We start from the raw sequence: 57671 nt of genomic DNA on the forward strand, positions 1-57671 counted from the left end.
TCGTTGATGTACCCAGGGGCACAGGTGATAATTGCGCGCAGGGGCAAAGTAATTTACAACAAAGGTTTTGGAAAACCTACCTATGAATCGAAGGTCGATATTGGGCCAGATCATATTTATGACTTGGCTTCGATTACCAAGATACTGGCCACTTTGCCGATTATTATGAAAATGGAGGAAGAGGGTAAGATAGCCTTAAACGATACCTTTGAGGAACTCATTCCTGAATACGGTGATTCGGAGCTCAAAAATGTTACGGTTTTAAAGGCACTTTCGCACTATGGGCGACTTCCTTCTTGGATCGCCTTTTACGTTAGTACGTTGGATGAGAAACGGAAACCTTCCGAAGAATTTTATAGAAAGGCTCCCTCAGATGGTTTTACGATCAAGGTAAGCGACAATCTTTTTCTGGCAGATGCGTATAAAGACTCCATCTATGATAGAATCGGGCGGCAAGACCTGAAGTCTAACCGCTACCGGTATAGCGATGTGGCCTATTACGTGATGAAAAAATACATCGAAGATACGAACAAGACACGATTGGATAAACTTGCGGATGATTTCTTGTATAAACCTATTGGTGCTTCGCATACAAGCTACAACCCTTTGGAAAAATTTCCGAAAAATATCATTGTGCCCTCCGAGGTGGATAAATACTATCGTTATCAAACTGTGCAAGGCTACGTTCACGATATGGGTGCCGCTATGCAAGGTGGTGTAGGTGGTCACGCTGGATTGTTCGGTAATGCGAACGACGTTGCCAAAATTATGCAAATGTACCTTCAAGATGGGTTTTATGGCGGCCATCGGTTTTTAGATGCCAGAACGGTCAAGAAATTCAATACCTGTTATTTCTGTGACAAGAAAGTAAGAAGGGGAGTGGGTTTTGATAAGCCCGAATCAAGGGGCGGAGGACCCGCCTGCGAGTGCGTTTCACGAAAAAGTTTTGGCCATAGCGGATTTACGGGAACCTACACCTGGGCCGACCCCGAAGAAGATTTGGTTTACGTATTCCTTTCGAACCGAACCTACCCAACCGCATCGAATACGTTACTGGTCAAAACGGGTTTAAGAACTAGGATTCAATATGCCATATACAAGGCCATAGACAATTGATTTTCATGTCGCCCGATTCTCCATTAACGAATTCTTAACGCTGTTGCCCGTAAATAAAACGGGTCAATTTCGACTGAGCAGCGGGTTTTCACTAAATTTGTAACGATGAAGATAGCCATAGTATGTTACCCTACCTTCGGGGGTAGTGGTGTTGTAGCAACCGAATTAGGAATCGCCCTTGCCAATAGGGGGCACGAGGTACATTTTGTAACCTATCGCCAACCGGTTCGACTCGAACTGCTTAATAGCAAGATACATTTTCATGAGGTACATGTTCCTGAATATCCGCTCTTTCATTATCAACCCTATGAGTTAGCTTTATCAAGTAAGCTGGTAGATACCATTAAGTTGTACGGTATCGAATTGTTACATGTACACTATGCCATTCCACATGCCTATGCGGGGTATATGGCCAAAAAAATGCTCGAAGAAGAAAATATACACATCCCGATGATAACTACCTTGCATGGTACCGATATTACCCTGGTGGGCAAACACCCCTTTTACAAACCTGCGGTGACCTTCAGTATCAATCAATCCGACGTAGTGACTTCGGTCTCGGAAAGCCTAAAACAGGAAACACTTGAATTGTTCAATATCAAAAAGGATATACAGGTTATTCCAAATTTCATCGACACCAAAAAATATAGTTCTTCATTTACCGATTGTCAACGATCATTGATGGCGAATGATGACGAAAGAATTGTGACCCATATCAGCAATTTTAGAAAGGTCAAACGAATACCAGATGTCATTCATATTTTTAATAGGATACAGAAAGAAATTCCGGCTAAGCTGATTATGGTAGGCGAGGGGCCCGAAAAGGAAAATGCCGAATTTATGTGCGAACAATTGGGTATTACCGACAAAGTCCTATTTTTAGGAAACAGCAATGAGATCGATAGAATTTTGTGCTTTTCAGATTTATTCTTATTGCCCTCAGAGACGGAGAGCTTCGGGCTGGCAGCTTTGGAAGCCATGATAAACAGAGTTCCCGTAATTTCCAGTAATACAGGAGGAATTCCAGAGGTCAACAAACAAGGAATAACAGGATACTTGAGCGATGTGGGCGACGTAGAAGATATGGCTCAAAACGCCTTGAAAATATTGGGCGATGACCTCATACTTGAAAAATTTAAGAAAAATGCTGTAAAAGCGGCCCAAAAGTTTGATATTTTAAAGGTACTTCCACTTTATGAAGCCGTTTATGAAAAGGCATATAGCAGTAGACTTAATACTTCATACAGCTAAATGAAAAATATATTGCTTTTATTGATTTTGATACTGATGTCTTGCAACGGTCAAAAAAAGCCACGGGTGACAATAATACAATGAACAACGAAGCAAAAAATACAAGTCCATTAACACTTCTTTTAACAGATAATTACAGTGGAGCCGATAGTACCGAGACTTTGGTAGTAGAGGATGAAAAGGCATTGAGGAACTTTTTTCAAAAATCAATCGAACGCGAAAACCGGGATTACCAGTGCCAAAAGTGGATTTTTCTAAAGATCTGGTGATAATTCATTGTAGTGGCGAAGCAGTAAATGCTGTATTGTCCGAGCTATATGTAAAACAGGAATCAGAAGATTCGGTTCATATAGCGATAAAAAAAATGGATAAAAAAGAAAACAGTACTGCAGCCATGAGTCCTTTTTCGGTTTATACCATTCCCTTGACAAAAAAGAAAATTGTCATCGATAAATAGTCTACAATATTCTTCTTCAATCTGATGCTTTTTAAGATACTTTCGAATCATCAAAGGCATACCTCCTGATATGTTTTGATTTTACCGTTAAAAGTCTTTTTTTGTCATTTGTCGAGGAGTGATGAATCCCATACTTCAAATTGCCCGTTTTGATCGATAAAGGGTAACTGAACAAAAAGGCCTCGAATCTAAAGCGTTGAAGCTATATAATTAGCGGAGGTCAGCATGTTCAAGTCTACTTCCATAAGGGTCTCAATCGCCCATATTCTATAGTTCTATCGAAGAAAAATGCGCGGTGTTTCGACAACTCTATTGGGTACTGTTCAACCCTTTCAAATCGTTAGACGAGCAGGTTTTTGAGGTTGTATTTGGTCGAAATAACATTGATAGAGTCAAAAATTTATTCCCTAGACACATAACTTTGAAGCAGAAATTGATAAAATATAGCTATGAATTTTAGTAAACTACTTTGCTTCCTTATTGTCTTTTCATTCGTAATATCGTGTAAGAATGATGATTCGGCGATAGGCCCCCTAGAACCACCTAATAAAGAAGGAACATTGACGTTGACCACTTCAGTCGTGGTAGATAATGATAACAAGCTCATTCTATACAATGGAGGAGATGTAGCATTGAAAAATAATGTGGTTATCAATGAGACTACCTATGCTTTGAACACCACCGATACCGATTTCATGGTGGGTAAGGCATATACCTTGACCATAGGTAACGATTCATATACATTTTATAGAACTCAATTACCTGTTATAGATATTAATACGAATGGTGGTGAAATAATAGACCCCGATAAGATAGCTGCTGATTTTGTACTTTATGAGACTGATAAAGACCCTTTTGAGAGTATTATCGGTATTGAATTTAGGGGCGGCTTGTCTGTAACCTTTCCCAAAAAATCCTACGGTATCGAATTGTGGGAGGATACCGCTGGAACTACATTTAATGAGTCCTTGTTGGGTATGCGCTCAGACGACGATTGGATTTTGGACGCCATGTACAATGAACCCGCAAAATTGAGGGATTTTGTATCACACGATCTGTGGTTAGACATGGCACGCTACCATTATAGTGCCCAAGAATCCGATATAACTTTCGGTATTAAGAGGCAATATGTCGAGATTTTTGTGAATGGTAAATATGGTGGTGTTTACTGGCTAGGTGAAAAGATAGACAGAAAACAATTGGGCCTTGAAAGATATGATTCAGGGATTAGGGGCGAATTGTACAAAGGCGATGATTGGGGAGAAGGTACTTTGTACAATAGCTTAGAACCATTCGATAATAATTCGCTGTTTTGGAGCGGTTTTGAAGCTGATTATCCTGATGATATCGGTGAGGTAGATTGGACCAATCTTCATGACTTTGTCGATTTTGTAATCAATGCCGATGATGCGACCTTCGATGCTGAAATGAATACCCGAATGGACGTGCCGAACCTTATTGATTATTTTATATTTGTAAACATAATCTTCGCACAAGACAACCTTGGAAAGAACATTTTCACAGGCCGATACGATCAAGACGCACCCTATTTTCATGTAGCCTGGGATATGGATTCGAGTTGGGGTAACGATTTTATCGGCGATAGGGCGGACCCTGCTACATATCCACTCTTCAACGGCATGTACAGAAGACTTCAGGGCAACAATGACTTTGTCACTGCCTTAAAAGCAAGATGGATGGAACTTCGAGGAAACCTTCTTAGCGACGCATCGCTTGAGGCGCGCTTTATTGCTGCACATAATTACTTAAGTTCCAATGGAGTTTATGAGAGAGAGGCCATCGATGCCAATTTAATTCAAAAACCGTATGATCCAGCTGAAATAGATTTTATAACCGCATGGCTAAAAGAAAGAAATACATATTTAGATGGTTGGATAGCTATAAGTGAAACGCCATAGGCCAATATTAATAAGAATCGAATCAAATCAAGACCCAAGTTTTACACTTGGGTCTTTTTTTGTCGATTTTTCCTGTTGATACGTCGGGGAATCCTACAACCTATCGAGAAAAATTACAGTTCAAAGTACTTTATTGGTGTAATGAACTGTAAATCATAATTTTACAGCCTACTAGTCCTTAAATCTTATAACCTATGAAAAAAATTACGCTATGTGTATTGGTATTGGCACTTATGGCCATAATACCTATCTACGCTCAAGAAATGCCCGTTCTTACTTCAAAAGACAGTATCGTAGAAAGCTCTTGGATTATCGGTCTTGGCTATAATATTGTGGACGATTCAGGGGATGTTTTCGATGAATTATTGTCGGTAGATTCACAGTGGAATGTGCTGCCTTATCCATCTAGATTGAGTATTGGGAAATATTTCAAGAACGGAATCGGCTTAGAAGCCATCGGTTCGTTTAATACATATAAAGAAGGTAAAATCATAGATGGTGCCGTAAACACTGAGAAAAACAATTATTTCTCCGTTGATTCCCGAGTGACCTATGATTTGAACAAACTCATAGGCCAAACCGCTTGGTTCGACCCCTATGTAGGTGGTGGTATCGGCTTCACCGATGCCAATGACCAACACCGAGCGACCTATAATGCAGTTGTAGGTTTCAGAACATGGATCAGCGATACTTGGGGCTTGGATTTTAGTTCGACCGGCAAGTGGGCTATAGGTGATAATGGAGCCACGAACCACATACAACATGCTGCAGGCGTTGTCTACCAATTTGGGGTAGAAAAGGGATTATCGAAAAAGGGTGCCGAGAAATTAGCACTTATCAATGCTATGGAAAAAGAACGGCAACGTGTTCAAGATTCTATTGCTGCCGCTGACCGCGCTAGGGAAGATACCGCTTTAGCGGAACGTTTGGCCAAAGAAAAAGAGCAGGCCAGATTGGCTGCGGCCGAACAAGCAAAAATCGAAGCCGAAAATGCAAGAAAACGTCAAATAGAACAAAAAATTGAGGCGCTCGGATACGTTTACTTCGATTTGAACTCGTCTTACCTTGGTAAACAATCTAAAGCAGTACTGGATTCCCTTTCGACAATACTTTCTGAAACGGTTGATTTACAGTTGGAAATAACATCGCATACTGATTCACGTGGAAGTTCGGAATACAACAAATGGCTGTCGGAAAGACGGGTCAAAAACACCATGGAATACCTTGTAAAAAAAGGAATAGAAGCCGATAGATTGAGCAGTAAGGCTTTTGGAGAAGATAATTTACTTAATGAATGTAGTGATGGCGTCAGGTGTTCTGAAGAAAAGCATAAAATAAATAGAAGATCGGAGTTCAAGGCCTTGTTCAAGTAGTCTAAATCGATTGTTTTAGATTGAGTCCTATGCTATTGAACTTAGAAATACAATGTAATAATTAGCGGGTAAGAATAATCCAAATTACATTCATAAGCATGAAAATACTGGCAAGTTATCTATCTTTGTCCTACGACCAAGACCAAACTTGTTTTTCGCAATAAAGAATTACATAAAACGTTTATAGTAGGTAAGAATAAATTAATCATCAAATAAAAAGTAAAAATGAAAAAAGTCTTAGTTTTAGGTGGCGGAGGATTTATAGGAGGTCATCTTGCACACAGATTGAAGAACGAAGGTTGCTGGGTGCGGGTGGTCGATATAAAAGAGAAGCATGAATTTTGGAATGAGGAGGACATCTGTCATGAATATGTTGAAGGAGATTTACGTGATCCCCAGTTGGTATCCCGTGTGTTCATGACCCCCGACCAAAAATCGGAGCAAGACAAAGAAAATTCATTTGACGAAGTATATCAATTGGCTGCTGATATGGGTGGTGCTGGTTATATCTTTACTGGCGAGAATGACGCGAATGTAATGCATAGTTCGGCAGTTATAAACCTTAATTCGGCTTTAGAGGCGACTAAGAAAGGTGTAAAGAAAATCTTTTACTCTTCTTCCGCTTGTATGTATCCAGAACATAACCAGTTAGATTCTGATAACCCTAATTGTGAGGAAAGTTCAGCATATCCGGCCAATCCTGATTCGGAATATGGATGGGAGAAACTTTTTAGCGAGCGTCTATTTTTGGCATTCAACAGAAATTACGAGCTCGATGTTAGAGTGGCCAGGTTTCATAATATATTCGGTCCTATGGGAACATGGACCGGTGGGAAGGAGAAAGCCCCTGCCGCTATGTGCAGAAAGGCTGCCGAGACTCCGAATCACGGTGAAATAGAGGTTTGGGGCGATGGCTTGCAAACAAGGTCTTTTCTCTATATCGACGATTGTGTTGAGGCGGTGCTCAGGTTCATGCGTCAAAAAGAATTTTTAGGACCGGTAAATATCGGTTCTGAAGAGATGGTCACCATCAACGAACTTGCTCAAATGGCCATTGATTTGTCAGGAAAAGATATCAGTATCAATAATTTGGGTGGACAAGAATTCTTTGATAAATATGGATTTAAATGTCCGACAGGAGTTAGAGGAAGAAATTCGGACAACAAATTGTACAAAGAAAAAATGGGATGGGAACCCTCCCAGCCACTAGTAGAAGGGCTTTCCGAAACATTCAAATGGATTAACGAACAAGTTAAGTCAACAAGTACGGCCAATGTAGGTTAATCTTTCATGCTAATTCATCCTAAAGTTTGGCTGATATGAACATCTATAGTTGGCAAATCATTTAGAAAAAGGGAATGAAAAAAGCCGAGGTATATACCTCGGCTTTTTTTGTCTAATTCTAAAATTTATGTATTGTTTGAAAAGGTAATCGAATACTATAATTTTTATGGTATTTGAAGACAAAAGGATGCAATGGAGCAGTTTCAATTTCTCTTAAATTACCGGTTGAGTTTAATTTTTCGAATTCTCTTGGTACTTGAAACAATGACCTGTGCTTAATTTAGGGGAGTGCTTGTTTGGAAATCGTAAACACTATTCCATTTTATACCTTCAGCGTCCGCGCTAAGGTACTTTCTTTGAAGTAGGGGTAGAATGTGTCGTTGGATAGAGAAGTACTAAGAATCAATAGGCATATGTCGTTCTTCAAAAAAAATGTTTCAATAGTACTATCTATGTATTTAGAATAGTAATCAAAATCTTGAAGGACCTTGTTACAAATAAATAATTATACCCCTCTAGAAAATAATATGGTAGTGAAAGTCTTGAAGATAATGCGCAGGTCCAAAGCAATGGACCTACTTTTAATATAGTAAAGATCGTATTCGAGTTTTCGTATGGAGTCCTCGAGATTTTCCCCATATTTATATTTTACCTGCGCCCAACCGGTAATACCAGGTTTGATCAAATGTCTAATATTATAATAGGGTGTAATTTCATTTAATTTATCGACAAAGACTTTTCTTTCGGGCCGTGGACCTATAAAGTGCATTTCTCCCTTGATGACCGAAATAATCTGGGGAGTTCATCCAAACGGAACATTCGAAGTACCTTGCCAAAAGGAGTAATTCTCGCATCGTTCTTAGACGCCATTTTTGCACCTGCTTTTTCAGCGTCTACGACCATAGATCTGAATTTATAGATTTCGAATTCCTTCCCGTATTGTCCGACCCTTTTTTGTTTATAGAAAAGAGGCCCTCTGTTAAAAAACAGATTGAAGAAAAACACGAACGGGGTAACCAACAAAAAAATCAATCCTACGAACAATGAAAGAAAGAAATTGACAGTAAAACTAAATATTCGTGATAAATACCGTACTCGCGTATGTTGCAGTTGTAAAATCTCCGCACAGCTTTCGTTTGCGTTGTGCGAAACAATAGGAAGGGCCTCATATATGTTCTCGTAGAACGAGGTAAATGTGACGACTTCCTTCCCGGCAAGTAGTACTTCAAGCATCGACTTCTCGATTATCTTTGGTAACGGTCTAGACGTATCTGTATCAATAATCCACGAGTCTACTCGCTCGTTCAATGCCTCGAGTTTTTCCTCGGTAAGATCGCCGGTATTTTCGATATCAATGACTTCCTCTACATGGTAAAAAGTATGGATACCGAATCCGTTGATTATCTCAACATCCTTTTCCCAGTCATTACCAAGTGATTTATTGTATAAGTAAAGTACTTGCTTCGTCGTCGAAATAAATTTGAAGACATAAACAAAAAAATTACGCCATAACAGGATAGCCGTCGGGGTCAAGAAAAGAAATAGCAACAAATTGCTACGCCAGAAACTCATATCGAAGAGAATCACGGCACCCAGAATTTCTGTAAAAATGTACAGGGTAGTAATCACAAGCCCCTTCATGACCATGTTTACGGTATATCTGGAATCATTGGCCAAATAGTAAAAATTCAGTACATAGGCCAAAAAGAAATAGGCGAACAACCCTAGTGAAAACAATGTTGCCATAGAGACCAATGAACTGTAGGCCATGTCTATGACATGTTTCAAGAAGAAATAGAGTGAAAGACAAACGATGATAAGGTCGCCTAATACAAGAATAATCTTTCTCTCGGGAATATTTAATTTAGAGCGTCCGGTCATAGGGGGCGGTTAGCTAAGCAGGTATAAAAATAGGGGTTATTGACAAAAATAATCAATCAACAGGACAAAATTAGACAAACCTAGATAAAACATAGCCAAACTACTGGTTACTAGGTGTTTTAAAACATTTTAAGATTTTAGCAAATTTCTTCTAAAGAGAAAAATGTAGTGTTCGTCGGACACAAACCTATGGCATGGCGTTAAAAGTATTGTTTGATTTTAGGAACCAATCTAGCTAATGGATAAAACGGTGATACGGAAATATCGTTCTTTTTAAAAGCTTCAATACACTCTCTGTTACCTTTGTAGTTGTTTTTCAAAGACTTGTTGCTTTCACCTCCGACGCGCATACGCACCAATGTTTCATCAAGATAACTTGAACTAACTTTATGTTTTTCTAGAAACCGTAGCATCAGCTCAAAGTCAGCGGCTATCCTAAAGTCCTCATCAAAATAACCATAAGAATCATAAACTGATTTTTTGACAAAAAAACTAGGGTGCGCTGGATGCCAACCATTTCGAAATCCCTTTTTTTGGGTTATACTCGCCGGTCACCCATTTTCTTTTTACAATATCGGTATTTTCTTGGGCCACATAGTAGAGGTTACCGTGCAGGGTATCGGTACCGTCCTTCTCCATGGCAGCCACTACCTTTGCGATTACGTCGTTAGAATTGTAAAAATCGTCCGAATTCAAGATTCCGATGATGTCACCGGTGGCCAGTTTGAGACCTTTGTTCATCGCGTTGTAAATGCCTTTGTCCGGTTCAGAAATCAGTTTCTCGACCCTGTTCGGCATTCCTTTAATAATTTCGACGGTATTGTCCTTTGAAGCACCATCGATAATGATATGCTCGATATTGGCATATGTTTGCTCATGAATACTCGATATGCAATCGGCTATGAATTCAGAACTGTTATAGGTGGCTGTTACAATACTAACTTTTTTCATTCGATTTTAACCTGTAGATTTTTATGCTACTATCTTTCGATTACAATATTCTCTAGCACCAATACATCCATTTGGGTACGTGCAAAGCAATCGTAGGCTTCGGCCGGCGTATTTACAATGGGCTCATTTTCGTTGAAAGATGTGTTCAAAAGTATCGGCACACCAGTCTTCTTTCGAAAAGCTTCTATCAACCCATAGTAACGTGGGGAGACCTCTTTATCGACACTCTGTAATCTTCCCGTACCATCTACATGGGTAACCGCAGGTATCTTCGAATGTTTTTCGATTTTAATGGGAAAAACCTTTTCCATAAAAGGAACTTCATCATTATACTCGAAATACTCTTCAACATATTCCTTTAGAATAGAGGGGGCAAAAGGTCTAAAACTTTCACGCCTCTTAATTTTAAGGTTTAAAAGTTCTTTCGCCTGGTCGTTTCTTGGATCCGCTATAATCGAACGATGACCTAGGGCACGGGGCCCGAATTCGGCCCTTCCTTGAAACCACCCGACAACACTGGGCACGATGAGTTTGTCGCTTATGTAGTCGAACAGTTCTTCATCCTCCATTTTCTTGTAGGAAATATCGTTTTCTTTTAAAAACGCCTCAATTTCTTCATTTGTAAACGATGACCCCGTACTCGCCGATTTTATTGCGGAAGTTCGTGGCATATTCAAATTATCATGATAATGGTACAGTGCCGATCCCATTGAGATGCCGGCATCGTGACCCGCTGAGGGTATATAAAGATTTTCAAAAGTGGTATTGGCAATAATTTTTCCGTTTGCCACTGAATTCTGGGCGACTCCGCCAGCGATGCAAACATTTTTACAGCCGGTTCTTTTTTGGAGATGGTTCAACATATGAAAGATGACCTTTTCGGTAAATACTTGAACCGATTTGGCCAAATCTTTATGATATTGAGTAAGCTCTTCACCCTTCTTTCTAGGTGCACCGAACTCTTTGGCAAATTTTTCCGAGAAAAAAGGTGGAGATACTGGTTGATTGTTATCGTAACGTACTTTGATTGCATCAAAATAAGAGTTATCCCAAGACCAAAGACCATCATCTTTCAATTTTACGATTTTCATGATCTTATCGACATACTTGGCCTCACCATAGGGGGCAAGCCCCATGACCTTATACTCATCGCCGTAATGAGGAAATCCTAGAAAGTGTGTGAAAGCGGTATAAATGAACCCCAGTGAGACAGGAAAGTCTATTGAATCCAAAACCTCTATTTTATTTCCCTTACCGTGGGCAAGCATTGTAGTCGTGAAATCACCTGATCCATCGATTGAGATGATTGCTGATTCTTCATAGGGCGATGCAAAAAAGGCAGATGCCAAATGCGCCCTATGGTGTTCAATGTGCCTGAATTTTTTTTCGATTTCCTCTTTTGAAATTTCAAAAGCTTGTTCGAACTCTTCGGCCATAGAGGTGATTTTTTCTCTATTTTCCCACCGATCTTTTACAAGGGCCGTGCTTTTTACGGGGTTTTTAAGCACATACATCATCTTATTTTTCATCTTGGCCTTTGGATCTCGCCCAATGGTGATATGATCCACATCAACTAACGTTGCGCCTGCCTCTTTAAGGCAAAAGCGTACTGCCTGCTCTGGAAAGCCTGCCCAGTGTTTTATTCTGGTAAAACGTTCTTCTTCAGTGGCGGCAATGAGCTTTCCGTCTACGAATATAGCGGCCGATGAATCTGCATGGTGGGTATTAAGTCCGAGTATTATCATTTACTTTGTTTTGGTTGTTGTGTTTAAAAAAAAATTTGAGGCCGCAAAATAATGCCTAAATTTTGGATTTTGAATTATGAAATTGTTGAATTGTACTGATTACTGGTTCAATTGTTAATTTGTAAAGCATTGAATTACAATAGTACTAAGCTGATTTACAGATTTTTGCTATGTTTTTCAATGGATTACGTTGTTTAACGACATTAGTTTAAACTTGATTTTTGTGTTTTTATTTTGTGATTGCAGAATAATCGACATTCAATGTATAACCGTGAAGGATAATGCATTTTACTCCGTACCGCTGGACACAATAAGTTCGTTATATAGTTCTAAGTATTCCTTGTACTTATCATTCTTGTTGAACATCTGTTTGGCGTTCCTTACACATGAAGCGGTATAATACTCTTTGCCTTTTTTCTTTATCGTTCTGAGAGCCTTCAATAGTTCTGTCAGCGAACCCTGCTCTATGATGAGTCCTGTCTCGGGAGTAACCGATTCGACACTTCCACCAGTTCGATATGTTATTATGGGTGTTCCACAGGATAGTGCTTCCAAGTTTGTAGTAGGAAAGGTGTCGGCATAGGTCAGGTTTACGAATACATCGGAAGTGGTGTACAATTCGATAAGTTCTTGAATATTTCTGGTCCGCTGAAGGCCAATTATGTTTGCTGGCAGTGACTTCAGTTGCTTTTCATTCAATCCGACCATGACAATGACCTCATCATCCGCTAATTCTTTACTTATGGACAACAAATCGTCCCAGCCTTTTATTTTTGTCCATACGCTTGCCACTCCAAGAATGAGGAATTTGTCAAGTACATTATGTTTTTTTCTGAAAGAAAAGTCAAGTTTTGGAGAAAAGAGTTCGGTATCTATTCCGTTTTGAATGACCCTTTTATGATGATTAGTTAAAAATGATTCATCGACCAAATCGCCCAACCAATTTGATACGGGTACCAAGGTCAAATTTGATTGATCGGTGAACAATTTCTTTTTCAAGATGTGGTTTTTGGTAGATCGATCCCTAAAGAGACTGGTAGGATAGCTTTGAATTTGAGGGCAGTTTTGACACTCCGTTTTCCATTTTTCACAACCAACAAGTTCAAAATGGGTACAGTGACCTGTCATGGCCCAACAATCATGTAAACTCCATACAACGGGAATTCCACTTTTTGTCAAATATGAGAAAAGTACCTCGATATTAATATAGTAGCCATGTATATTATGCAGTTGGATTATAGAAGGCTTTATTTTTTCTATTTCCTTGATCAGTCGTTTTGTTGCCTTAATCGATGCAAGGGCATGTCTATCCAATAATCTAGTCTGTAATAAATGCCAATACGTATCGAAAGTATTGCCAACTTTTATTAATTCAGAAGTGCTCAAGTTTTCTTGGCGACCATACGCAATATAACTCTCCCAACCACTGGCAATAGCCATTTGACCTATTTCTTCGGCTATGCGACCCGTAGAACCATAGTTTACCTCGATGTTTATTTGTAGCAATCTTTTCATAGTACTACTTGGGGTTTTTTCTGAGTGCCAGTGCACTTGGAATATAACACTAAGTCGTTGCGAATTTACTTAATTGTTTTGTCACAAAAGGTTTTAAAAAAGTTGGCTTCTCCCTCTTTTAATAACTTTCCCTTTGTCATTGGTCAAAATGATTCTTCAACAATCCAGCGTTCTTTGTATTAGGTTATTTTTCAAAAAAAACAAACCTTGTTGAGTTGCTATTAACGTTTTAACGATTATTAAATTGTTGATATTCTAAAAAGATGATAAAGCCGAAGTTGGATTTTTCGACCCAGCCTTAGCTTTTAAAGTTTTATTGCCTGAATAGGCTAAATGATCATAATAGACGTTATACTTGTCGATAACTATTATAAATTCGGCTTCAAGAAATTGATGAAAATTTCCCGATGAACCATATTATAATTGTGATTTTGGACCTGTTAATGATTTAGCGAATTCTTAGATGCTTTTTAATTCCATTGATTTTGCCATTTTTCTACCGATAGTCTTTGTGCTCTATTGGTTTAGCGCCAAAAAAGACATGCGGTATCAAAACATATTGATTGTTTTGGCAAGCTATTTTTTTTATGGCATGTGGGATTATCGTTTTTTGGCGTTGATTATATTCAGTACACTGGTTGACTACACGCTGGGCCGACAGATGGCAAAGACGGATGTTCAAAGCACAAGGAAAATTTTGTTGTGGACAAGCATCATAGTGAACCTCGGATTCTTGGGATTTTTTAAATATTATAATTTCTTTCTCGATAATTTTGTTGATTTGTTTACTTTTTTTGGGCAGCCCATAAGCACACGTTCATTGAATATAGTATTACCTGTGGGCATAAGTTTCTATACTTTTCAAACATTAAGTTACACCATAGATGTATATCGAAAAAACCTTGATCCTACCAAAGATTTTATTGCTTTTGCAGCCTTCGTTAGTTTCTTTCCACAGTTAGTTGCCGGCCCTATCGAGCGCGCCACTAATTTGCTACCACAATTCAGATTAGAAAGAGTTTTTGAGTATAACAAAGCGGTAGACGGACTTCGTCAGATGTTATGGGGCCTTTTCAAGAAAATGGTGATTGCCGATAACGCCGCCAAATTTGCCAATATAATTTTTGATAATTCTGAAGCTTATTCGGGCAGTACACTTTTATTGGGCGGAGTATTTTTTGCCTTTCAAATTTATGGTGATTTTTCAGGGTATTCCGATATCGCAATAGGTACATCACGGCTTTTTGGTTTTGATTTGATGAAGAATTTTGCTTTTCCTTATTTTTCAAGGGATATCTCGGAATTCTGGCGACGCTGGCATATTTCATTATCTACCTGGTTCAGGGATTATCTCTATATTCCATTAGGAGGAAGTCGAGGAGGCATTTGGATGAAAGTCAGAAATACGTTCATCATTTTTTTGGTGAGTGGATTTTGGCATGGGGCCAATTGGACCTTTGTAGTATGGGGAGCTCTCAACGCCATTTATTTCTTGCCCTTACTATTGCTCAATAGAAATAGAAATAACTTGGGAACCGTAGCAGAAGGAAAATATTGGCCAAGTTTTAATGAATTCCTTAAGATATTATCTACGTTTGCCCTTACGGTCTTGGCATGGATTTTCTTTAGAGCCGATTCGGTTTCCCATGCTTTTGGAATAATGTCTGAAATATTTTCATTGTCACTTTTTAAATTACCCAGTTTTGAAGATTTTAACAAGGGACTGTTCACGTTATTTTTGGTGGCCATTTTCATTCTGATAGAGTGGAGGGGGCGTAATAATGAATATGCAATTGAGAAACTGTTGTTATATCGCAACAAAAGATTGCGTTGGACATTTTATATGCTTCTCGCAATGATGATTCTCGTATTTCAGGGAGAGCAACAAGAATTCATATATTTTCAATTTTAGAACGTAATGAAACAATTTATAGCCAAGGTCGGTCGATTTATTTTTTTCTTCGTGGTTTTATGTTTTATAGTTGTAGGGATAAACTATGTATTATTACGCTCTTCGAATATAGACTTTGCCGAGAATCGCAATATACTTGTTCTTGGTGATTCGAATGCCCAGTGCGCTATTAATGATTCGATATTTTCAACTGCCACGAATTTAGCTCTCAACGCCGATTCATATTTCTATTCGTATCTGAAGATAAAGCGTATAGTCGAAACAAATCAACCCGTCGATACTTTGCTACTCTCCTTTGCTCCACATAACATTTTCAAAAATGGTTGGATCGAAGACCCTAAGTTGGTACGTTCAAGGTTTAGGAATTACTTCGGGCTGATGAATGCGGAAGACCTTAGGTTTATCGTGGGGAACAACCCCCGAGCGGTCTTGAACAGTGCGGGTCAAATAATACGGCATTTTCCAGCCTCGACCTATCAAATTTTAACGGGTCAGAACATTTTTGATATTGGTTCGTATCTGCCAATTACACGAAATACAATGAACGAAGACCTTTTAAGGCTAAAAAAAGGACAATCCTTGACTTTTTTCGAACTACCCAAAGACTTTACGCTCTCTACTAAAGAAATTCATTATTTAGAGGCTATTATGGAACTTTGCAAAAACGAGAACATTAAACTTTATTTGATCAATTTGCCGAAAAGAGAAGAACTTCTATCGCTCGATAAGTACGGGGTATCGGAATTCGAGGAAATATATCGTACAAGATATGAAGATGTCGATTTTATCGATTTTTCAAGATTTCCCTTGCCCGATGGTTCTTATGCGGATCCGGTGCATTTGAATTTAAAGGGGGCCGCATTGTTCTCGTCATATCTTCGCCAAAATAATTTTTCTACACACATGCAGAACTATGCTTTTGAGTCTGATTGAGGTACAATGACTCCAACAAGTCTTGCTCGAATAATAATCGATAGGTGTGTTTTAAAGGCTCGGAGCCGGTTCTACCGAAAGTGGTTTGCCAACTTTCAATAAATTTTCCATGACCTTTTCTTGATAGTACGGATTATAATACGAATCTATTATCTCGTAACATTTTTTCCGTATCTCTTGGCGATTCTCTTTGGGTGATGTCAGCCAAAGATTCAATTTGTTGGTCAAATCTTCTAAATCATCCTGTTTAAAGAAAAATCCGGATTTTCCCTCTTCCAAGGCTTCCACTTCGGGCATCTGCAAGGCAAAATTACTATGTGTACAAACGGGTGTGCCATAGCTCAGGCAATGAATTCCAGTAAGTCCAACGTTACCGGGTGATACACATAAATCAGCGGTGGCGATGAATTTTCCGATTTCGGTCTCTTCACGGCATGCCCCGTAAAAATGAATATTTTTAGAAGCACTTAGGTTGCCTGCAATCGCCTCAAGCGATTTCTTTTCAGGTCCATCTCCAATAATAAGGAGATTCGCCCTTACTTCTTCGGAGTTCAATCTATCAAATGCGTTCAAAAGAATATCCAGTTTTTTTACTTTGGTCAATCTTCCGATAAAAAATAAGGTGAGTAGTTCAGGTTTGTCAAAAAAATTAAAAACCTCATTCTTTGATAAATCCTTATATTTCTCGCGTAAAATTCTATGTTGATCATAATCCAAAGAATTAAAGACGACATGTATTCTGTCGGAGTGAAAACCCTGCTCGATCATGACCTGTTTTGAACGCCTTTCGTATACCAAATTGGCATCTGCCAGTTTGTAAAAAGTTTTCCTTAAAAAAAGCTTTAGACCTTTTTCGTTGCCATACATTCCATGCCCCCTGAATGCCAATCGTATTCCTCTTATTCGACAGATCACTGCGGCGGCCCAACTTGACACGATATTGAATTCATCCAATAATATGACCATATCCGGGCGTTCTGTTAGGCATTTGCTTATTACGCCCCTTTGCCAAAATAAGTACTTGCCCTTATACCAGAAATTACGCAGTGAATGAAATCGGTCTTGATATTCGTCAAATTCAGGAACGCTCCTATTTATTTCGGGAATTCCTATTGCCTTATTTTTTCCAAAAAAAACATGGTATTCAAAATCTTTGCTCTGAAACAAGGTAGACCATAATGCTTTTCTATAGTCTACCGAAATATTTGTAAAATGATAAATTTTGGGGATCATGATTCTAATAGTTCATTGTACTACTGAAAGGGGCAGTTTAAAAATGTAAAAATTCGCTTTTAAATTATCTTCTTAATAAAGTATAACGCAAAAGCTATTTCTTGGGTATTTCTTAAGGTTTATTTAGTACATTTCTAAATAACGAAATCCACTTTTCCGTAATTGATTTAAGGTTGTACTGGTCAATATATTTTATATTATTTTTTGAGAACTCTTTCCTTATTTCAGGATTTTCTATCAATTCATTGATTTTTTCAGCCATTTCTTGTGCGTTCAAAGGTTCGATAAGAAAACCGTTTTCGTCCTCGCGGATAATTTCGTTCGGTCCACTTATGATGTCAAAACTCACTAGAGGTAATTTGTTCGCCATACCCTCTAGTAGCGTCATCGGAAACCCTTCTGACCTTGAGGTCATGATCATCATGGCATAATCCTTATAGACATCATATATATTGGATGCATGCCCTTTTAATTCCAATCTATCTTCAATACCATTTTCCATAATCTTCGTTCTGATGCTTGCTTCACTTTCTCCACTTCCATAGATATGCCATACCCAGTCTTGATGTTTTTTCAAGACGATTTTGGCGATGTCTGCCAGAAGCTCAAAATTCTTTAGATAGGTCAATCGACCTACACTAATAATTTGTTTTGATTCCGTATCATAGTTGTGCTGTAGATTTTCTAAGGCTGCATCAATGGGGTTGTAGATTTGGACTACCTGTTTTGCCCACGTGTGTTCTTTATAGTTTTTCTGGTCATGTTGGGTCAAGGGCACCACGGTATCCGAAAAAATGCGGTTAGTCTTTTACCACCAATTGCAAAGTCATGTGCCGTACTTTCAAAAAAGGACGAATGATCCCAATAGATGAGACGTGTAGCATTGAATCGGGTCGCAAGAACGCCCAAAGGACCAAAAAGGGAACTACAACAGACTAGCACCTCTATTTGTTGTTTTTTTAGTAACCGCCTTAATTTTCGTGTGGCCTTAAAGATTCCCTTTTTCATGGGGCGGTTCTTGTCAAGTAAATGATGGTAGTTCAGTTCTTTGCTCCATCCATACCCTTCTTGTTCATAGGCACTATAACCTATTACATGCACTTCACACAACTCTGTTCTATAAAGACTTTCGGTAAGTAATGAAGTGACCCGAGCGATACCTCCTTTATTGTTGACCGATCCGAGCAGAAATGCTATTTTTAGTTTTTCGGCAGACATTTCGCTTTCGTCTAATTAGTTCTCTTTTTTGTAAACTTCCTAAAAATCCCGACCGTCTTTTGCTTGAATTCTACATATTCAGCTAGCTTCATCTTTTCATGTACGATGAGGAATAACAATATTCCAACGGCCAATTGCACGAGAATCATAGGTGTCATTTCCAAATCTAAAAAAGTAACGCTGTACATGGCTGTAAATTGCAAGATTGCAATGATTAAAAAGGGTAATATATCCTTAATCTGCTCTAGAGTGCTATATCCGATCAATTTTTTGGAATAGTAGCTGTTCATGAAATATTCGGTGAAGGCAAAGCAGATAAGACCATAAAGCACGATTTCGAGACTGAAAAAAGCGGTAAATATCACCAAGGGTACCAATATGGATTTCTTTATCACTTCAAGTCGAAGTAATAGATCCGAATGTCCCTTTACGGCCAAAAGGTTCAGGTTAAGTGCGTGCAAAGGAAGCAACATTCCCGGTACGCATAAAAGTTGAAGGTAAAAAATCGATGTTGCCCATTTTTCTCCGATCAAAAGGAGTATCATAGGCTCGGAAATTGCCGCAATAGTTGCCATTATCGTGAAATTGATCAATACACTATACCTTAAAAATTGTCTAAACTTATCTCTCAACTGTGGGATATCGTTTTGAATGGAGGATAAAATAGGGAAGCTGATACGTCGTATGGCCAAGGTAATGTTCGATGAAAAAGGCGCTTGAAATTGATTTGCACGGGTATAGTAACCTAATGCGGCGGTAGAAAAAGCTTTGCCAATTAAGAAAAAGTAAATATTCGAGTATAGGGAACTCATCAATTCAGCTATTAATAGTTTGTAGCCAAAATTGAAGAGCGATTTAAAACTTTCTTTTGAAAATACAAAGCTGGGATACCATGTACTGAAAATCCAAAATAAGATTGAAGTTAGGCCTTGTCGTATCAAGGTCAGTGCGATTAAGCTCCAAACCCCAAAACCCTTGTAGGCCATTATAATGGCAATCGTTCCAGCGATAATCGAAGATGCTATGGCAATTATAGCTTGTGTCCTGAAATCGAGTTTGATGATATATAAAGTCCGTTGTATTACCGTAAACGAGTTGATGATCAAGGCAATTCCGCCAACAATTAAGAGACTTGGCAACAGGGGTTCCTCGAAATAAACCCCTATAGGTTTTGAAAAGATGACCAATAATGCATAAAGTGCAACCCCGATGGCCATGTTGGAGTAGAAAATAGTATTATAATCCTTGTCCGTTGCGTCGATTTTGCGGATCAAGGCACTACTTAAACCTCCATCGATAAGTGATGTGGAAACGGCAATAAAGGCTGTAACAATGCCGACCAGACCAATTTCTTCAGGACTCAATAACCTCGCTAGAATAATACCGATTACGAAAAGCAACCCTTGGCTAAGAATGCCCTCGACGACCGTCCAACTAAATCCTTTTACCGCTTTTTCCTTTAATGACATATTTGGTTTTGGCTAATTCATGCTTTTTAAAAGCATTCCTAACGTATTAAATCTACTTTTTAAGGGATTTAGATACCAGTTATATAGGGTTTTGATTCCTCGTTCTAAACTCATTTGGTGACGCCATCCCAAGGCTTGTAATTTTGAAACGTCGTTTAACTTCTTTAAAGTTCCGTCCGGCTTGTCGGTATTAAATCGAAAAGAGCCCTTAAAACCGATTTCAGATCTGATGATTTGTGCTAAGTCTCGAATTGAAATATCCTTCCCCGTTCCTACGTTGATATGCGTGTTTTTAATTTCACTTTCACCTTTCTCATAAGTGTCGTCAAAATTCAATTTTTCCATAATAAAGACACATGCGTCAGCCAAGTCTTCGGACCACAGAAATTCACGCATCGGCTTTCCACTTCCCCATATCTCGACTATCACATCTTTTTCATTTGATTTATGTAAACCGTATTTTTTCAATACTCGCAGTATTTCATTTTTCGTTGCGGTACCATCCACTCCTTCAATGGGCAGCTTTGTCAAGTCTTTTGAAATAGTGTCCCAATCATTGTTTTCAAGTGCTTTGCCTAGATGGATTTTTCGAATCAACGCAGGTAAAACATGCGATTTTTCCAAATCGAAATTATCGTTCGGCCCGAATAGGTTGGTCGGCATAACAGAAATAAAATTGGTGCCGTACTGAAGATTATAACTTTCGCAAAGTTTTATACCTGCAATTTTAGCTATGGCATAAGGTTCATTGGTGTATTCAAGTTCATCGGTCAAAAGATACGTTTCGCGAATGGGTTGTGGGCTATTCTTAGGATATATACAAGTGCTTCCTAAGAACAGTAATTTCTTCACTCCATTAAGATAACTTTGGTGTACCACATTGTTCTGGATCATTAAATTATCGTAGATAAATGCTCCGCGATAGGTATTATTGGCTACAATACCTCCTACTTTGGCAGCGGCCAAAAATACATACTCAGGCTTTTCTTCTTTAAAAAAATTGGAAACGGCGGCCATGTCGATAAGATCAAGTTCGGCATGTGTTCGCATTACAAGGTTCGAATATCCGTTCTGCCCTAAGGTTTTAACTATGGCACTTCCCACTAATCCGTTATGGCCCGCTACGTAAATTTTAGCATTTTCATTCATGCCTTTCCGAAATAGTTTGAGCTGTACGCAGTTGTATCGAAGGAATCATAATCATAAGACAAAATTTGACGGACACTTGTGTAGCATGTTTTTTTGAAGATACCTAGGTAATTCTTTCTTCAGTATTTTAACTGTAAACACTAACGACAGGAATATTAAAAAGTTTATGGTCTTGAACCGAATTTTGTGCAAATATCCTCAAATTATGATGAAAGGTCTGCAAATTGTTGATATAATACATAGTATGTACTCTTTAGTAACTACATAATAATCGTTAACGGCCTACCGCCCGAACTATAGCAGTCAATAAAATGCTAATTTTGTAGTTATGGTATTGAACAAAATATGTTTGATTTGGAATACATTACAAATTTTAGAGACGTAAAAAAACATTGGGGTACTACGCTCAGGGGTGGAGTGCGTGAGATGGTACTTGACGGTCTCGCGATGAAGAACGAGCTTTCTAACTATGAAAAATGGTATTTGAAACCAAGAATCCAATTTTTGTTCATTCATCACATTTTTGAGGATGAGGAGAAAAACTTTGACCTTGTTTTAAAAGAACTGACAGAACACCATACGTTTATCTCCCATTCCGAAGCGGTAGAACGCCTTCTTACCGGGAAGGTGGACAAACCTTATATTTCGTGGAGTTCTGACGATGGTTTCAAAAACAATTTGGTAGCGGCAAGAATATTGAATAAATATGGTGCAAAGGCAATCTTTTATATAAATCCCGAGACCATAGGGGTAAAAGATGTGAACAAGGCCGGAGAATTCTGTCTGAAAAAATTGGATATGCCACCGGTCGAGTTTTTAAATTGGGATGAAGTCCAAGAACTTTTGAACCAAGGCCATGAAATCGGTTCACATACCATGGCCCATGATAACATCACTAAGATGACCTTAAACGAGGTAGAGGACGATTTATCGCGCTCAAAGGAAATTCTGTCCAAAAGATGCGGCCCCGTGGGTCACTTTGCCTATCCGTATGGGCGTTATAGTGATTTTAACAAGCAAGCTCTCGAATTGGTTTTTAAAACAGGCTATGAGTCGTGCTCGACGGGGGAGCGGGGATGTCATGTTAGCGATGGTTCTTCTATCGAGAAGGAGCAATTGGTGATACGTCGTGATCAGATTATCGCATATTGGAAGTTGGGCCACATGAAATATTTTATCGCAAACGGCGCCAAGAAAGCGGTATTGGAAAACAATTTTATTCCTGAGGAGTGGAAGTAGTGACACTACCATCCGCAAACTTTCAAGATTCATTTTCGATATAAGGGAAAAAAGGCTGATTCGTATTTACCTGCTATATTCTTTGATAATTCGGCATATATTCTCTGGTCGACAATATATTTCCACACCTTAAAATCACGATGGTCCTTCGAAAAAGAGGCCTTGAAATTGAAAAGGGAATCTTCCCTGCCTCCGAGTCCGCCGCCTAAATTGAAAATTTCATAACCTTCTTCGGTGGCCCGAAGGCGCATCTCGTCAAGAAATAGATTTGCAGGCGCGATGTCGAGGTAATCGGTTTTGCTTCCAGAAAGGTGGAATTGAATAATATTCTTTGTTTTAACGAACATCGAGGCGGCTACTGCCAGTTTATCCTCGTTATGGACCACTAATAGAATATCAGTATCGAAATCGTCGCACTGTAAGAAATTATGAAAATATTCCCTTGAAAAATAATAATCCTTTGTAGCGGACAGGCGATCCATATTTTCATAGTAGATATCTATGAACGTGTCTATATCTTCAACGTTCTTCGCTTTTTTTACAGTGCATAGTCTACGGCACTTGTTGGTTCTGTTTTTTGTGCTTTTACCATATTGTGCTCGTTGTACGTCAACATCTTGGGTAAGGTCAATATTGACTACTTTACCGATGGTAGGTGTTTCGCCCAATCCGTTTAACACAGATTCTTGGAGTTTTATATAAGGATGTAATCTCGAAAAGACACTTACGATTTTCAATTCGGCAAATTTTTCGCTCAGGGCCTGAACGAAATTTTTGTTGTCAAAACCTTCTTCTAAACCTTTGGTCAAGGGTCCTGGATACCCATACACCGATGTGAAGTCAAAAAATTCGGTACCTTCAATGGGTCGCTTCAATAAGGGAAGTGCAATTAATTTATCATCTTCTTTGTACACCAATAAAACGGGTGCCTCGTTTTCTTTTTTTGAAATGATATGGTAATCATAGGTATGATAGAAGTCGTACGATTCAAATCGAGCTATTTGCGCTTTCCAAAGATTTCCTTCGGTGATTACATTGACCATAAGACCTAAAACTTGTAATTGAACGAGTTATTGTAGATTATTCTTTGGATCCGGTAAAAAATGGCATGGTCACCTCTTCACTGGCCGATATTCCTTCCGACTTGAAAACTTTTGAAACCGTTTTCATAAGTATTTTCAAATCAGTGGCAAAACTTAGATTTTCGACGTACCAGACATCGTACTTGAATTTTTCTTCCCAACTGATGGCGTTTCTACCGTTGACCTGTGCCCATCCGGTAATGCCGGGTCTTACCAAATGCCTTTTGGCCTGCTCTTGATTGTAGAGGGGCAGATACGCTATTAAAAGCGGCCTCGGGCCTACAATGGACATTTCACCCCTTATAACGTTCAGTAGCTGCGGAATCTCATCAAGCGAAGAATTACGGATGAATTTTCCTATCGGGGTCATGCGTTCATGGTCAGAGAGAAGGTTTCCTTGCGTATCCTTTTTATCGTTCATGGTCTTGAACTTTAAAATGCTAAAGATTTTCTCATCCTTACCGGGTCTTTTTTGCACAAAAAATGGCGTGCCTCGATTGGCAATCAATAACATTAACGTAATGGCCAAAAAAATAGGGGAGAGCATGCATAGTGCAAAAAGGGCCATAAGAAAATCCAATATGCGTTTTACGCCATTCTTGTACATCGACTTAATGTTTTAATGAATGCGTATTTTATCATAGACCTTCAATGTCTTTTTGGTCATTACCGGAATAGTATATTCCTGTAAAGCTTTTTGCTTTGCATTTTTCGCCAGTTCAGATCTAAGACCGTCATCATGGATCAATTTTTCCATGGCCTTAGTGAATTGTACTGCATTTTCATTTTCAAACAGCAATCCGGTTACCCCATCTTCGATTTGCTCATAGGCACCTTCCGTATTGCTTCGAATAGGGCAACAACCGCTCATCATGGCCTCTAGTGTCACTAGGGAAAAGATTCCATTCGTGAGGGTAGCACAAAAATATCGAAAATATCGTAGAACGGTTTTGGATCTTCGAAAGGTACCATGGTAAAAAAGGAATCGATATCAGCGTCCTTTACCATTTTTTGAAGCCATTTGTTCTCTTCGCTTCCCGGTACTCCCCCAAAAAGATGAAATGTATTTTTTTCTTGGTTTCCTCTGAAAGGTTTTTTAACGATTCAACCAGAATGTCACAGCCTTTGCGCATGGAAACGCTTCCAGCATAGCCAATGATCAATTTATCCACATTAATATTGAGACGGTGCTTTAGTTTTAGTTTTTCCTCTTGAGAAATAGATTCGCCGTAACGGTCCGAGACACCGTGGTGAATGAGCGTTATGTTTTCATCTTCCATACCAAAGACCCTTTTGCTAAACTCATACGATTCATTGCTTATGGCAATCAAATGTGTTGGGTTTTTGAATTTTAGATTCCGCTTGAGATAGAGAATGTGTATTGTGGTCGTGAATTTTTTCCGCATCAACCATGGTATGAATGTCATATACGGCGATTGGGAATGTATGACGTCAGGGTCGAATTCTCGAATATCCCGTATTATCTTGAAAATGGAAGTGACGGATTGGTAGGCTCTTAAAAATTGATTGCCCCTGGGTGTTCTAAATTCTTTTATAACGACGCCCAATTGCCTGAATTCATTATAAAAAAAAATCGACCCTTTCGGTGGCATCTTTAATTTTCCCCCCGGTGATAAGACAAACCTCATGGCCCATATCAATAAGACCTTTTGATAAATCTATGGTATGGGTGGTAACACCGGTCTGTTCAATTCTACTTAGCAATAATGCTATCCTCATCGTAGGTATTTACTGTTTAAGGTTGGTCGGGGAATCTTTAATTTACCTTGCTAGCACAAAGTAAGTATATTCAAATGTAGATAGAGGGGCATTCTAGACCAAAGGTGATGATTTTTTGTTTAAAGACAAAAACAGATACTCATTATAGAAGTAATTCACAAAAATTAATGACAAAAGAAACAATTAGGGAAGGGCCTTTGTCTTTTGGTCTGGGTGCTCGGGAATTATCTTTGATACAGGTTCTACGGAACGAACCTGAGGTCAAACCTGATTAAATGTCAGAATATAGTGCACCATATCTTTTAGGCAATCAGATTTTAAGAAGTCGAAGGAATTATTGTACCGTTATCTTTAAAAGATTACTAGGAAGGTTTTTTAGCTATACCTCCTGTGATGTTCAGGGCACTTATAACATTCACAAACTTCGAACATAAAATAGATTTATCATATTCGGTCTCCGCTAAGATTCGGGCATTTTTGCCCATGGTTTCGAGTACTTCAGTGTTTTTCTTTAAAAACCTGATTTTCTCAGCCATATCGTCTGGATCCTCTCCATCGACATAGACCCCACAATGATGCTCCTCAACCATTGTTTTGGTCCAACCCGGGGAATTGACAATAATCGCCTTACCGGCAGACAATGAATCAAATAATTTATTAGGCGAATTGGTAGACAAAATGGGAAGATTCGAAAATGTGACCAAAGAGACATCACTAAAGTTTACGATTTTTGAAAGCCTGTCCATAGCTATATTACCGAAAAAATGTAAATTGATAAGTCCATCTTCTTGAGACATTTTACGAAGTTTAGGCTCCCAGAATCCACTACCCATAAATAGAAATTCTACATCGTTGTCGTTTTGTAGACGTTTTGTGGCTTCGTATATATATTCCATGGCGTTTGCTGCTCCCATAGCACCAAAATATACCACTTTGAAAGAATCACGTTTCAGCCCCATCTCTTTCATCAGTTCAAAGTCTTTTTTCGCGCGGCCAAAAAGCATCGATTTTACTCATGTTCGGAATCATGGATACTTTTTCTTTATTTATTTTTTGATCAAGTACACCATCGCGCATACCTGGAGACAGCGCTATGATATGTTTCGCATTTTTATAAACACTTCTCTCGAACCATCTTGCCAAACCGATGAGAAATCGGTTTTTTAAAGCGCCCATTTGAATGGGTACTTCGGGCCATAGATCACGGACCTCAAATACATAAGGAATTCTTTTTATCTTTTTTAGTACTAAGGCGGGGAAACCCACCGTCAGTGGGGTAGAAGTGGCAATGACTAGATCAATATTTTTTTCTTTCCATGCGATGGCCAGAGATTTGAGCATGAATCTGACAAAAGAAAAAACGTCTAAGTACCCCCATGGCGTTATGGTAGGGTACGTTCACATAGATTACCTTGATACCGTCAATTGTCGATCGTTCTATTTCGGTCTCCATCTTTTTTCAGACGTGGTCAACATGATGACTTCATGACCGGCTTTGATCAATTCTTGACTGATCCAGTACGACCGGGTACCTCCCGGTTCATAAGGTGTTCTGAAATATTGATGTATGTAGAGTATTTTCATACGTGTTCAAGGTTCTTGGGGAACGCCTGCAAATATATGGGTCTTGAATTTAACGGCTATATTTTAAAGATGACCTGCGGCTTCCTTATACAAAAGGAATGAAATAGTGATGAGTATTCATTTAAATTATTTGTCATATGGTGTCTTAACGAAGAAAAATAATGGATATTTTAAAGGCGAAGGTAATTCCTGATTCAATACTGAAGTTCCCCGAAGTACCTAAAAGCAATCCCGCTAAAGTGAATTGAAGAGTTCAATCCAGATTTGTTTGATTTTGGACATTTCGAATTTAGGTAGAATTTCATCTTGGGCTTCCGAAAAAGCAACTCGTTTTTCGGTATTTTTTATAAGTTCATCGATGCGAGAAGACATTTCTATAATATTCAGTGGTTCAATAAGATAGCCGTTGTCTCCGTTTTTTATAATCTCATTGGGGCCGGTGGCAATATCAAAGCTTATTAGTGGTAGTTTACAGGCCATACCCTCGATTAGGCTCATCGGAAAACCTTCAAAACGAGAAGTCATCACCATAAGACCATATTCATTTATAATACTATAAAGGTTGTTCGATAATCCCATTAGTTCCAGTTTGCCCTCAAGACCATTTTTTTCTATTTTCTCTCTGATTTCTTTCTCGTCATCACCAATACCATAGATATGCCATTGATAATCGGGGTTTTTATCCAAAACGATTTTTGCAACATCGACCAATAACAAAAAGTTCTTAGGATAGTCCAATCGCCCTACACTTATTATTTTTTTTGAAGATGGATTATAGTTTCGATCTACCTCGAGCAATTTGGGGTCGATCGGGTTATAAATATGAACTACTCTTTTGGCCTTGGTCTCGTTTCTATAATTCTGCTGATCGGCCATTGTTAAACTGATGACGACATCGGCGAATCTAGCCGTAAACTGCTCACTAAAGTCCTTGAACTTGTTCAGTACGGGTGCCTTAAAACTTGAATGTGACCAAAAAACGAACTTGGTTTTCTTGAATCGGGTCGATAAGGCACCTAAAATACCGACAAGGTCGCCGCAGCTCACCAAAACATCAATATCGTTCTCATTTAATACTTTCCTCAGTTTGGGCGCCGCTCTAAAGATTCCTTTCTTCATTGAAATTCGCTCCTCAGGTATGAGATTATGAAAAGTCGATCTTTGTGCCAACCATAGGGTGAATCTTGGTGTTTTTGAAAACCGATGATGTGAATGTTGAATAAATTACATTCACATAGGGCATTGGTAACCACAGAAACCGCTCTCGATATGCCTCCGATAGTTTCGACTTTGGTCAATAGGAATGCAATATTTTTTTTAGACATACGGTTTGATGAAAATATCGAATTAACAGAGGGCCGTTTGGCTGAGACCTAAACTGACATAATACCCTAGGATTCTAAAATAGGTTCTTTATTTGAAATCGGTTCTACCCTTTTTTGCGCGAACTGGGCCATGACGCGATAGTTCATCGAAATAACCATAAAGAAATACAAGGTCGAGAACGAGAATTTGTAAAAGGGATAGAAATTATTGTATACGTAGAACATCAAGAGGAATAATATATTTATTTTGATGATTCTATTTCTTTTATCTTTTTTCCACATCGACCAGGCATTTCTAAATGGGATAACAAATAGGAAAAATAAAAGTACTCCTCCGAATATTCCCTGTTCCGCTAAGATTTCCACATAGGAGTTATGCGAAAATTGACGGGCCGAAGTGTAAAAACGTACTTGACCGAGCCCCACACCGAGCATCGGGTTTTGCAGAAAGGCATCTATACTTTCTTCGACTAAAATTTCTCGACTTTCTTTTTTCGAAACTGAACTATCAACCCTGTCCTTGATGTTGGATTCCTCGTAAATCGCTATGAATTGAGTGGCCATGATATAAAAGGCTCCAACCACCATAAGAAATCGAGCAGGTTTAATAAAAATATTCTTGCTCTCGACCTTATGGATAAAAAACCAATAACATATGTTGCTGGCCACAATAAGTAATAAAGCTGAACGAGATTGGGTAACGAAGCCGACAATTAAAAATAGTACTGGGAGCACGACTAACAATGCCACTAGCAAGGCATTTCTATAGCGTTGGTGTAGGTAAAACAATGAAAAATTAGCAAAAAAACTATAGTAAGAATAGCTATTTGCGTTCAAAAGAAAACGGTCTCGGTCTCCCGAGCTAGAAGCAAAATTCGAAAAAGTAAAGTCTTTTTCGATATACATAATATAGATGAGAATCACGATTGCAATGATATAGCCCACATGGAAGTAGAAAAAATAATTCTTCTTTTTATTAAGGGCCAAGGGAATGTAGGCGGCGACTACCGCACCGGCAAGGCCACTATAACCCTGCATCAACAGCTCGTAATCAATATAGTTGAAAACGGAAAAAAGACTAAGTACCAATATAAGAGTAAGTACCAAAAGCTCTCTTTTGTTGCCCTTTGTCTTAGGTAACTCGATAAATAGAGAGATTACGAATAAAATCGGCAACAGAACGAATGTCGTTACTTTTTCGAGATTAAAATAAGGACCAAAGGCCAATAAGAACATAATCGTAATAATGATAAGAATACCTAGAAAAAGGTTTCCTTTCGGTGCATCACTTAGGGGCGTAGTTTTTAATTTGGTCATTAATTATGTTGAATATGGTGCTTTTGCCAGTTTATGATTTCCAAAAAAATGCGGTCGAACATCGCACAAAAATCCTGAACAATATTAACCAAAATAGATGGAATAGATGCTCTCGTGAAATTAGCAATAAATCCCTGAAATTTTTAAATGAAAAATGTAAGACGTTTTTCGTATTAAGAACAAAAAAATAATGCATTTATTGTTTTATAATCAACTGTTGATTCGATGAGGATTTCGGTATGGTCTTACAAAGGACGATTTTGGGCCACAGTCTTAATTTTTTCACTTAATTTTTTAGTGAATAATTCGGCCCCAGTTTTGTTCAAATGCTGTGAATTGTAAAAATACGTTCTATTCAGTGCCATTTCATCCTGCGAAAAATCAAAAAAAGCAATGTCATACTTCAGGGAAATCGTCTCATAATAAGCTATTATTTCATCGCGATTTCTGACAAAGCTTTGAAATTCATGATACACCGGTGGATATATCAGTATCATTTCAGTGTTGTTATGGATAACATCTTCAATGTAGGTTTCGAATAAATCGCGGGATTCCTTATCAAGTTCGAATCTTACGCCATTCTCGTTCGCTTCTTTGAATTTTTCAAAAGAACCGTCCCAAGGGATATCATTGGCTAGATAGCCCTTGTAAAGAGGGGATGTTGCGAAATGTATATTAAAATAACTAAAAAAACCATCGACCACTTCTAATGGATATTCAGCATATTTAAGCATTGGTATATGATAGTCCAATATCGAAAAATCATCATATCTCTTCGTGGTGGAATATATTTTTTCTTCATTGAGGTAGGGTGCGAATTTGATATGATTATAAAGGTTGTTCCCGGTGGTCGTTAGAGTTCCGTTGCTCACAACCTGAACTACTATTTTCGGGTTCTTGTTATGTTCTTTATAAAAATCAAACACCATTTTTTGTGCTGTAAAATTATTTCCATCGAGACCTAGGTTGAAAGAATTTAAATTTAGGGCCGAATCCAAAATTCGGGGATCGACCTGAACGTAGGCCTTAGAACTACCATTTACAATGAGGTCGGCATTGATTTTACCATGGAACAATTGGGTAAGATTGTCGTACATTACCATATTACTTTTTCTCAACCCTTTGGTAACGATTTTATCCAAGAAATAGCATATGCCTAGCGAAAGTAGGCCAAGCAGGATTATGTTCTTAATGAATTTATGCATGAATATTGTGTGAGTTAGAATTGAAAATAAATAAATTGTTGAGGGTCGCCTTTGAGAATTATAATAGTCAGGATGATAGCAATGTAAAAAAACCATCGATACACTTTTGAGCGAATTTTATCGAAAATGGACAACGCATGCTGTTCATCTCTACCACGCCATTCGATGACTAATAAAATAACTATGGCTAGCGAGGTAATGAGGCTTTCGTACAACATTCTGTCCGAATTGGTGAATTGGGGGGGGGGCAATAAACGAAGGAGAGAGCATTGCTGAAAGATATTGAATTGCGTGACCGACATTCTCGGCCCTAAAAAAAATCCATGCCAATACGACCAAGCCAAACGTCGTGACCATTTGTAAAATTTCCCGTATTGAAGGAAATACATTTCCTTTGGCCACAATATGCAAATGCACTCGGTTCTTTCGCAGAATTACAAAGGGAATAATATAAAATGCATGTAATGCTCCCCAAGCTATAAATGTCCAATTGGCACCATGCCAGAATCCGCTTACGATGAATACTATTAAAACATTTCGGACCGAAATCAGCATTCCGTTTCGACTGCCGCCCAAAGGAATATATAGATAATCCTTAAACCATGTCGAGAGTGAAATGTGCCATCTTCTCCAGAACTCGGAAATGTCCCTTGAGAAATACGGAAAGGCAAAATTTCGCATCAGGTCGAACCCGAATAGTCGTGAGACGCCAATCGCAATATCGGAATAGCCCGAAAAGTCGCCATAAATTTGAAATGTAAAAAAGAGTGCCCCTAAGAACAACGAGCTACCGTTCATCTCCGCCGAGTTTTCGAAGATGTGGTTGGCATATATCGCGCAATTATCGGCGATTATCATTTTCTTGAATAGGCCCCATAAAATCTGGCGCATCCCATCGACTGCTTTGTCATACTCAAACTTTCTTTTTTTAGAAAATTGGGGTAAAAATTGTGAAGCGCGTTCAATGGGTCCTGCCACCAACTGTGGAAAGAAACTCACAAAGGCCGCAAAAGCGATAAAATCATTTGTAGGTTCAAGTTTACGTCGATAAACATCGATGGTATAACTTAGGGTTTGAAATGTATAGAAGCTAATGCCGACCGGTAAAATAATATGTAAAGATGAAGCACTTATGTCGGCGCCAAAAAACGAAAACGCGGTAATGAAATTATCGAGAAAAAAATTATAATACTTGAAGAAACCCAAAACCCCCAGGTTCACCGATATACTGCACCATAAAAGTATTTTTCTTTTCTTGGGCATTTCTTCGGCACTTAGCTTTTGCCCTATTGAATAGTCTATTAGGGTGCTAAAGAAGATGAGTAAAAGAAAATGCCAGTCCCACCAACCATAAAAAATATAGCTTGCCACAACCACCAATAAATTCTGAAGCTTAATTCCAGATTTTTGTAAGGCCCAGTAGATGGCAAAAACAATAGGTAAAAAGATTGCAAAATCAAGGGAATTAAATAGCATTTCAATAAAAATATCTGGAGGCTGATTTCAAACCTGATTCATTCTTTCTCGACCTTACGACGCAATTTATGGGTTATATACGTAAAAAGAAAACGGTAAGATCATCGATCTTACCGTTTTCAAAAGTTTTAAACCAGCCGCCGAATTCTAAAAAACCTGACAGGGTTGTAATTCATCATGTTATTCGGGATAAACGGCCTTGCCATCCGACAATATTCTGGCGTTCAATCCGGCAATACCTAGTGCATGTGGCCCATAGAATGAAAGATTTCTTGAGGTTGCATACTGATCTCTGATTCTATTTTGTATTCTTTGACTGTATCTGCCCAGCCTAAGCCATCCATTAAGCCTGCCGAACAAACCTGTGCCTGAACCATCTACATATTCGCTGAAATACTCACCATCTGATTCTTTCCATACAACATGTTCAAGGGTAGACATGAGGGCTTGCATATCATTCCAGTTCCAATACATACCATTATCATGTGCGACCACCCAAAAACCTACAATCGCTCCGGCATGATCTACGTCTTGCGTGGCCCCTCCTGTCCATTCCGCTGACCAGGTGTAGGCAGAGGGAACGCTTGAATTCTGTCTTAGTTGGTTCCTCAAGTTCGAGGGCCTTCCAGGCATAGTACCAAAAGAGATGTTATCAAAGACTTCTTTGTATTTGCTTTTTCCGGTAATAATGTAAAGCTCCATTCCGATTCGAGCCCAATGACTGGCCATGTGGGTATTGACTCTATAGAAATTAGCTTGACCCTGAGATTCATAACGTTCCCAAATATTTCTTTCAGAAAAGTTAAGCAATCGTTCATAGGCACTTTGGTAACTTCCGTTACTGTTTCGCAGGTTGGGCGATTGGTATAGAACTCTTGTCAACGTAGCAACATGTCTCCAATAGTAACTGTCCCATAAGCCATACTGCTGTCCGTCATTGGCAGGCCAACCTCTATAACCTCCGCCAACATCTACGGCATCGTTCATGGTTTGGTCGATAAGCCCTATGGCACGATCAAGATAAGAATTATCACCCGTTGCGCGCCATATGCTGATGAGACCATCAATATAGTAGCCGAAAAAATAATATTCTTGATTTTTGTTGCGGCTTGCGGCCCATTGCGAAATTTGTGAAGAGTTGGTGTTCCAATATGAATCGAATTGGTTTTTCCAATAATTCACCTCTTCCAAATCGGAAGCAGGACCGGTTTGTGCCTGCTCGGTCTCGGTAACGGTAACGGAAGCTACTTGTTCAGTAACCGTCTCATCTTCATTTACAACCTCTACAGTATATGTAAAGTCATCGGTTACTTCTTCTGTGCTTTGAGCTTCTTCGACCACCTCTTCAACAACCGGTTCTTCTTCAACAACTGGCTCTTCTTCAACTGTAGCTTCTTCTTCTGTATTGGTATTTTCTTCGGAAGTCTCTTCGGATTCTTGTGCGACCGTTTCTTCGTTTGTAAGACTTTCTTCATCCACGACGGCGCTATTGGGAATATAAAGAATGGTCTTGTTTTCGATGATAATGACCTCACCATTTACAGGAGCAGATGTTTCTATAATTTTGACCTTGTCAGGATTGATAAAAACGTCATTGGAAAGCACATCAAGAACAATGGCCTCACCGGGCCTGGTTAAGTAGGAGTCATTGACCAAATAATTCTGTACAACAAGATTTTCTTCCTTGGCGTCCGTTATGACGCTATCAGTTAGAAGGTCGGAATCTTTACTACAAGAATAGGCTAGGGTAAAGGCAAAAGAAGTTACAATCAATTTAATGATTTTCGTGTGGGGATGATTCATAAGTAGGTTACTTTTTCAAAAGGAAATTAGTGATTCTAAGATGATTTGCAATAGTACTTTAATTATTAAATAATTCGTTGAAAACAAGTAAAAAATCGATAAAATGCATTCAAAAAGTTATCAACACCCTGTTAATACGTTTCAATATGTCTTTTTAGACGCCAAAATACCTGAATATTCGACGAACTGCACTTTTTTTTAACTTTTTTGGCAAATTGTTCGACTAAACTGGATTTCTAATTTTTTTGGCAATCTACATGTGATATAACTTATCACTCTTAAAAATGTTGTGAAAGAGCAAATATTATAGATGAACTGCAGCATTATAGTCATGAGAGATCGACGAAATACTATTTTTTGGGAATAATTACGAATTCGATAACCAACTCTTGTTAGAACTGACATTGGATAATCGCCATCATTGTAGATTATCCAATGTTGACAATGCTGCAATAAGGTTTTAGTGGTATACCATTAAGCAACTCATGCGTATATTCGCCATTAAAAACAAAAAGGTAGAGGTTTTATATTTACCGAAGTGCAAACTGTAAGGCTTACTATGCGTAAAAAACTACATATTTTTTTTGTTGACCCAATGAGCTATAATAATTTATCGATATATGATAATTTATTGATAAACAACATCCATGACGTCGAGATAGAATATTTTGCTAGCCATTTATTCGATTTGGGAGAACAGTATTATCCCGTGCATAAAATCTATAAGTATAACAATAAATCGAAACTAGTTAAGCTCTTCAGTTACCTGAGGTCACAATGGAAGCTCTTTAATAGGATAAAAAAGGAAAGACCTGATGTAGTTCATTTTCAATGGTTGAAAATACCGTTTTATGATGTACGGCTAATTAAAAAAATCAAACAACTTGGTATTAAAACTTTATTTACGGCGCACAATCTGGTCCCTCATGGGAGTGGGAGAAAGTATGAAGATATCTATAAAAGGATTTATAATGAATTGGACGGTATTATAGTACATTCAGAACGTACCAAAGAAGAGTTGATTGAACGGTTTGGTATATCTTCCCATAAAATAGAGGTAATCGCCCATGGTCTTTTAAAGCCGAATGAGGTCGACTCTGTAAAAGTGGAAAGCCTCATCCTTGAGTATAAAGAACAGATGAACTTAAATAATGAGACCGTTTTTGCTGCCTTGGGCATCATAAATCTATATAAGGGCGTGGATATTACTATTAATGCCTGGAAGAATTCAACACTCTGCAATAATAACGAGTCCAAGCTGATTATTGGCGGCAGCGGCAATTTGGATGAGTTGGAAGAACTGCAGTATTGTGCCAATACGCTAGTATTGAATAGATTTTTATCCGACGAAGAATTTACGGCACTTTTAAGAATCACGGACTTTTTGATATTACCGTACCGGGAAATCTCACAAAGCGGAGTACTGTTAACCGCTATGGAGCAAAAAAAGAGAGTAATCGTATCGGATGTTGGTGGGTTGACGGAACCTTTTAAGTTCGGTAAAATAGGATATATAATAGAATCACCTCCAACACCAGAAGAATTGAGCAAATCGATACATGGGGCTATAAAGGAAAAAGATGAATATCCGAGCGACGAAGTGTGGAAAAAAATATCAGAATTCTATAGCTGGGGTGCAATAGGTGAAAAGACTAAAAACCTATATTTCAATTTGGCAAAAAAAGTTCTTGATCAAATATCCTTGTATTTGTTGTAAAACCTCTAAAGACCGCCATTGGCTTTTTTTAGTATTCCCTTGATATCATAAACAACACTTTCCTTTTTCAAATATCGATCTAGATCAAATTCTAAAAATTCATTATGGGCAACTGCTAAGACTATGGCATCGAACTTCTTGTTTTCCGGGGCAAGATTTGACGAGTCAAGGCCATGTTCAACAAAGACCGCACCCGGTGAGGCCCATGGGTCATATACTGTGATGTTGGCGTCGTAACTTTTAAGTTCTGAAATCATATCTACGACCTTCGTATTTCGAACATCGGGGCAGTTCTCCTTAAAGGTTATGCCCAATATCAAAATCTCAGATTCTTTTATCGGAATGTCATTTTTGACCATCAGCTTTACAATCTGTGAAGCAACGTACTTGCCCATGCCATCGTTCATTCTTCTGCCCGCCAAGATAATTTCTGGATGATAGCCGTATTCTTGTGCCTTTTGTGCTAGATAGTAAGGATCTACCCCTATACAATGACCACCAACCAGACCGGGTTTAAAAGGAAGGAAATTCCATTTAGTAGCAGCTGCTTCCAATACATCTTTGGTGTCGATATCCATTAAATGGAATATTTTAGACAATTCGTTGACAAAAGCAATATTAATATCCCTTTGAGAGTTTTCTATAACTTTTGCGGCCTCCGCAACTTTAATGGACGGAGCCAAATACGTGCCTGCTGTTACGACTGACTTATATAAGGTATCAATTTTTTTAGCCGCTTCAACAGTGGACCCCGAGGTTACCTTCAAAATTTTGTCAACGGTATGTTCTTTATCCCCCGGATTCATTCTTTCTGGTGAGTAGCCGATAAAAAAGTCGGTGTTTAATTTCAACCCACTTTCCCGTTCAAGAATCGGGGCGCACTCTTCTTCAGTTGCTCCGGGGTATACAGTAGATTCATAAACTACGATATCACCTTTTTCTAGAAACTTTCCTATGGTTTCACTTGCCCGATACAATTTTGTAAGGTCAGGTTTATTGGTTTCATCCACAGGTGTCGGTACCGTAACAATAAAGAAATTACAGCCTTTTAAATCTTCTTCGTTCTCGCTGGGATAGAGACCTGCAGCTACAGGTGGTTCGTGGGTCAGTACTTTATTAAGTGATTCTTCGGAGATCTCAAGTGTTCGGTCACTGCCAGTGCGGAGTGTTCTTATGCGACTGGGATCGATATCATAACCAATGACGGGATACTTTGTTGCAAATAGTCGGGCCAGGGGCAGCCCAACATATCCGAGGCCTACGATACCAATCTTTATTTTAGCCATGCATACATTATTTCTTACCGATTTGGTAATATTCGAAACCTCTTTTGTTCATCAATGTATCGTTATACTGATTTCTACCATCGAAAACTACAGCTTGCTTCAATTGCGTTTTAAGTTCATCAAAATCAGGAGATCTGAACTCCTTCCATTCGGTTAATAAAATCATTGCATCAGCATCCCTTAAGGTTTCGTACTTCGAGTTGTAATAGGCAACACCGGGCAAATCTTTAAGGTAAAAATGCTTTGCCTCTTCCATGGCCTTAGGGTCATATGCATTTATTTTAGCACCTCTTTTTACCAATTCCTTTATAACATAAATTGCCGGTGCTTCGCGCATGTCATCGGTCTCGGGTTTAAACGCCAAGCCCCAAACTGCAAAAGTTTTATCTTTTAAATCTTCACCAAACCTGTCGACTACTTTTTTTGCGATGACCAATTTTTGTCTGTCGTTTACATCTTCTACCGACGCGATAAGTTCGGCTTTGTACCCATGTTCTTCCGCGGTTTTTTTGAGTGCTTTTACATCTTTGGGGAAACAAGAGCCACCATAACCACTTCCAGGATAAATGAAGCTATAACCGATTCTACTATCCGAACCTATGCCGATTCGCACTTTATTTACATCAGCGCCTACTAGCTCGCATATATTCGCAATTTCATTCATAAATGAAATCTTTGTAGCCAACATGGCATTGGCAACATATTTGGTCATCTCGGCAGATCGTACATCCATCGTTATCAGTCTATCCATACTACTTCTGAAAAATGGAGCGTAAAGATTACGCATTTTTTCAGTAGCCTGCTCATTATTTGACCCGACGACAACACGATCGGGTTTCATGAAATCGTTAATGGCATCACCTTCTTTCAAAAACTCAGGGTTCGATACCACGTCGAAGTCCAAGTCCAAACCCCGTTTGTCCAACTCGGCCTGTACTACTTGTTGTACTTTATCCGCTGTTCCTACAGGTACTGTAGATTTGTCGACGATAACTAATGAATGGGTCATGTTTTGGCCGATTTCCTTTGCTACTTGCAGTACATATTGTAAATCTGCCGAACCATCATCTCCCATGGGCGTGCCCACTGCAATGAAAGCAATATCGCATTTCTCTAGATTTTCTGACAGTTTGTCGCTAAATTTTAGGGTCTTGTTCTGAAAATTTCGCTTTACCATGGCTTCAAGCCCAGGCTCATAAATGGGTATAATTCCTTTTTTTAAATTTTCGATTTTTTTTGTATCGACGTCGATACAGCATACCGTATTACCCATTTCTGCGAAGCATGTGCCGCTAACAAGGCCTACATAACCAGTGCCAATAACCGTTAAATTCATACTATTTTATTTTAGATTTTTCCAATACCATTCTACCGCTTCCTTCAATCCGGAACGTAAATCATATCGGGGATTATAGCCTAAAAGACTTTTTGCTTTTTCAATGGATGCCAAGGAGTGGGGCACATCGCCGGCTCTCTCAGGTCCATAAGTAATATCAATCTTTTTTATTTCAGAATCAAAATCGCTCAAATATTCCTTAAGAACATTTACTAGTTCATTTAAATCGGTACGTTGCCCGACTGCAACATTGTAAACGGTGTTAAGGGCTCTCTTATTGTCGGTGGTCAAAGCCCTTATATTTGCTTCGACCACATTGTCGATATATGTAAAATCCCTCGAGAAAGAACCATCACCGTTAATTGTTGGAGATCGGTACTGAATTAAACTGGAAACAAATTTCGGGATAACTGCTGCGTAGGCACCGTTTGGATCTTGTCTTCTTCCAAAGACATTAAAATAACGCAGCCCAATAGTATCAAGGCCATATGTTTTATTGAAAACATCGGCGTATAACTCATTTACATATTTTGAAACAGCGTACGGAGATAAAGGTTTTCCTATTATTTCCTCGACTTTGGGCATATTCCGTGAGTCACCATACGTAGATGAACTTGCCGCATAAATAAATCGCTTAACTTTTCCATCTCTCGCGGCAACCAGCATATTCAAGAATCCTGAAACATTCACGTCATTGCTTGTAATGGGGTCACTAATCGACCTAGGTACGGAGCCCAGAGCGGCCTGATGCAGCACGTAGTCCATATTTTCACATGCGACGCGACAATCTTCGAGATTTCTTATATCACCTTCAATGAGCGTAAATGTATTGTAGGGTAAAAGGGTTTCAATATTTTCTCTTTTGCCTGTAGAAAAATTATCCAGGCAAACAACGCGGTTCCCATTTTTCAAAAGTGTTTCACAGAGATTTGAACCTATAAAACCTGCCCCTCCGGTAACCAGAACGGTATGTGCTTTATCGAGGTTCAACGATGCAATGTCCATAGTTCATTTTGAAAGTGCAAAGATGTGGAAAAGATAATTAACGGCCTTCAATTTTATACGAAGTTGAGTTTTAGATCGATGAGGGTCAATCAGTAGATAAGGCGAAACAGGAATGTATAATTATTTTATGTCATAATACGTTTTATACCACGAGACAAAGTGCCCTACACCCTCGTCTATAGGAGTACTGGGATGGTAATCATAGTCTCTGATCAAGTCATCGACATTGGCCCAAGTTTTTTCTACATCACCAGGCTGCATGGGAAGCATTTGTTTGTCGGCCTTTTTTTGCAAATGTTTTTCAAGTATCGAAATGAATTCCAAAAGTTGTACGGAATCATTGTTTCCGATGTTATATACCCTATAGTCAGGATGATTCGAATTGTCTTTTTCCAAAATTCGAACGACCCCTTCGGTAATATCATCGATGTACGTAAAATCACGGGCCATTTTTCCATTATTGTACACGGCTATTGACTTGTTCTCAATGATTGCTTTTGTAAATAGGAATAATGCCATATCGGGCCTTCCCCAAGGACCGTAAACCGTAAAAAAACGTAGCCCTATTGTACGGAGACCAAACAAATGACTATATGTATGTGCCATCAATTCGTTACTTTTTTTAGTAGCAGCATAAATACTAATCGGATGGTCTACCGAATCCGTTGTCTCAAATGGGATTTTTGAATTAAGGCCGTAAACACTTGAACTACTGGCATAAACAAGATTTTTGATATTGTTATGTCTACAGCACTCCAAAATATTGAGGAACCCGACAATATTGCTGTCAATATAGGTCTCGGGATTTTCCAAGCTATATCGCACTCCTGCTTGAGCGGCCAAATTGCAGACGGCATCAAACTTTTCATTTTTAAAAAGTTCAGGGAGTCGTTCTCTATCCGCAATATCAAGACGAATAAAATTAAAGGTTGACCAAATACTGCTCGGCACTGGTTCATTAAATACTTCAGCCTCTGTCCTAGAGACTCCCAAATCTTTCAAACGGTCGTATTTCAGATTGATATCATAGTAATCATTGATTACATCCAAACCGCAGACCTCGTGACCTTTTCCCAGCAATTGCTTTGCAACATGATACCCTATAAAACCAGCAGCGCCCGTAACCAAAATTTTCATGGATAAAAATTTTAAGGTCATTCCCGCCCTTCGACTTCGCTCAGGATAGACTACAGCGGGAATCTTTTCCTTATTTCTTACAAATATCAATATACTAGGTGAATTTCAGAGAATTCCGAAACTATTTTTCAAATAAAAATCCCCGACGTACCATCGGGGATTTCTAGAATATTTACTGAAAGTTCATTTTGGCCTATTGTCTTAATTTTATCACTTTCTTAATCGCATTTTCATCATTCTTAGTTCTGGCCATTTCAATAATATAAGTGCCATCACTTAAAAAACTCATATCAAATGATACTTCGGCCTCATGTTCTTGAGGTACTACTTTTCTTATGACCAACTTACCATAAATGTCATAAAAACTAACGTTAATGGTTTCGTTCATAAAATCATCTAATACCAACTTCACAACCCCATCGCGTACGGGGTTTGGATAAATGATTACATCTTGGAATTTAGCCTCTGTTTCAGGCTCAACTCCAACTATGACGGTCAGTTGAGCACTACAACCTTCATCGGAGGAAAACGTATATACCCCAGCCTGTTCAGCTGTAATACTTCCCAAGTCGAGAATTCCGGTAGTAACGGTTGCATCTGGGCCTGTAATCGTAAACCCTGTCCCACTTTGTACAATTCCCAAAATGACAGGTGAGCCGGGGGGAATGGTTATTTCCGCATTTCCACTGGCCGCAGTTCCATCAATGGTGTATTGTGGCACAAAAGTACTTGGGTCACAAGAACTATCGGTAACAATAATGTTCAATGTTTCGGAACATCCGGCATCCGAGGTGAAAACATAATTACCGGCCATGGCCAATGTAATCCCTCCCAAATCAAGAACACCGTTGGTTACCGTGTCATCAGGTGCAGTAATGGTATAGGTGAGCCCTGTTTGTAATACTCCCAAAGCAACAGTCGTTCCTAGTTCAACAGTAATCGAGGCATCACCACTATTTGCGGTGCTATCAATAGTATACTCTGGGGTAATACTGCCCGCAGGACAATTCTCGTTGACTACTAAGGTTATTGTAGCCGTACAGCCATCCGAAGTGTTATAGACGTAATCTCCGGCTTGGGCCAAGGTAACCTCGCCCAAATCCTGCGCTCCATCCGCCACTGTATCGTCTGGTAAGGTAATCGTATAGCTTACACCGGTCTGTACCAAGTCTAAAACAACAGGAGTTCCTTGGTCAACCGTAATCGTAGTCATTCCCGTTCCTGCAACACCATCTATGGTATGTCGAGGGGTAAAATTAGCTGCCGAACAAGGGTCGTTGACGGTAATATTTAACGTCTTGGAACAGCCTTCGGATGAAGTGAATGTATAGATTCCTACCTGGGCGGCCGTAATGTTTCCCAAATCCAAATCTCCATTTGAAACTGGTCCGCTCGGAGGAGTTATGGTAAAGGCCACATTGTCTTCTACGGTACCTAAAATAATTGGCGTTCCCTCATTTACAGCAATGGAATTTTCACCGCTATCGGGTACGCCATCAATGGTATATTCAGGGGTAAATGGTCCACTTGGGCAAAGTACGTCTAATGTAAGCGTGGTTTCGCACCCATCTTCGGTACGAATGATATAATCACCACTATCGGCAATTGTCACGGCACCTAAGATATAATCGAATTCGTTATCATAAACCACATTACCATCATAGGTAACCGTGAAATTGATTCCGTTAGGAAGCATACTTATCCGTGTAACGTCTCCTATATTGGCAACTACCGTTACGGGTTGGTTGTCTACGGCAGAATCGTAGGATCCTCCGTTGTTCAGTGACCATTCTGCCCTTAGAGTGGTTGCATCGCAAACGACATCGGAAACGTTTAAGGTAAGGGTAGTAGTACATCCGGTTGACGTTGTTATAATGACATAATCTCCACTATCCGTTGCATCGACGTTACCAAGATCATAATCACCTTGTCCTTGGTATACTTGGCTTCCATTTCTATTTATGGTAAAGTCGACATTTTCGGGCACCATACTTATTTCAAATGCCTCTCCGCTATTCACGCTTACGGTAATGGGTTGCTCATCAGGGGCTTCAACATATTGACCGTTCAATTTCCATTGTGCTTTAATGTCGGTCGCATCACAAACGGCACCGGATACGGTTAGGTTCAACACTACCGAACAACCTTGGTCCGACACAAATTGATACGCGCCATCGTTAGCCGAGGTAGCACTTTGTATAACATAATCGTTTGGAACGTTGTTGATACGTGTTCCGTTCGGAAGAATAATATCAAAAACAGTATTACTACCGTTGATTTGATTGGGAAGTACACTCAACAGTATTTTATCACCTTCCGTTATGGTAACGGAAACATTTTCTCCTGCATTTCCATTTAAGAAAGCCCCATCATTGATCTGCCATTCTGCTGAAATCGGAGTTTCCCCAGCGGTACATTCCCCGATAGAGTTATACGTCACCACTGTCGGGCATCCCCCTGCGGTGGTGAGGGTGAGCTGGTTGTTGGCCCCTATGTCGGTGGCCGGGTCTATCAGGTAGCCGTTGGCCTGGGTGAAGTCGGTCCCGGATTCGAAGGTGGGGCTGTCGTTGTCGTTCTGTGCCGTGGTGACGTAGTAGGTGCCCGTGGCCACGGCCCTGATGTATACCTGCGAGGAGGAGGGCGCGTTTATCACGTTGCCGTCCGTCCACGGCCCGCTGGTACCGATGCGGTACTGCGCCGTGATGGTGCCCGGCGGGCATGCCGGTACGCCCTGTGCGACGCCCGCGTCGTAGAGGGCCTTTATCTCCTGTGCCCCCAGGGCGTTGTTGTATACCTTGAGCTCGTCGATCTTGCCCGATATCTCGTCGGTGACCCCGCTCTGGTTGTAGTTGTTGTTGATCAGCACGTTGTTGGTGGCCGGGTCGCGGGTCTCGTAGAAGCCCGAGGACGCGAAGGAGGAGAAGTTCGGCGTGGTGGCGTCGAAGATGATATCGCCGCTCACGGCCTGCGTACAGACCTCGACCCCGTTGGCGAAGAGCCTGGCGGTGGTACCGTCGTAGGTGGCCGCGATGTGCACCCACTGCCCCGCGGGCGAATAGCCCGAATAGCAGTCCCCGCCCCCCGCTGTGGTGGCGAACTCCCATTTGTAGAGGTTGTTGTGGAAGCCGAAGAACATGGCCGGGTAGTCGTGGGTGAGTATGCCCACGTTGTTGGCGATGTCGTCGCGGTCGACCCATGCCATCACGGTGATGGACTGTGCCGTGGCCGCGAGCGAGGCGGAGTAGGGCACGTCAACGATGGTGTTGCTCTGGAAGGTCTCCCCGTCCATCTGGGCCGCACCCCCGAAGAGGCCGGTGGACCAGTTGTCGGTACTGGGGGCCTTGGTGGCCCCGTTGTCCGTTACGTCGAAGATGGTGCCGTCGTTGTTGTTGCCCGAGGCGTCGGCCGCCACGGACCCCGAGGTCTCGTCGAACTTCAGGTGCATCACCAGGTTCGGGTCGCCGGTGAGCGGCACGGCGTTGCCGACCCTGATGGTATGGGCCACGCTGGGCACGCCTGCGGCGTTAAGGCCGAAGAGCATGTAATAGCCCGGGGGCAACAGGTTCCTGCCCGGTATGGCCAGGCTGTGCGAGGTGCCGCCCGTGGTGGCCAACGGGATCCTGCGCTGTTCGTTGTTGGTGCTGTGGGTGGCGGCCGAGAAGCGGATCAGGCTGAACTCGGTGACCGCCGTGTTCGTGGTGACACTGATGTTGGTGTCGTAATCGGCCGTCGCCGGGGCGTTGGTGATGGACGGCCTTGTGGCCAGTTGCCCGCCCGCGGTGAAAAGGTACGGCGGGCTGTAGACCTCGGCGTCGAAATGGTTGGTACAGTCCTCGTAGCCGGGCAGGCCGATACCGTCGCACAGGCCCCCGCCGCCCACGAAGACGCGGCCGTCGGTCATCAGTATGCCCACGCTGTGGTAGGTCCTGGGGGTGGCCATGGCCGCCAAGGTCTCCCAGGTGTTGGAAACCGGGTCGTAGAGCTCGGCCGGGAGCGCCGCCCCCGTGTCGGAGAAGACCTCCGCATGGTCGAGCCCGCCCGTGACCAGTACCTTGCCGTCGGGCAGTACCGTGCTGTTGTGCATCGTGCGCACGTACTGCATGTTGGGCGTCGCGGTCACCGTTACGTTATTGGGATTGTTGATGTCTATCACGAAGGACTTCTCGTTGGCCGGGATGCCGTTGTTGAACTCGGTACCGTAGGAGGTCGCGCCCCCTACCTTGAGGATCTTGCCCGTATCGAACATCACCGTGGTGCCCTTCATCGAGAAGGTGTCGTTGCCACGAGTGCCGGCACTGGTCACCGTACCGCTGCCCGAGACGTCGATCCAGTTCATCGAGGCACTGGGCCCCGCATGGAAGATCCGCCCGTCGGGCGCCGCCCAGAGCCACAGGTGGTTGTCCACCCGGTAGAGCCCCTGTTGCTCGCCGTTGAGGTCGGCCGTGGTAAAGATGTCCGAGCCCTGGATGCCGGGCTTGTTGATCCAGCCCGTCTCGGCCGACCACAGCTCGCCGTCCTTGCCGCCGTTGGTCGCCGCCGTGTTGCTGCCGCTCCAAGAGCCGCCAAGGGTGAAGACCGAGCCGTCGGCCAGGGTCACGTTGCCCTGGTAGCCCCGGTTGATGTTCATGTCGTCGGCACGGCTCCATACCCCCGTGGCCGGGTCGTAGATGCTCGTGCGCTCGCTGCTCACACCGCCAGCCGAGAGGATCCGCCCGTCCGCAAGGTTGTTGATCCCGGGGCAGAACATGTCGTGGTCCGTCTGGGTGGTGGTCATCGTCTCGGTGGTGCCCGTGGAGGGATCGAATATCTGGGTATAGGTCATCCCGTTGCCCGTCTCCACGAAGGTGTCCGGGTACTGAGAGGACCACGTGATCAAACGCCCGTCGGGAAGGTTCGCAACCGCCACCGGGACCAGGTTGAAGCCTATCGGGGCGCTCCACTGCCCGTCCTGGGAGGGAGTCTGGGAGAAACTAAATTCGGAATTAACAACTAAAAGAAAAGTATATAATACGGTTAAAGCGTAATTTTTTTCATAGCGACACTTAAAGTTTATTGAAAACAGCAAAGTTCAAAATTAACATGAATCAGTAACAAATAAATAATATAAACGGTAAAACCGGATAATTACTCGACTATCTAACAACTGAAATTCGGAATACCCTACCGTAAGCTTTAATGAAATATTCAAGTACAAATATATATATAGGGTTAGTTAGAATTCAATTCTGACATCGACATTGGATATACGTATTTTATCGTTGTTTAGTTCCATTTCCATAAATAAATTCCTCAATTTTTTAAATTATATTGATGTCACCAACATCAATTCATGTTCATCCTTTAAAGATTCAATGCATCAAAATTGGGGGATGGTCATTCACTTTTAAACTTTAGTTTGGTTGGGAGAGCTTTTTGACTATGAAATCGAAAAAAAGTTTATTGTCTATTTCATACTAAAAACGAAAAATTAAAGTTTGCTCTTATAAGTCAATGTTATCGGTTATCCAATTGGACACACTTTATTATTGATTTTTAAAGTATTGAATTATAGTGAATTAAGTAATTTCAACACTTTGTTAATCGTCCTATTTTAAAAGATGACATTTAAATTAATTGAAAACGGTTTAATCATTTTAAAACAAAGTAAATAAGATTTAGTAGAACAGAACATGATAAATGTTAGTTTGTTTATTTTTTACCTGAAATCTAATACTGAATGAATATCGCAAAATTTTCAAGCTCCCCATATAAATAAATGATTTCATGAGTTACTAGCGCTTTAATAAAGGACGAAATTTGAGGTTTTTACGTGTTTGACCGAAAAATTACCTTCTTTGACGAAATCTAGACGTATTACACGGTTAAGTAATAAACTATAATTATTTTTACTTTGTCATTTATGCTGATGGACCCACAAAAACTCCGATATTGAACCCTAAAATCCTGAACAAATCTAAAGTCTGGTTATCCTCTCCCCATATGTCGGGTAGGGAGCAGATATACGTACAAGAGGCCTTTGACACCAATTGGATTGCTCCGTTAGGACCTAACGTAGAGGGGTTTGAAAGCGCCTTGGTGGATTATTTAAAAGAAGATTCACATGTAGCGGCTCTAAGTTCGGGCACCGGTGCACTGCATTTAGCACTTATTTTGTTGGGTGTAGGTAGTGGCGATGAGGTTATTTGCCAAAGTTTTACGTTTGCAGCTTCCGCCAACCCCATTGTTTATCTTGGGGCAAGGCCCATATTTGTGGATAGTGAGAAAGATACATGGAATATTTCTCCAGAAATGTTGGAAAAGGCTATCAAAGATCGTATTGCAAGAGGCAAAAAACCAAAGGCAATTATTGCAGTACATTTATATGGCATGCCCTATAAAGTTGAGGCGATTAGAGAAATTTCCCTGAGGTATGAGATACCTGTTTTAGAGGATAGTGCCGAGTCATTGGGTAGTTCGTATCACGGAGTTAAGTGTGGTACTTTTGGAGATATCTCAATACTATCGTTCAATGGCAATAAAATCATTACTACTTCTGGAGGAGGTGCCCTGAGAACCAGAGATAATACGATTAAAGAGAGAGCTGTTTTTCTGGCTACTCAATCTAGAGACGAGGCGCCGCACTACCAGCATTCTGCCATTGGCTATAACTATCGAATGAGTAATGTTTTGGCTGGAATTGGAAGAGGACAGATGGAAGTTCTTGACGATAGGGTAAACGCTAGAAGAAATAACTATCTTTATTATAAGGAAAACCTGGGAAGTTTAGAATCCATCGAGTTTTTAGAAGAGCCAGAGGGTTATTTTTCGAATAGATGGTTGACCTGTATTTTGACGCCTTCCGAAGAAATAAGAGAAAAAATACGACTTTCCCTACAGGAAGAAAATATTGAATCGCGACCGTTGTGGAAGCCAATGCATCTTCAACCGGTTTTTAGCAAGTGTGAGAGTTATTTGAACGGGATATCGGAGGAACTATTCAGTAGAGGTCTTTGCCTTCCCAGTGGGTCGGACTTGAGCCTATCGAATCTTGAGCGCATTTCGCATACCATAAAACAAATAGTGGCATGATACAGAATTACTTTGCACAAAATTCCAACCGATATGCATCAAAGTGGTTGGTCTTGGCCATTGATGTCGTATCGTCGTGTATAGCTTTCGTTTTAGCTTATTGCGTACGTTTTAACCTAACTTTCGATTTCGAAGTAGAAAAGTTATGGATACAATTGCCTTTTGTTGCCGTTGTTTCATGTATCTCTTTCCTAATTGTTGGTTCTTACAAAGGAGTGGTTAGACATACCGGAGTACGAGATGTTTATAATGTATTTAATGGTATTTGTCTTTCGAGCATCATAATGATTGCCGCAGTTCTTCTGAACAAAGAGTTCAAGTTTTATGAAGACTTCAATATTTTTCTTAGTCCAATTATCATATATAGCCTTTTGGCATTTATTGGATTAACTGCTTCTCGCTATCTTTTTAAGGCACTTTATAACAGCTATGCGATTCGAGACTTAAAAGTAAACAAGAACGTATTGATCTATGGCGCCGGTGAATCTGGTATTTTGACCCACAATGCACTTACAAATCATTCGAAGAGTAGGGCAAGGGTTGTTGGCTATATCGATAATGACAACCAAAAGGCGGGCAAACAGATAAATGGTGTCAAAGTATATCACAATGCCGTATTGACCAAAGACTTCTTGACGAGTAAGAACATTTCCGAGGTAATTTTCTCGATCCAGAATATAGATCCCAAAAAATTACGGAATTTGGTAGAAGGCTTGGTCGAACTTCCGGTACAGGTTAAAATTGTACCTCCGGTCGAAGATTGGATAAACGGAGAGCTGCGTGCCTCACAAATCAAACAAGTACAGATTGAGGATTTATTGGATAGGGCCCCAATAAATATCAAAAACGAGAAAATTGAAAAGGAATTACTCAATAAGGTAGTTCTCGTTACAGGAGGTGCTGGCTCCATAGGAAGTGAAATAGTAAGGCAAATTTGTCAATATGCTTATAAATCTTTGATAATCATCGACCAGGCCGAATCCGCACTTTATGACCTGCAACAAGAATTGAAACAAAATGGATACCATAATTTTATTCCCATTGTTGGTGATATCAGGGATAAAAATCGGTTGAATGGAATATTTCAAGAACATAAACCTGATATGGTCTTCCATGCCGCAGCTTATAAGCATGTGCCACTAATGGAATATAATTCGTATGAATCGATAAAGATAAATGTTGGAGGAACAAAGACCGTGGCCGATTTATCAATATCTCACAATGTCGAAAAATTCGTTTTTATTTCCACCGATAAGGCGGTTAATCCAACCAATGTTATGGGTGCCACCAAACGAATTGCCGAAATGTATATTAGTTGTCTTGAACAGCAAAAGAAAACCAAATTCATTACTACAAGATTTGGTAACGTGTTGGGATCCAATGGATCGGTCATTCCATTGTTCAGAAAACAGATAGAAAAGGGTGGGCCTCTAACCCTTACCCATAGGGATGTCACACGTTATTTCATGACCATACCCGAAGCTTCACAACTGGTTTTAGAAGCGGGTGCCATGGGTGATGGTGGCGAGATTTTTATTTTCGATATGGGCGAATCCGTGAAAATTTATGATTTGGCCAAAAATATGATCAAGTTATCGGGATTGAGCTATCCAGAGGATATTGATATTAAAATTACGGGCCTTAGGCCAGGGGAAAAATTATATGAAGAACTCTTGGCAAACGGTGAAAACACCTTGCCGACCTATCATAAAAAAATAAAAATCAGTAAGGTACGTGAGCTTGATTACGCGACCGTAAGATCACAAATCGATGAACTTTGTATTACCAATATGTTCTTTAATGGTAACACCGTTAAATTAATGAAAAATATAGTGCCCGAGTACGTTTCAAGCAACTCACAGCTATGTGAGTTGGATGAAAAAGGCAATTCAATCAGTGGGGATAAACCTACTTTAAAGGTCGTACAATCATAAATTTTCACTAATCTTGCACTCTAAACCCAGTAATATTACAACCATGATTATTAAAACACGCTCCATTGCCAAAATTTCCCTTGTCTTAATTACTTCATTATTTATATTCTCGTCTTGTGCTTCTAAAAAAGATGTAGTGTATTTTCAGGGTACTAGCGACTATGAAACTTTGGTTAGCGACAATTCGCATACGAATAAATTCAAGATTGACGATGTTCTAGGTATTTATGTATCAACATTGGATCCATTACCAAGTGCGCCCTTCAATTTGTTCAAAGGAGCTGAGGAAGGTGGATTTCGACCTGAACAATTGGATTATATTATAGATAAAAACGGCGAAATCGATTTTCCTGTAATCGGTTCTGTAAAGATTGTCGGACTCTCACCAGAAGAGACCAAGGTTCTTTTAAAGGAAAAATTAAAACCATATTTAAAAGACCCTATTATCAACATTAGACTAAAAAACTTTACCGTTACTGTTCTTGGCGAGGTTAATCGACCTGGAACATATCCCGTTCTCGGAGAACAGATTACAATTCTCGAAGCCATAGGTTTGGCCAATGACCTTACAATTAAAGGTATTAGAAGCAATGTGCTGGTAATCCGTGATTTTAATGGTACGAAAGTTTCCACTCGAATCGACCTAACACAAAAAAATGCCCTTAATTCGCCCGTTTATTATTTGACCCAGAACGATGTAGTATATGTCGAGCCGAACCAGTCGGCTGTATCATCCTATGGATTAGATAACAGAGCTACAATATGGACATCGATAGCTACTGCTTTGATAACTTCTTCGGTATTATATTTATCAACGAGATAGCCAACAAATACGAAAGCTGATATTTCGTCGTTTACCTCAAAAACATAGTCTTAGTAATGAATACAGGTTCCCAAGAATTTTCTAAAAGTAGTACAGATTTAAAAGAGACGATAGCTACCTATACAAAACATTGGAAATGGTTTGTACTATCGGCTATTTTTGCCATAATTCTGGCCTTTGTTTATATTCGATATGCCACTCCTGAATATGCGGCCAAAGCAAAAATTCAGATAGTAGAGGATAAAAACGCCGGTTCTGAACTTTCTGCTTTTCAAGATCTTAAAGTACTTGGTGGGGGCAAAAACAAGGCCGAGGACGAAATTGAAATATTGAATTCGAGATCTAATTTCATTCAGGTTGTCAAAGATTTGAAATTAAATGTTAGAATTATCGCCTTAGGCAATGTGAAGGACTCTGAGATTTATCAAGATAGGCCTTTCAATCTGAACTTTATTGAAAGCGATTCAATTATCAACACTTCTGAATTTGAATTTTTTATAGAACTTTCTTCCGATACTACTTTTGGTTATAGTACAGAAAGGGATAGTCCCTTAAAAATATATTCTTTTGGAAAAAATATTCCTACAGAAGTGGGTGATGTAGTAATTACCCCGAACCAGCCGTTCTTCAAGAAATACAAGGGGCAAAAGATAAAGGTTACCATTGATCCTATTTTTATTGTTGCCGAGGGGTATCAAAAGAAGATTTTGATAGCGCCGGCCAAAGAATATTCCAATATCATAAACATCACACTACACGATCCTATTAAGGAGAAAGCGATGGATATTATAGACCGACTTGTTTTTACCTACAATCAGAATGCCATCATAGACAAGAAAGCGGTCGCCGATAAAACTTCTGAGTTTATTAACAATCGTATCGAACTAATTTCGAATACGCTTACCGATGTAGATCAAGATGCCCAAGAACTCTTGACAGAAAAAGGAATGACCGGTGGTGGTCTCGAAGTCAGTGCGGCGGTACAGGCAAGTACTGCAGGTAGACAACAGCTCGAAAGTGCTAGAGATCAGCTACAAATGGTAACAGGCCTTAAAAATTATGTTGCCGGTGAAGAGGGATATACTACTATGCCAGTTGTAGATATTGGAAGTAGTGCTGTGGCTTCGACCCAGGCAAAATATAATGAACTCGTTGCCGAAAGAAATCGCATGTTGAAAAGTGCTGACGAGCAAAACCCGATTATTGTAAACCTCGATCAACAATTGGATCAACTTAAATCTACTATTCAATCCAGTTTAACGGCCATGGAACGTAATGTTGGTATGACGGTAGGTACCTTACAAAGCCAAATGGGTCGTATTCAGGGTACTATCTATTCAGCACCCAAAAACCAACGTGACCTGCGAAACATTACACGACAGCAACAAACAACGGAGTCCTTATATCTATACTTATTGCAAAAAAGGGAAGAATCGCAGATTACCGCTGCATCTAGTCCTGAAAAATCGAAAATCGTAGATTTGGCATACCAGTTCGGTAAAGGACCGGTAACACCTAAAAAAACCTTTGATATACTTGGCATCTTTGATTCTTGGTCTATTAATTCCTTTTTCGATCATTTACTCAAAAGAGCTTCTTGACAACAAAATTCATAGTAAAGTGGGTCTTGAAAAGCTCGTGAAAGACATTCCCGTACTTGCTGAACTTCCTAGATTGGGCAAAAAAGATGAACAGCTTGTGCGTAAAGACGACCGTTCCGTACTTGGCGAATCGCTTAGAATTCTGCGAACGAATCTTGATTACCTTATTAAATCGAAGAGCGGCCGAAATAATGTAATTTATGTCACATCAAGTGTTCCAGGAGAAGGTAAAACATTTTTGTCTTCGAACTTGGCGATGATTTTTTCGAATACGGATAAAAAGGTCTTACTGATAGGAGCTGATATTCGAAATCCCAAACTATATACCTTCTTCAACAACAAAGATGTTGATAAATTGGGAAAACCAGGAAGAAATAAAGATGCCGGTTTGACCGAGTACTTATATGACGATTCCATGACCTCAAGGGATATTATCAATCCAATGCTGGTTCATACAAATACGATCGATGTGATATATTCTGGTAAGATTCCTCCGAACCCTTCGGAGCTTTTGATGAGTGAACGTATGAAAGATCTTATCATGGAAGTTTCGCTTAAGTATGACTATGTCGTTGTCGATACCGCGCCATTAATGGTGGTTACCGATACCCTGTTGATCAGTGAATATGCAGATCATATTATTTATGTCACTAGGGCAGGGGCTACCGAGACTAAGGTTCTGGAATTCCCATTAAAATTGAAAAAAGAAGGAAAATTAAAAGGACTTTCCTTTGTCGTCAACGATGTTAAAGATTCTAATCTTGGTTATGGCGGTAAATACGGCTACGGTTATGGTAAGACCACTAAAAAGTGGTGGAAATTTTAATTAGCCAAAATTATAGGTTGTAGTTTCAACTAACCTTTCCAACGTATTGAGCAATTTTTTTGAGAGCTTTATCTGCTTTATACTATTCAATTGGCTCATATTATGAACGTCGGTAGCAATGAAGTTTATGAGTCCTTCTTCTAAGAGTTTTATTGCAGTTTGTTGTACTTCTTTACCGTAGTATTCACTGATTGAGAGCATGTTCAGCTGGAAGAGAATACCTTTATCTTTTAATTCTTTGTATTTCTTCATCCTATTCTGAAAAAACACATACCGTTCGGGGTGTGCTAGAATGGGAAAAAATCTTTTCTCAGCTATTTTTCGAATCGCCTCTTCAAAATTAATGGAAGCCTGTAAATAGGACATCTCCACCAAAAGATAGTTTTTCTGCATCGGCATTACGTCTCCGTTTTCGAGCAGGGTTTCAAAATTGGCGTCGATCATATGCTCAGCAGCAGCTTCAATAGATACTTCTTTTAAATCGTTCATTTTGAGCCCGTTTTGTAATATCGCGAGCGATTTGCCAATGGTCTCTGAATCGTTTGGGTAGTAGTTGTGCATAATATGAGGGGTGGCGATAAAGTCTTGCACCCCGAAATCAGCAAATGCTTTAACCAGTTCTATGGATTCCTCTACAGTTTTTACACCATCATCGATTCCCGGAAGAATATGGTTGTGCATATCTACAAAACCTTCCAGAAGGTCAATAAGATATTTTTTGCGGTTAAAAATGCTGAGCATTGATTCTGGTTTGACAGCAAAAATACTATTTCTGAGTAAACCAATACAATTAGATTTGAGATGTGGTCCTTCATAATCATCAAACGCTGTTTTGTACGCTACGTAAAGAATCTCCATTTAAAAGACAACTCCTCAATACTGTTAAAATTATCCCTAATTTACAGGAGAGGCACTTTAGTGTCTTTAAAGAATTAACTCTTTTGCTTATCTTGTGCTATAGCCTAATTCAAAACTAATAGAGATACATATGAAAAGAAGAGATTTTGTCCAATTGTCCGGTCTTGGTGCGGGCGCTTTGATGGTACCTAGTGCCATGATGGGAAATATAATTCCTGTTGAGGCGCTTTTGGCACCCGGTATGGATACGATAGTCAAAAAACGAATGGCGGATGTCGCCTTAAATACGGCGAAATCAATGGGTGCCACCTATGCCGATGCCAGAATAGGCAGATATCTGAACCAGTATGTTTTTACACGAGAAGACAAAGTGCAAAACGTGGTCAATACCGAGTCTTTCGGAATAGGCATACGCGTAATCGCAAATGGAACATGGGGTTTTGCCTCAACGAACAAGGTTACCGAAGACGGTATCAAGAAAGCTACGGAGCAGGCCGTTGCCATAGCGAAGGCAAACTCTAAATTTCAAAAGGATCCTGTAAAGTTGGCGCCGGTATCCGCACATGGAGAGGTTTCATGGAAAACTCCGATCAAGAAAGATTTTAAAGATGTTCCTGTTTCAGAAAAGGTGGATTTATTGTTAAGAGCGAATGCGGCAGCACTTGAGAATGGAGCGAATTTTGTGAATTCGGCCCTGTTTATGGTCAATGAGCAGAAATATTTTGCCTCGACCGATGGTTCTTACATTGATCAAGACATACATCGTATCTGGCCAACCTTTGGTGTAACGGCGGTAGATCAGTCCGCAGGAAAATTCAAAACACGACAAGCCATGAGTGCGCCAATGGGTCTCGGATATGAATATATGGATGGATTGGCTTCTGAGAAATTAGAGGGTGCGGCGGGAATTAAATTATACCGTGGCAGTTATGATATGGTTGAAGATGCTACCCTGGCGGCCAAGCAGGCCAAAGAAATGTTGACGGCAAAATCGGTAGATCCAGGAAAATACGATTTGGTTCTTGAGCCAAACCATTTGGGCCTTACAATTCACGAATCCGTAGGTCACCCAACGGAATTGGATCGAGTGTTAGGTTATGAGGCGAATTATGCCGGTACCAGCTTTGCGACCATGGATAAATGGAAATCAGGCGATTTCAAGTACGGAAGCGATATCGTGAACATAGTTGCGGATAAGACTCAAACAGGATCATTAGGGGCCGTTGGATTCGACGATGAAGGTGTGAAATGTAAGAAATGGGATATTATACGAAATGGTGTTTTGGTCAATTATCAGGCCATAAGGGATCAGGTGAATATGATCGATCAGAATGAATCCCATGGTTGTTGTTATGCACAGAGCTGGAACGATGTACAGTTTCAACGAATGCCCAATATTTCTTTGGAAGCTGGAAAAGAACCTTACTCCATTGCTGAGATGATCAAAGATGTAGAAAAGGGTATTTATATAGCGGGTAGAGGGTCTTACTCCATTGATCAACAACGTTATAACTTCCAGTTCGGCGGTACCGCCTTTTACGAAATAAAAAACGGAGAAATCGTAGGTATGCTAAATGACGTGGCTTACCAATCAAATACACAGGAATTTTGGAACTCATGTGCAAAAATCTGTGATGAGCGTGATTACCGTTTATTCGGTTCTTTTTTCGATGGTAAAGGCCAACCTTCCCAAATTAGTGCCGTTTCCCACGGAAGTTCTACTTCGCGATTCAACGATATCAACGTAATCAATACCGGTAGGACCGTTTAATTCCTAGTTTCACTAAAAAAGATAATACAATGGCAATATATACAGAAGAAGAAGCAAGAAAAATAATGGAAAAGGCATTGGGTTTTTCCACTGCCGATGCTTGCGAAATAAATTTAAGTGGTAGTGAAAGCGGTAATATTCGATATGCACGAAACACGGTATCTACCTCTGGCCATCGATCGAACCAGACGTTGGTGGTACAATCCAACTTCGGAAAAAGATCAGGTACCGCTACAATAGACGAATTTGACGATGATTCTTTGAAGCGCGTAGTAGCTAGGGCTGAAGAGCTTGCTAAACTTTCACCGGAGAACCCCGAATTTATGGCACCTTTGGGACCACAGACGTATGACAACGCTATAAACTATGTAGAGGCTACCGCAAAAATCACTCCCGAATATCGTGCTGAGGTGGCCAATAGCAGCATAGAACCGGCCGTGGCCAAGGATGTAACCGCCGCAGGTTTCTTAAACGATTCCGCAGGTTTTGATGCTATGATCAACTCAAACGGACTTTTTGCCTATAACAAATCGACGAATTCAGATTTTACCGTAACCATGCGAACGAATGACGGTACAGGTTCAGGGTGGGTTACACGTGATTATAACGATATTTCAAAGTTTAATGCTGCCGAGGCTTCAAATATAGCTATCGATAAGGCCGTAATGTCAAGAGAAGCCAAGGCCATAGAACCTGGTAAGTATACCGTAATCCTTGAGCCATCCGCTGCATTAGGTCTTTTAAACGGTCTCGGAAATGCAATAGGTGCCCGTACTGCAGACGAAGGTCGAAGTTTTATGTCTAAAGAAGGTGGTACGAAATTAGGAGATAAGATAGTAGATGAACGGGTACAAATTTGGTCTGATCCGTTACATCCCGAAGTTCCTACCTCGACTTGGAATGGGGCAGGGCAACCCTTGAAGAAAACCGTATGGTTAGAAAACGGGGTAGTAAAAAATCTAGCTTATGATCGTTATTGGGCCGAACAAAAAGGTGTGGAACCGGTTCCGTATCCAAATAACTTCATTATGGCCGGTGGAGATGCCTCCCTTGAAGATTTGATCAAAAGTACCAAGAAGGGTATTTTGGTTACGAGGTTGTGGTATATTCGATCAGTAGATCCTCAGACACTTTTATATACAGGGCTTACTCGTGATGGAACTTTTTATATCGAAAATGGGGCTATCAAACACCCTGTCAAAAATTTCAGATTCAATGAAAGCCCGATAATTATGCTGAATAATTTGGAAACCCTTGGCAAACAAGTTAGGGTAGATGGTAATTTGATTCCCTATATGAAAGTGAGGGACTTTACATTTACCAGCTTATCGGATGCAGTGTAATCCAATATTATAGTACGTTGACTGGTTGTTTTGATTATCTCATTACAGCCAGTTTTCATTTTACGAAAACATATTTGTCTGAAGAAGAATCATTTTAAATGGCCGACAACGCTTTTTTCTTTACTAGATTACAATATGAATCGGGCGATTGGGATGTTGACCAACGAATGCCATCCAATCTTCTGAATTCCTTGGTGGAGTACACCACTTTGGCGGTAGATAAACAAGAGAATATTATCACGTTAGGTAGCGAAGAAATATTTAAATGTCCCTTCTGCTATCTATCCGGTCATAAACTAGTGCAGTTTACCAAAAAGGAGAAAGAGAATTTTGAAAAGTACGTCAATAATGGCGGATTTGTTTTTGTGGATGATTGCAACCACGATATCGATGGGTTATTTGCAAAATCCTTCGAACAGCAAATGGAAGAGATTTTCGGTGAGGATGGATTAAAAAAAATTGCGAACGATCACGAGTTATATAGGATATTTTTCGAGTTCGAAGATGGGCCTCCTACAACCTCTCAAGAACTGAACGGGTGGGGCGATGATCTGGTACATGAATACCTAAAGGCTATTGAGGTAAATGGTAGAATAGGGGTGTTGTACAGTAATAAGGATTATGGCTGCGAATGGGACTACGATTTTCGAAACAAACGCTGGTATAAAATAGATAATACCCGATTCGGGGTGAATATCGTGATGTATGCACTTACATCATAAAAAGAAATTGAATGGATAAAGAATTATTGGAAGTGAAAAGGGAAGTAGAGGCCTTAACGAGCAAACT

45 protein-coding genes and 3 pseudogenes (2 of these 48 running past the window's edge) are annotated in these 57671 nt (G+C 40.0%); 19 read left to right on the forward strand and 29 right to left on the reverse strand.

From position 1 onward, the window contains the following. From N8A86_RS22085 to N8A86_RS17600, 6 genes and pseudogenes are all read left to right on the forward strand, one after another. Nucleotides 1-1116: pseudogene (locus N8A86_RS22085) on the forward strand (serine hydrolase domain-containing protein) (it extends 1790 nt beyond the left edge of the window). 105 nt (nucleotides 1117-1221) lie between these two features. Beyond that, the gene (bshA, locus tag N8A86_RS17580; protein ID WP_273566554.1) at nucleotides 1222-2367 is read left to right on the forward strand and encodes an N-acetyl-alpha-D-glucosaminyl L-malate synthase BshA; all 1146 of its coding nucleotides are present in this window, start codon (nucleotides 1222-1224) and stop codon (nucleotides 2365-2367) included. Nucleotides 2368-2611: 244 nt separating this feature from the next. Next, on the forward strand, nucleotides 2612-2824 hold the full coding sequence (locus tag N8A86_RS17585; RefSeq protein WP_273566555.1) for a hypothetical protein: 213 nt from the start codon (nucleotides 2612-2614) through the stop codon (nucleotides 2822-2824). Between the two features lie 449 nt (nucleotides 2825-3273). Continuing rightward, a complete protein-coding gene (locus N8A86_RS17590; protein WP_273566556.1) occupies nucleotides 3274-4743 on the forward strand; it encodes a CotH kinase family protein in 1470 nt (489 codons plus the stop codon). Nucleotides 4744-4937: 194 nt separating this feature from the next. Beyond that, nucleotides 4938-6116 (forward strand): OmpA family protein, encoded by a 1179-nt coding sequence (locus tag N8A86_RS17595; RefSeq protein ID WP_273566557.1) that lies wholly within the window; start codon nucleotides 4938-4940, stop codon nucleotides 6114-6116. A gap of 225 nt (nucleotides 6117-6341) precedes the next feature. Continuing rightward, nucleotides 6342-7400, forward strand: coding sequence for an NAD-dependent epimerase/dehydratase family protein (locus N8A86_RS17600; RefSeq protein WP_273566558.1), 1059 nt, complete (start codon nucleotides 6342-6344; stop codon nucleotides 7398-7400). Nucleotides 7401-7905: 505 nt separating this feature from the next. On the opposite strand, the pseudogene N8A86_RS17610 reads toward N8A86_RS17600, so the two are convergent. The 4 genes and pseudogenes from N8A86_RS17610 to N8A86_RS17625 all read right to left on the reverse strand — a co-directional run bounded on the left by N8A86_RS17610 (nucleotide 7906) and on the right by N8A86_RS17625 (nucleotide 13492). Beyond that, nucleotides 7906-9281, reverse strand: a pseudogene (locus N8A86_RS17610) (sugar transferase). Nucleotides 9282-9773: 492 nt separating this feature from the next. Further along, the gene (locus N8A86_RS17615; RefSeq protein WP_273566561.1) at nucleotides 9774-10232 is read right to left on the reverse strand and encodes a glycosyltransferase family 2 protein; all 459 of its coding nucleotides are present in this window, start codon (nucleotides 10230-10232) and stop codon (nucleotides 9774-9776) included. 29 nt (nucleotides 10233-10261) lie between these two features. Beyond that, entirely contained in the window at nucleotides 10262-11977 is a 1716-nt protein-coding gene (locus N8A86_RS17620; RefSeq protein ID WP_273566562.1) for a carbamoyltransferase family protein, read from the reverse strand. A gap of 288 nt (nucleotides 11978-12265) precedes the next feature. Further along, on the reverse strand, nucleotides 12266-13492 hold the full coding sequence (locus N8A86_RS17625; protein WP_273566563.1) for a glycosyltransferase: 1227 nt from the start codon (nucleotides 13490-13492) through the stop codon (nucleotides 12266-12268). Between the two features lie 463 nt (nucleotides 13493-13955). Here N8A86_RS17625 and N8A86_RS17630 point away from each other — a divergent pair, with 463 nt between their 5' ends. Together N8A86_RS17630 and N8A86_RS17635 are read left to right on the forward strand one after the other, a co-directional pair. Then, nucleotides 13956-15404, forward strand: a complete 1449-nt coding sequence (locus N8A86_RS17630; protein WP_273566564.1) for an MBOAT family O-acyltransferase — start codon at nucleotides 13956-13958, stop codon at nucleotides 15402-15404. 6 nt (nucleotides 15405-15410) lie between these two features. Further along, nucleotides 15411-16337 carry a hypothetical protein gene (locus N8A86_RS17635; RefSeq protein WP_273566565.1) on the forward strand — a complete coding sequence of 309 codons (927 nt, stop codon included), beginning with the start codon at nucleotides 15411-15413 and terminating at the stop codon, nucleotides 16335-16337. Between the two features lie 51 nt (nucleotides 16338-16388). On the opposite strand, the gene N8A86_RS17640 is transcribed toward N8A86_RS17635, so the two are convergent. The 5 genes from N8A86_RS17640 to N8A86_RS17660 form a co-directional block, all read right to left on the reverse strand. Beyond that, the gene (locus tag N8A86_RS17640; protein WP_273566566.1) at nucleotides 16389-17570 is read right to left on the reverse strand and encodes a glycosyltransferase family 4 protein; all 1182 of its coding nucleotides are present in this window, start codon (nucleotides 17568-17570) and stop codon (nucleotides 16389-16391) included. Nucleotides 17571-17682: 112 nt separating this feature from the next. Continuing rightward, on the reverse strand, nucleotides 17683-18342 hold the full coding sequence (locus N8A86_RS17645; protein ID WP_273566567.1) for a glycosyltransferase: 660 nt from the start codon (nucleotides 18340-18342) through the stop codon (nucleotides 17683-17685). Beyond that, complete coding sequence (locus tag N8A86_RS17650; protein WP_273566568.1) at nucleotides 18339-18788, reverse strand: glycosyltransferase family protein; 450 nt, start codon at nucleotides 18786-18788, stop codon at nucleotides 18339-18341. The genes N8A86_RS17645 and N8A86_RS17650 overlap by 4 nt, the downstream gene beginning before the upstream one ends. A gap of 11 nt (nucleotides 18789-18799) precedes the next feature. After that, complete coding sequence (locus N8A86_RS17655) at nucleotides 18800-20257, reverse strand: lipopolysaccharide biosynthesis protein (RefSeq protein WP_273566569.1); 1458 nt, start codon at nucleotides 20255-20257, stop codon at nucleotides 18800-18802. Between the two features lie 12 nt (nucleotides 20258-20269). Further along, on the reverse strand, nucleotides 20270-21406 hold the full coding sequence (locus N8A86_RS17660; RefSeq protein WP_273566570.1) for a GDP-L-fucose synthase family protein: 1137 nt from the start codon (nucleotides 21404-21406) through the stop codon (nucleotides 20270-20272). A gap of 354 nt (nucleotides 21407-21760) precedes the next feature. Between N8A86_RS17660 and N8A86_RS17665 the strand changes: the two genes are divergently transcribed. After that, nucleotides 21761-22645 (forward strand): polysaccharide deacetylase family protein, encoded by an 885-nt coding sequence (locus tag N8A86_RS17665; RefSeq protein WP_273566571.1) that lies wholly within the window; start codon nucleotides 21761-21763, stop codon nucleotides 22643-22645. A gap of 29 nt (nucleotides 22646-22674) precedes the next feature. Here the strand turns inward: N8A86_RS17665 and N8A86_RS17670 are convergent, their stop codons facing one another. The 14 genes and pseudogenes from N8A86_RS17670 to N8A86_RS17735 form a co-directional block, all read right to left on the reverse strand. Next, the gene (locus N8A86_RS17670; RefSeq protein WP_273566572.1) at nucleotides 22675-23688 is read right to left on the reverse strand and encodes a peptidoglycan bridge formation glycyltransferase FemA/FemB family protein; all 1014 of its coding nucleotides are present in this window, start codon (nucleotides 23686-23688) and stop codon (nucleotides 22675-22677) included. 37 nt (nucleotides 23689-23725) lie between these two features. Further along, nucleotides 23726-24334 carry a sugar transferase gene (locus N8A86_RS17675; RefSeq protein ID WP_273566573.1) on the reverse strand — a complete coding sequence of 203 codons (609 nt, stop codon included), beginning with the start codon at nucleotides 24332-24334 and terminating at the stop codon, nucleotides 23726-23728. 12 nt (nucleotides 24335-24346) lie between these two features. Then, a pseudogene (locus N8A86_RS17680) lies at nucleotides 24347-24634 on the reverse strand (glycosyltransferase); the annotation flags it as partial. A 94-nt stretch (nucleotides 24635-24728) separates the two neighbouring features. Then, nucleotides 24729-25295, reverse strand: coding sequence for a glycosyltransferase (locus N8A86_RS17685; RefSeq protein ID WP_273566574.1), 567 nt, complete (start codon nucleotides 25293-25295; stop codon nucleotides 24729-24731). 13 nt (nucleotides 25296-25308) lie between these two features. Then, a complete protein-coding gene (locus N8A86_RS17690; protein ID WP_273566575.1) occupies nucleotides 25309-25467 on the reverse strand; it encodes a glycosyltransferase family protein in 159 nt (52 codons plus the stop codon). 362 nt (nucleotides 25468-25829) lie between these two features. Then, complete coding sequence (locus tag N8A86_RS17695) at nucleotides 25830-26471, reverse strand: glycosyltransferase family 4 protein (RefSeq protein ID WP_273566576.1); 642 nt, start codon at nucleotides 26469-26471, stop codon at nucleotides 25830-25832. Next, a complete protein-coding gene (locus N8A86_RS17700; protein ID WP_273569095.1) occupies nucleotides 26440-26853 on the reverse strand; it encodes a glycosyltransferase in 414 nt (137 codons plus the stop codon). The genes N8A86_RS17695 and N8A86_RS17700 overlap by 32 nt, the downstream gene beginning before the upstream one ends. Nucleotides 26854-26904: 51 nt before the next feature. Further along, nucleotides 26905-27051 carry a hypothetical protein gene (locus tag N8A86_RS17705; RefSeq protein ID WP_273566577.1) on the reverse strand — a complete coding sequence of 49 codons (147 nt, stop codon included), beginning with the start codon at nucleotides 27049-27051 and terminating at the stop codon, nucleotides 26905-26907. Nucleotides 27052-27285: 234 nt separating this feature from the next. Next, nucleotides 27286-28170 carry a glycosyltransferase gene (locus N8A86_RS17710; RefSeq protein ID WP_273566578.1) on the reverse strand — a complete coding sequence of 295 codons (885 nt, stop codon included), beginning with the start codon at nucleotides 28168-28170 and terminating at the stop codon, nucleotides 27286-27288. Beyond that, nucleotides 28167-28376 carry a hypothetical protein gene (locus N8A86_RS17715; RefSeq protein ID WP_273566579.1) on the reverse strand — a complete coding sequence of 70 codons (210 nt, stop codon included), beginning with the start codon at nucleotides 28374-28376 and terminating at the stop codon, nucleotides 28167-28169. The genes N8A86_RS17710 and N8A86_RS17715 overlap by 4 nt, the downstream gene beginning before the upstream one ends. 66 nt (nucleotides 28377-28442) lie before the next feature. Further along, nucleotides 28443-29693 (reverse strand): O-antigen ligase family protein, encoded by a 1251-nt coding sequence (locus tag N8A86_RS17720; protein ID WP_273566580.1) that lies wholly within the window; start codon nucleotides 29691-29693, stop codon nucleotides 28443-28445. A 245-nt stretch (nucleotides 29694-29938) separates the two neighbouring features. Continuing rightward, nucleotides 29939-30898 carry an SGNH/GDSL hydrolase family protein gene (locus N8A86_RS17725; protein ID WP_273566581.1) on the reverse strand — a complete coding sequence of 320 codons (960 nt, stop codon included), beginning with the start codon at nucleotides 30896-30898 and terminating at the stop codon, nucleotides 29939-29941. Between the two features lie 150 nt (nucleotides 30899-31048). Further along, nucleotides 31049-32374 (reverse strand): MBOAT family O-acyltransferase, encoded by a 1326-nt coding sequence (locus tag N8A86_RS17730; protein WP_430682166.1) that lies wholly within the window; start codon nucleotides 32372-32374, stop codon nucleotides 31049-31051. A 180-nt stretch (nucleotides 32375-32554) separates the two neighbouring features. After that, on the reverse strand, nucleotides 32555-34177 hold the full coding sequence (locus N8A86_RS17735; RefSeq protein WP_273566582.1) for an Ig-like domain-containing protein: 1623 nt from the start codon (nucleotides 34175-34177) through the stop codon (nucleotides 32555-32557). Nucleotides 34178-34736: 559 nt separating this feature from the next. Between N8A86_RS17735 and N8A86_RS17740 the strand changes: the two genes are divergently transcribed. Beyond that, a complete protein-coding gene (locus tag N8A86_RS17740; protein ID WP_273566583.1) occupies nucleotides 34737-35894 on the forward strand; it encodes a glycosyltransferase family 4 protein in 1158 nt (385 codons plus the stop codon). A 5-nt stretch (nucleotides 35895-35899) separates the two neighbouring features. On the opposite strand, the gene N8A86_RS17745 is transcribed toward N8A86_RS17740, so the two are convergent. From N8A86_RS17745 to N8A86_RS17765, 5 genes are all read right to left on the reverse strand, one after another. Beyond that, nucleotides 35900-37180 (reverse strand): nucleotide sugar dehydrogenase, encoded by a 1281-nt coding sequence (locus N8A86_RS17745; protein WP_273566584.1) that lies wholly within the window; start codon nucleotides 37178-37180, stop codon nucleotides 35900-35902. Between the two features lie 7 nt (nucleotides 37181-37187). Next, on the reverse strand, nucleotides 37188-38516 hold the full coding sequence (locus N8A86_RS17750) for a UDP-glucose dehydrogenase family protein (protein ID WP_273566585.1): 1329 nt from the start codon (nucleotides 38514-38516) through the stop codon (nucleotides 37188-37190). Nucleotides 38517-38522: 6 nt separating this feature from the next. After that, nucleotides 38523-39521, reverse strand: coding sequence for an SDR family oxidoreductase (locus N8A86_RS17755; RefSeq protein WP_273566586.1), 999 nt, complete (start codon nucleotides 39519-39521; stop codon nucleotides 38523-38525). 120 nt (nucleotides 39522-39641) lie between these two features. Next, nucleotides 39642-40658 carry an NAD-dependent epimerase gene (locus N8A86_RS17760; protein ID WP_273566587.1) on the reverse strand — a complete coding sequence of 339 codons (1017 nt, stop codon included), beginning with the start codon at nucleotides 40656-40658 and terminating at the stop codon, nucleotides 39642-39644. A gap of 193 nt (nucleotides 40659-40851) precedes the next feature. Then, entirely contained in the window at nucleotides 40852-45063 is a 4212-nt protein-coding gene (locus N8A86_RS17765) for a galactose oxidase-like domain-containing protein (RefSeq protein WP_273566588.1), read from the reverse strand. Between the two features lie 1574 nt (nucleotides 45064-46637). On the opposite strand from N8A86_RS17765, the gene N8A86_RS17770 reads away from it, so the two are divergent. Genes N8A86_RS17770 through N8A86_RS17790 form a run of 5 tightly spaced genes read left to right on the forward strand, consistent with a single transcriptional unit; the run spans nucleotide 46638 to nucleotide 52910 of the window. Further along, the gene (locus tag N8A86_RS17770) at nucleotides 46638-47726 is read left to right on the forward strand and encodes a DegT/DnrJ/EryC1/StrS family aminotransferase (RefSeq protein WP_273569096.1); all 1089 of its coding nucleotides are present in this window, start codon (nucleotides 46638-46640) and stop codon (nucleotides 47724-47726) included. Continuing rightward, complete coding sequence (locus N8A86_RS17775) at nucleotides 47723-49660, forward strand: polysaccharide biosynthesis protein (RefSeq protein WP_273566589.1); 1938 nt, start codon at nucleotides 47723-47725, stop codon at nucleotides 49658-49660. Before N8A86_RS17770 ends, N8A86_RS17775 begins: the two co-directional genes overlap by 4 nt. A gap of 43 nt (nucleotides 49661-49703) precedes the next feature. Next, complete coding sequence (locus tag N8A86_RS17780) at nucleotides 49704-50483, forward strand: polysaccharide biosynthesis/export family protein (protein ID WP_273566590.1); 780 nt, start codon at nucleotides 49704-49706, stop codon at nucleotides 50481-50483. A gap of 56 nt (nucleotides 50484-50539) precedes the next feature. After that, nucleotides 50540-52084, forward strand: a complete 1545-nt coding sequence (locus N8A86_RS17785) for a GumC family protein (RefSeq protein ID WP_273566591.1) — start codon at nucleotides 50540-50542, stop codon at nucleotides 52082-52084. 19 nt (nucleotides 52085-52103) lie between these two features. Continuing rightward, entirely contained in the window at nucleotides 52104-52910 is an 807-nt protein-coding gene (locus N8A86_RS17790) for a CpsD/CapB family tyrosine-protein kinase (RefSeq protein WP_273566592.1), read from the forward strand. Here N8A86_RS17790 and N8A86_RS17795 read toward each other — a convergent pair whose 3' ends face one another. Further along, nucleotides 52911-53651, reverse strand: a complete 741-nt coding sequence (locus N8A86_RS17795) for a tyrosine-protein phosphatase (protein ID WP_273566593.1) — start codon at nucleotides 53649-53651, stop codon at nucleotides 52911-52913. Nucleotides 53652-53898: 247 nt separating this feature from the next. On the opposite strand from N8A86_RS17795, the gene N8A86_RS17800 reads away from it, so the two are divergent. The 4 genes from N8A86_RS17800 to N8A86_RS17815 form a co-directional block, all read left to right on the forward strand. Beyond that, the gene (locus N8A86_RS17800; protein WP_273566594.1) at nucleotides 53899-55539 is read left to right on the forward strand and encodes a TldD/PmbA family protein; all 1641 of its coding nucleotides are present in this window, start codon (nucleotides 53899-53901) and stop codon (nucleotides 55537-55539) included. Nucleotides 55540-55568: 29 nt separating this feature from the next. Then, nucleotides 55569-56882 (forward strand): TldD/PmbA family protein, encoded by a 1314-nt coding sequence (locus tag N8A86_RS17805; RefSeq protein ID WP_273566595.1) that lies wholly within the window; start codon nucleotides 55569-55571, stop codon nucleotides 56880-56882. A gap of 98 nt (nucleotides 56883-56980) precedes the next feature. After that, on the forward strand, nucleotides 56981-57604 hold the full coding sequence (locus tag N8A86_RS17810) for a DUF4159 domain-containing protein (protein ID WP_273566596.1): 624 nt from the start codon (nucleotides 56981-56983) through the stop codon (nucleotides 57602-57604). 11 nt (nucleotides 57605-57615) lie between these two features. After that, on the forward strand, nucleotides 57616-57671 hold the 5' end (the start) of the coding sequence (locus N8A86_RS17815) for an AAA family ATPase (RefSeq protein ID WP_273566597.1). Its footprint extends 955 nt past the window's final position; 56 of the gene's 1011 nt are visible here — the first part of the coding sequence; the start codon lies at nucleotides 57616-57618; its stop codon lies beyond the right edge, outside the window.

Origin of the sequence: Maribacter halichondriae, from assembly GCF_027474825.1 — a bacterium.
In the GTDB taxonomy this organism is placed as follows: Bacteria; Bacteroidota; Bacteroidia; order Flavobacteriales; family Flavobacteriaceae; genus Meishania; species Meishania halichondriae.

Excerpts from the sequence above, each read along its gene's own strand:
- N8A86_RS17655 (WP_273566569.1), bottom strand. The coding sequence starts at position 20,257 with ATGTCATTAAAGGAAAAAGCGGTAAAAGGATTTAGTTGGACGGTCGTC.
- N8A86_RS17785 (WP_273566591.1), top strand. The coding sequence starts at position 50,540 with ATGAATACAGGTTCCCAAGAATTTTCTAAAAGTAGTACAGATTTAAAA.
- bshA (WP_273566554.1), top strand. The coding sequence starts at position 1,222 with ATGAAGATAGCCATAGTATGTTACCCTACCTTCGGGGGTAGTGGTGTT.
- N8A86_RS17760 (WP_273566587.1), bottom strand. The coding sequence starts at position 40,658 with ATGAAAATTTTGGTTACGGGCGCTGCTGGTTTTATAGGGTATCATGTT.
- N8A86_RS17625 (WP_273566563.1), bottom strand. The coding sequence starts at position 13,492 with ATGAAAAGATTGCTACAAATAAACATCGAGGTAAACTATGGTTCTACG.
- N8A86_RS17725 (WP_273566581.1), bottom strand. The coding sequence starts at position 30,898 with ATGCATAAATTCATTAAGAACATAATCCTGCTTGGCCTACTTTCGCTA.
- N8A86_RS17810 (WP_273566596.1), top strand. The coding sequence starts at position 56,981 with ATGGCCGACAACGCTTTTTTCTTTACTAGATTACAATATGAATCGGGC.
- N8A86_RS17780 (WP_273566590.1), top strand. The coding sequence starts at position 49,704 with ATGATTATTAAAACACGCTCCATTGCCAAAATTTCCCTTGTCTTAATT.
- N8A86_RS17720 (WP_273566580.1), bottom strand. The coding sequence starts at position 29,693 with ATGACCAAATTAAAAACTACGCCCCTAAGTGATGCACCGAAAGGAAAC.
- N8A86_RS17650 (WP_273566568.1), bottom strand. The coding sequence starts at position 18,788 with ATGTCTGCCGAAAAACTAAAAATAGCATTTCTGCTCGGATCGGTCAAC.
- N8A86_RS17800 (WP_273566594.1), top strand. The coding sequence starts at position 53,899 with ATGAAAAGAAGAGATTTTGTCCAATTGTCCGGTCTTGGTGCGGGCGCT.
- N8A86_RS17745 (WP_273566584.1), bottom strand. The coding sequence starts at position 37,180 with ATGGCTAAAATAAAGATTGGTATCGTAGGCCTCGGATATGTTGGGCTG.
- N8A86_RS17715 (WP_273566579.1), bottom strand. The coding sequence starts at position 28,376 with ATGTCTAAAAAAAATATTGCATTCCTATTGACCAAAGTCGAAACTATC.
- N8A86_RS17600 (WP_273566558.1), top strand. The coding sequence starts at position 6,342 with ATGAAAAAAGTCTTAGTTTTAGGTGGCGGAGGATTTATAGGAGGTCAT.
- N8A86_RS17705 (WP_273566577.1), bottom strand. The coding sequence starts at position 27,051 with ATGAAAATACTCTACATACATCAATATTTCAGAACACCTTATGAACCG.
- N8A86_RS17750 (WP_273566585.1), bottom strand. The coding sequence starts at position 38,516 with ATGAATTTAACGGTTATTGGCACTGGTTATGTAGGCCTTGTTAGCGGC.
- N8A86_RS17635 (WP_273566565.1), top strand. The coding sequence starts at position 15,411 with ATGAAACAATTTATAGCCAAGGTCGGTCGATTTATTTTTTTCTTCGTG.
- N8A86_RS17620 (WP_273566562.1), bottom strand. The coding sequence starts at position 11,977 with ATGATAATACTCGGACTTAATACCCACCATGCAGATTCATCGGCCGCT.
- N8A86_RS17755 (WP_273566586.1), bottom strand. The coding sequence starts at position 39,521 with ATGGACATTGCATCGTTGAACCTCGATAAAGCACATACCGTTCTGGTT.
- N8A86_RS17675 (WP_273566573.1), bottom strand. The coding sequence starts at position 24,334 with ATGTACAAGAATGGCGTAAAACGCATATTGGATTTTCTTATGGCCCTT.
- N8A86_RS17690 (WP_273566575.1), bottom strand. The coding sequence starts at position 25,467 with ATGAGGATAGCATTATTGCTAAGTAGAATTGAACAGACCGGTGTTACC.
- N8A86_RS17630 (WP_273566564.1), top strand. The coding sequence starts at position 13,956 with ATGCTTTTTAATTCCATTGATTTTGCCATTTTTCTACCGATAGTCTTT.
- N8A86_RS17770 (WP_273569096.1), top strand. The coding sequence starts at position 46,638 with ATGTCGGGTAGGGAGCAGATATACGTACAAGAGGCCTTTGACACCAAT.
- N8A86_RS17615 (WP_273566561.1), bottom strand. The coding sequence starts at position 10,232 with ATGAAAAAAGTTAGTATTGTAACAGCCACCTATAACAGTTCTGAATTC.
- N8A86_RS17730 (WP_430682166.1), bottom strand. The coding sequence starts at position 32,374 with ATGCTATTTAATTCCCTTGATTTTGCAATCTTTTTACCTATTGTTTTT.
- N8A86_RS17735 (WP_273566582.1), bottom strand. The coding sequence starts at position 34,177 with ATGAATCATCCCCACACGAAAATCATTAAATTGATTGTAACTTCTTTT.
- N8A86_RS17805 (WP_273566595.1), top strand. The coding sequence starts at position 55,569 with ATGGCAATATATACAGAAGAAGAAGCAAGAAAAATAATGGAAAAGGCA.
- N8A86_RS17595 (WP_273566557.1), top strand. The coding sequence starts at position 4,938 with ATGAAAAAAATTACGCTATGTGTATTGGTATTGGCACTTATGGCCATA.
- N8A86_RS17695 (WP_273566576.1), bottom strand. The coding sequence starts at position 26,471 with ATGCTTTTTGGCCGCGCGAAAAAAGACTTTGAACTGATGAAAGAGATG.
- N8A86_RS17740 (WP_273566583.1), top strand. The coding sequence starts at position 34,737 with ATGCGTAAAAAACTACATATTTTTTTTGTTGACCCAATGAGCTATAAT.
- N8A86_RS17640 (WP_273566566.1), bottom strand. The coding sequence starts at position 17,570 with ATGATCCCCAAAATTTATCATTTTACAAATATTTCGGTAGACTATAGA.
- N8A86_RS17795 (WP_273566593.1), bottom strand. The coding sequence starts at position 53,651 with ATGCTCAGCATTTTTAACCGCAAAAAATATCTTATTGACCTTCTGGAA.
- N8A86_RS17660 (WP_273566570.1), bottom strand. The coding sequence starts at position 21,406 with ATGAATGAAAATGCTAAAATTTACGTAGCGGGCCATAACGGATTAGTG.
- N8A86_RS17775 (WP_273566589.1), top strand. The coding sequence starts at position 47,723 with ATGATACAGAATTACTTTGCACAAAATTCCAACCGATATGCATCAAAG.
- N8A86_RS17670 (WP_273566572.1), bottom strand. The coding sequence starts at position 23,688 with ATGGTCAATGTAATCACCGAAGGAAATCTTTGGAAAGCGCAAATAGCT.
- N8A86_RS17590 (WP_273566556.1), top strand. The coding sequence starts at position 3,274 with ATGAATTTTAGTAAACTACTTTGCTTCCTTATTGTCTTTTCATTCGTA.
- N8A86_RS17710 (WP_273566578.1), bottom strand. The coding sequence starts at position 28,170 with ATGAAGAAAGGAATCTTTAGAGCGGCGCCCAAACTGAGGAAAGTATTA.